General features: G+C 54.2%; 72 protein-coding genes and 2 pseudogenes (1 of these 74 only partly in view). 48 read left to right on the top strand and 26 right to left on the bottom strand.

Annotated elements, in window-relative coordinates; all coding sequences use genetic code 11:
• The 3 genes from DD606_RS03890 to fliF all read right to left on the bottom strand — a co-directional run.
• A partial coding sequence (locus DD606_RS03890; RefSeq protein WP_129258250.1) for a flagellar assembly protein FliH occupies positions 1-579 on the bottom strand: 579 nt, incomplete at its 3' end.
• Positions 572-1,570 carry a flagellar motor switch protein FliG gene (fliG, locus tag DD606_RS03885; protein WP_003859608.1) on the bottom strand — a complete coding sequence of 333 codons (999 nt, stop codon included), beginning with the start codon at positions 1,568-1,570 and terminating at the stop codon, positions 572-574. The genes fliG and DD606_RS03890, both read right to left, overlap by 8 nt.
• Positions 1,563-3,245 carry a flagellar basal-body MS-ring/collar protein FliF gene (gene fliF / locus DD606_RS03880; protein ID WP_017383346.1) on the bottom strand — a complete coding sequence of 561 codons (1,683 nt, stop codon included), beginning with the start codon at positions 3,243-3,245 and terminating at the stop codon, positions 1,563-1,565. Before fliF ends, fliG begins: the two co-directional genes overlap by 8 nt.
• A gap of 228 nt (positions 3,246-3,473) precedes the next feature.
• Here fliF and fliE point away from each other — a divergent pair, with 228 nt between their 5' ends.
• Entirely contained in the window at positions 3,474-3,788 is a 315-nt protein-coding gene (fliE, locus tag DD606_RS03875) for a flagellar hook-basal body complex protein FliE (protein ID WP_003859612.1), read from the top strand.
• A gap of 26 nt (positions 3,789-3,814) precedes the next feature.
• On the opposite strand, the gene DD606_RS03870 is transcribed toward fliE, so the two are convergent.
• The 21 genes and pseudogenes from DD606_RS03870 to DD606_RS03775 form a co-directional block, all read right to left on the bottom strand.
• A complete protein-coding gene (locus DD606_RS03870) occupies positions 3,815-5,110 on the bottom strand; it encodes a site-specific integrase (protein WP_129258248.1) in 1,296 nt (431 codons plus the stop codon).
• Positions 5,111-5,155: 45 nt separating this feature from the next.
• On the bottom strand, positions 5,156-5,401 hold the full coding sequence (locus DD606_RS03865) for an excisionase family protein (RefSeq protein ID WP_014070846.1): 246 nt from the start codon (positions 5,399-5,401) through the stop codon (positions 5,156-5,158).
• Between the two features lie 114 nt (positions 5,402-5,515).
• Positions 5,516-5,797, bottom strand: a pseudogene (locus DD606_RS03860) (DUF550 domain-containing protein); the annotation flags it as partial.
• A gap of 45 nt (positions 5,798-5,842) precedes the next feature.
• On the bottom strand, positions 5,843-6,082 hold the full coding sequence (locus tag DD606_RS03855) for a DUF4222 domain-containing protein (protein ID WP_129258244.1): 240 nt from the start codon (positions 6,080-6,082) through the stop codon (positions 5,843-5,845).
• Complete coding sequence (locus tag DD606_RS03850) at positions 6,060-6,458, bottom strand: phage protein NinX family protein (protein ID WP_129258242.1); 399 nt, start codon at positions 6,456-6,458, stop codon at positions 6,060-6,062. The genes DD606_RS03855 and DD606_RS03850 overlap by 23 nt, the downstream gene beginning before the upstream one ends.
• Entirely contained in the window at positions 6,455-6,673 is a 219-nt protein-coding gene (locus DD606_RS03845; RefSeq protein ID WP_129258240.1) for a TraR/DksA family transcriptional regulator, read from the bottom strand. Before DD606_RS03845 ends, DD606_RS03850 begins: the two co-directional genes overlap by 4 nt.
• Positions 6,674-6,764: 91 nt before the next feature.
• Positions 6,765-7,085: a hypothetical protein gene (locus tag DD606_RS03840; protein ID WP_129258238.1), complete on the bottom strand. Its 321-nt coding sequence runs from the start codon at positions 7,083-7,085 to the stop codon at positions 6,765-6,767.
• On the bottom strand, positions 7,082-7,300 hold the full coding sequence (locus DD606_RS03835; protein WP_129258236.1) for a hypothetical protein: 219 nt from the start codon (positions 7,298-7,300) through the stop codon (positions 7,082-7,084). Before DD606_RS03835 ends, DD606_RS03840 begins: the two co-directional genes overlap by 4 nt.
• A complete protein-coding gene (locus tag DD606_RS03830) occupies positions 7,297-7,956 on the bottom strand; it encodes an MT-A70 family methyltransferase (protein WP_058648524.1) in 660 nt (219 codons plus the stop codon). The genes DD606_RS03835 and DD606_RS03830 overlap by 4 nt, the downstream gene beginning before the upstream one ends.
• Complete coding sequence (locus tag DD606_RS03825; protein WP_063938383.1) at positions 7,953-8,714, bottom strand: phosphoadenosine phosphosulfate reductase family protein; 762 nt, start codon at positions 8,712-8,714, stop codon at positions 7,953-7,955. Before DD606_RS03825 ends, DD606_RS03830 begins: the two co-directional genes overlap by 4 nt.
• Complete coding sequence (locus DD606_RS03820) at positions 8,711-8,863, bottom strand: DUF1317 family protein (RefSeq protein ID WP_006809793.1); 153 nt, start codon at positions 8,861-8,863, stop codon at positions 8,711-8,713. Before DD606_RS03820 ends, DD606_RS03825 begins: the two co-directional genes overlap by 4 nt.
• Positions 8,860-9,288 carry a regulator gene (locus tag DD606_RS03815; protein ID WP_129258234.1) on the bottom strand — a complete coding sequence of 143 codons (429 nt, stop codon included), beginning with the start codon at positions 9,286-9,288 and terminating at the stop codon, positions 8,860-8,862. The genes DD606_RS03820 and DD606_RS03815 overlap by 4 nt, the downstream gene beginning before the upstream one ends.
• Positions 9,285-9,965, bottom strand: coding sequence for a lambda exonuclease family protein (locus tag DD606_RS03810; RefSeq protein ID WP_129258232.1), 681 nt, complete (start codon positions 9,963-9,965; stop codon positions 9,285-9,287). The genes DD606_RS03815 and DD606_RS03810 overlap by 4 nt, the downstream gene beginning before the upstream one ends.
• Complete coding sequence (locus DD606_RS03805) at positions 9,962-10,168, bottom strand: helix-turn-helix domain-containing protein (protein WP_047721664.1); 207 nt, start codon at positions 10,166-10,168, stop codon at positions 9,962-9,964. Before DD606_RS03805 ends, DD606_RS03810 begins: the two co-directional genes overlap by 4 nt.
• Positions 10,165-11,010 carry a phage recombination protein Bet gene (bet, locus tag DD606_RS03800; RefSeq protein ID WP_129258230.1) on the bottom strand — a complete coding sequence of 282 codons (846 nt, stop codon included), beginning with the start codon at positions 11,008-11,010 and terminating at the stop codon, positions 10,165-10,167. The genes DD606_RS03805 and bet overlap by 4 nt, the downstream gene beginning before the upstream one ends.
• An 18-nt stretch (positions 11,011-11,028) precedes the next feature.
• Entirely contained in the window at positions 11,029-11,313 is a 285-nt protein-coding gene (gene gamL / locus DD606_RS03795; RefSeq protein WP_129258228.1) for a host nuclease inhibitor GamL, read from the bottom strand.
• 7 nt (positions 11,314-11,320) lie between these two features.
• Positions 11,321-12,292: a hypothetical protein gene (locus DD606_RS03790; RefSeq protein WP_129258226.1), complete on the bottom strand. Its 972-nt coding sequence runs from the start codon at positions 12,290-12,292 to the stop codon at positions 11,321-11,323.
• Positions 12,293-12,362: 70 nt separating this feature from the next.
• Complete coding sequence (locus tag DD606_RS03785; RefSeq protein ID WP_023327239.1) at positions 12,363-12,503, bottom strand: host cell division inhibitory peptide Kil; 141 nt, start codon at positions 12,501-12,503, stop codon at positions 12,363-12,365.
• The gene (locus tag DD606_RS25880; RefSeq protein ID WP_047727208.1) at positions 12,500-12,658 is read right to left on the bottom strand and encodes a hypothetical protein; all 159 of its coding nucleotides are present in this window, start codon (positions 12,656-12,658) and stop codon (positions 12,500-12,502) included. Before DD606_RS25880 ends, DD606_RS03785 begins: the two co-directional genes overlap by 4 nt.
• Positions 12,655-12,864, bottom strand: coding sequence for a hypothetical protein (locus DD606_RS03780; RefSeq protein WP_129258224.1), 210 nt, complete (start codon positions 12,862-12,864; stop codon positions 12,655-12,657). The genes DD606_RS25880 and DD606_RS03780 overlap by 4 nt, the downstream gene beginning before the upstream one ends.
• 161 nt (positions 12,865-13,025) lie before the next feature.
• Positions 13,026-13,346: a hypothetical protein gene (locus DD606_RS03775; RefSeq protein ID WP_219824220.1), complete on the bottom strand. Its 321-nt coding sequence runs from the start codon at positions 13,344-13,346 to the stop codon at positions 13,026-13,028.
• A gap of 186 nt (positions 13,347-13,532) precedes the next feature.
• On the opposite strand from DD606_RS03775, the gene DD606_RS03770 reads away from it, so the two are divergent.
• A complete protein-coding gene (locus DD606_RS03770; protein ID WP_139158310.1) occupies positions 13,533-13,946 on the top strand; it encodes a hypothetical protein in 414 nt (137 codons plus the stop codon).
• Between the two features lie 47 nt (positions 13,947-13,993).
• On the opposite strand, the gene DD606_RS03765 is transcribed toward DD606_RS03770, so the two are convergent.
• Both DD606_RS03765 and DD606_RS03760 read right to left on the bottom strand, forming a co-directional pair.
• On the bottom strand, positions 13,994-14,290 hold the full coding sequence (locus DD606_RS03765) for a hypothetical protein (protein WP_129258220.1): 297 nt from the start codon (positions 14,288-14,290) through the stop codon (positions 13,994-13,996).
• A gap of 10 nt (positions 14,291-14,300) precedes the next feature.
• Positions 14,301-15,071 (bottom strand): helix-turn-helix transcriptional regulator, encoded by a 771-nt coding sequence (locus DD606_RS03760; protein WP_129258217.1) that lies wholly within the window; start codon positions 15,069-15,071, stop codon positions 14,301-14,303.
• A gap of 38 nt (positions 15,072-15,109) precedes the next feature.
• Between DD606_RS03760 and DD606_RS03755 the strand changes: the two genes are divergently transcribed.
• The 46 genes and pseudogenes from DD606_RS03755 to DD606_RS03530 all read left to right on the top strand — a co-directional run.
• Positions 15,110-15,343, top strand: a complete 234-nt coding sequence (locus tag DD606_RS03755) for a helix-turn-helix domain-containing protein (RefSeq protein WP_003859811.1) — start codon at positions 15,110-15,112, stop codon at positions 15,341-15,343.
• A 29-nt stretch (positions 15,344-15,372) separates the two neighbouring features.
• Positions 15,373-15,918, top strand: a complete 546-nt coding sequence (locus DD606_RS03750) for a toxin YdaT family protein (RefSeq protein ID WP_129258215.1) — start codon at positions 15,373-15,375, stop codon at positions 15,916-15,918.
• An 11-nt stretch (positions 15,919-15,929) separates the two neighbouring features.
• A pseudogene (locus tag DD606_RS03745) lies at positions 15,930-16,007 on the top strand (replication protein); the annotation flags it as partial.
• Positions 16,002-16,148: a hypothetical protein gene (locus DD606_RS25875; RefSeq protein ID WP_015571544.1), complete on the top strand. Its 147-nt coding sequence runs from the start codon at positions 16,002-16,004 to the stop codon at positions 16,146-16,148. The pseudogene DD606_RS03745 and the gene DD606_RS25875, both read left to right, overlap by 6 nt.
• A complete protein-coding gene (locus tag DD606_RS03740) occupies positions 16,141-17,040 on the top strand; it encodes a hypothetical protein (RefSeq protein WP_047748420.1) in 900 nt (299 codons plus the stop codon). The genes DD606_RS25875 and DD606_RS03740 overlap by 8 nt, the downstream gene beginning before the upstream one ends.
• Complete coding sequence (locus DD606_RS03735) at positions 17,030-18,463, top strand: DnaB-like helicase C-terminal domain-containing protein (protein ID WP_129258213.1); 1,434 nt, start codon at positions 17,030-17,032, stop codon at positions 18,461-18,463. The genes DD606_RS03740 and DD606_RS03735 overlap by 11 nt, the downstream gene beginning before the upstream one ends.
• Positions 18,463-18,807, top strand: a complete 345-nt coding sequence (locus DD606_RS03730; protein WP_129258212.1) for a helix-turn-helix transcriptional regulator — start codon at positions 18,463-18,465, stop codon at positions 18,805-18,807. Before DD606_RS03735 ends, DD606_RS03730 begins: the two co-directional genes overlap by 1 nt.
• Positions 18,804-19,001 (top strand): hypothetical protein, encoded by a 198-nt coding sequence (locus DD606_RS03725; RefSeq protein ID WP_129258210.1) that lies wholly within the window; start codon positions 18,804-18,806, stop codon positions 18,999-19,001. Before DD606_RS03730 ends, DD606_RS03725 begins: the two co-directional genes overlap by 4 nt.
• Positions 18,998-19,417, top strand: coding sequence for a hypothetical protein (locus DD606_RS03720; protein WP_251995620.1), 420 nt, complete (start codon positions 18,998-19,000; stop codon positions 19,415-19,417). Before DD606_RS03725 ends, DD606_RS03720 begins: the two co-directional genes overlap by 4 nt.
• Positions 19,414-20,247, top strand: a complete 834-nt coding sequence (locus tag DD606_RS03715; RefSeq protein WP_129258208.1) for a hypothetical protein — start codon at positions 19,414-19,416, stop codon at positions 20,245-20,247. The genes DD606_RS03720 and DD606_RS03715 overlap by 4 nt, the downstream gene beginning before the upstream one ends.
• A gap of 112 nt (positions 20,248-20,359) precedes the next feature.
• Positions 20,360-20,860 (top strand): hypothetical protein, encoded by a 501-nt coding sequence (locus tag DD606_RS03710; protein WP_129258206.1) that lies wholly within the window; start codon positions 20,360-20,362, stop codon positions 20,858-20,860.
• Between the two features lie 191 nt (positions 20,861-21,051).
• Complete coding sequence (locus tag DD606_RS03705; RefSeq protein WP_129258205.1) at positions 21,052-21,507, top strand: recombination protein NinB; 456 nt, start codon at positions 21,052-21,054, stop codon at positions 21,505-21,507.
• A complete protein-coding gene (locus DD606_RS03700) occupies positions 21,500-21,670 on the top strand; it encodes a NinE family protein (protein WP_129258203.1) in 171 nt (56 codons plus the stop codon). Before DD606_RS03705 ends, DD606_RS03700 begins: the two co-directional genes overlap by 8 nt.
• Positions 21,663-22,304 (top strand): recombination protein NinG, encoded by a 642-nt coding sequence (locus DD606_RS03695; protein WP_129258201.1) that lies wholly within the window; start codon positions 21,663-21,665, stop codon positions 22,302-22,304. The genes DD606_RS03700 and DD606_RS03695 overlap by 8 nt, the downstream gene beginning before the upstream one ends.
• Positions 22,305-22,487: 183 nt before the next feature.
• Positions 22,488-22,604 (top strand): hypothetical protein, encoded by a 117-nt coding sequence (locus DD606_RS26355; RefSeq protein ID WP_022651096.1) that lies wholly within the window; start codon positions 22,488-22,490, stop codon positions 22,602-22,604.
• A complete protein-coding gene (locus DD606_RS03680; protein WP_129258199.1) occupies positions 22,604-23,413 on the top strand; it encodes an antitermination protein in 810 nt (269 codons plus the stop codon). The genes DD606_RS26355 and DD606_RS03680 overlap by 1 nt, the downstream gene beginning before the upstream one ends.
• Positions 23,414-23,956: 543 nt before the next feature.
• A complete protein-coding gene (locus tag DD606_RS03675; protein ID WP_001514183.1) occupies positions 23,957-24,358 on the top strand; it encodes a putative holin in 402 nt (133 codons plus the stop codon).
• Entirely contained in the window at positions 24,355-24,630 is a 276-nt protein-coding gene (locus DD606_RS03670) for a phage holin family protein (protein ID WP_112020644.1), read from the top strand. The genes DD606_RS03675 and DD606_RS03670 overlap by 4 nt, the downstream gene beginning before the upstream one ends.
• A gap of 2 nt (positions 24,631-24,632) precedes the next feature.
• Positions 24,633-25,175 carry a glycoside hydrolase family 108 protein gene (locus DD606_RS03665; protein WP_045344894.1) on the top strand — a complete coding sequence of 181 codons (543 nt, stop codon included), beginning with the start codon at positions 24,633-24,635 and terminating at the stop codon, positions 25,173-25,175.
• On the top strand, positions 25,172-25,450 hold the full coding sequence (locus DD606_RS03660; RefSeq protein WP_129258197.1) for a hypothetical protein: 279 nt from the start codon (positions 25,172-25,174) through the stop codon (positions 25,448-25,450). The genes DD606_RS03665 and DD606_RS03660 overlap by 4 nt, the downstream gene beginning before the upstream one ends.
• Positions 25,401-25,598 carry a hypothetical protein gene (locus DD606_RS26350; protein WP_129258254.1) on the top strand — a complete coding sequence of 66 codons (198 nt, stop codon included), beginning with the start codon at positions 25,401-25,403 and terminating at the stop codon, positions 25,596-25,598. The genes DD606_RS03660 and DD606_RS26350 overlap by 50 nt, the downstream gene beginning before the upstream one ends.
• A gap of 321 nt (positions 25,599-25,919) precedes the next feature.
• Entirely contained in the window at positions 25,920-26,438 is a 519-nt protein-coding gene (locus DD606_RS03650; RefSeq protein ID WP_058655469.1) for a Rha family transcriptional regulator, read from the top strand.
• 306 nt (positions 26,439-26,744) lie between these two features.
• Entirely contained in the window at positions 26,745-26,963 is a 219-nt protein-coding gene (locus DD606_RS03645; RefSeq protein ID WP_045341918.1) for a hypothetical protein, read from the top strand.
• A gap of 3 nt (positions 26,964-26,966) precedes the next feature.
• Positions 26,967-27,386, top strand: a complete 420-nt coding sequence (locus tag DD606_RS03640) for a terminase small subunit (RefSeq protein WP_045341919.1) — start codon at positions 26,967-26,969, stop codon at positions 27,384-27,386.
• Positions 27,383-28,630: a PBSX family phage terminase large subunit gene (locus tag DD606_RS03635; protein ID WP_129258196.1), complete on the top strand. Its 1,248-nt coding sequence runs from the start codon at positions 27,383-27,385 to the stop codon at positions 28,628-28,630. Before DD606_RS03640 ends, DD606_RS03635 begins: the two co-directional genes overlap by 4 nt.
• A gap of 15 nt (positions 28,631-28,645) precedes the next feature.
• Positions 28,646-29,995 (top strand): phage portal protein, encoded by a 1,350-nt coding sequence (locus DD606_RS03630; RefSeq protein WP_059356544.1) that lies wholly within the window; start codon positions 28,646-28,648, stop codon positions 29,993-29,995.
• A complete protein-coding gene (locus tag DD606_RS03625) occupies positions 29,955-30,881 on the top strand; it encodes a phage minor head protein (RefSeq protein ID WP_059356545.1) in 927 nt (308 codons plus the stop codon). Before DD606_RS03630 ends, DD606_RS03625 begins: the two co-directional genes overlap by 41 nt.
• A 2-nt stretch (positions 30,882-30,883) precedes the next feature.
• Positions 30,884-32,149, top strand: coding sequence for a hypothetical protein (locus tag DD606_RS03620; protein ID WP_059356546.1), 1,266 nt, complete (start codon positions 30,884-30,886; stop codon positions 32,147-32,149).
• 12 nt (positions 32,150-32,161) lie between these two features.
• Entirely contained in the window at positions 32,162-32,611 is a 450-nt protein-coding gene (locus tag DD606_RS03615) for a hypothetical protein (RefSeq protein WP_023300384.1), read from the top strand.
• A gap of 17 nt (positions 32,612-32,628) precedes the next feature.
• A complete protein-coding gene (locus tag DD606_RS03610; protein ID WP_032104697.1) occupies positions 32,629-33,705 on the top strand; it encodes a major capsid protein in 1,077 nt (358 codons plus the stop codon).
• 9 nt (positions 33,706-33,714) lie between these two features.
• On the top strand, positions 33,715-34,008 hold the full coding sequence (locus tag DD606_RS03605; RefSeq protein ID WP_032104696.1) for a hypothetical protein: 294 nt from the start codon (positions 33,715-33,717) through the stop codon (positions 34,006-34,008).
• A gap of 62 nt (positions 34,009-34,070) precedes the next feature.
• Complete coding sequence (locus DD606_RS03600; protein WP_129258194.1) at positions 34,071-34,472, top strand: hypothetical protein; 402 nt, start codon at positions 34,071-34,073, stop codon at positions 34,470-34,472.
• Positions 34,472-34,645 (top strand): hypothetical protein, encoded by a 174-nt coding sequence (locus DD606_RS03595; protein WP_032104694.1) that lies wholly within the window; start codon positions 34,472-34,474, stop codon positions 34,643-34,645. The genes DD606_RS03600 and DD606_RS03595 overlap by 1 nt, the downstream gene beginning before the upstream one ends.
• A complete protein-coding gene (locus tag DD606_RS03590; protein WP_129258193.1) occupies positions 34,645-35,001 on the top strand; it encodes a hypothetical protein in 357 nt (118 codons plus the stop codon). Before DD606_RS03595 ends, DD606_RS03590 begins: the two co-directional genes overlap by 1 nt.
• 2 nt (positions 35,002-35,003) lie before the next feature.
• Complete coding sequence (locus DD606_RS03585; protein WP_129258191.1) at positions 35,004-35,444, top strand: HK97 gp10 family phage protein; 441 nt, start codon at positions 35,004-35,006, stop codon at positions 35,442-35,444.
• Positions 35,441-35,824, top strand: coding sequence for a hypothetical protein (locus DD606_RS03580; protein ID WP_032608745.1), 384 nt, complete (start codon positions 35,441-35,443; stop codon positions 35,822-35,824). The genes DD606_RS03585 and DD606_RS03580 overlap by 4 nt, the downstream gene beginning before the upstream one ends.
• 65 nt (positions 35,825-35,889) lie before the next feature.
• The gene (locus DD606_RS03575) at positions 35,890-36,633 is read left to right on the top strand and encodes a phage tail tube protein (RefSeq protein WP_129258189.1); all 744 of its coding nucleotides are present in this window, start codon (positions 35,890-35,892) and stop codon (positions 36,631-36,633) included.
• 57 nt (positions 36,634-36,690) lie between these two features.
• Positions 36,691-37,359, top strand: coding sequence for a DUF6246 family protein (locus DD606_RS03570; protein WP_129258187.1), 669 nt, complete (start codon positions 36,691-36,693; stop codon positions 37,357-37,359).
• 117 nt (positions 37,360-37,476) lie between these two features.
• Positions 37,477-37,881 carry a hypothetical protein gene (locus tag DD606_RS03565; protein WP_129258185.1) on the top strand — a complete coding sequence of 135 codons (405 nt, stop codon included), beginning with the start codon at positions 37,477-37,479 and terminating at the stop codon, positions 37,879-37,881.
• Positions 37,881-38,243, top strand: coding sequence for a hypothetical protein (locus DD606_RS03560; protein WP_129258183.1), 363 nt, complete (start codon positions 37,881-37,883; stop codon positions 38,241-38,243). Before DD606_RS03565 ends, DD606_RS03560 begins: the two co-directional genes overlap by 1 nt.
• Before the next feature lie 67 nt (positions 38,244-38,310).
• A complete protein-coding gene (locus DD606_RS03555; protein WP_129258181.1) occupies positions 38,311-41,244 on the top strand; it encodes a tail protein (tape measure) in 2,934 nt (977 codons plus the stop codon).
• A complete protein-coding gene (locus DD606_RS03550; RefSeq protein WP_045333321.1) occupies positions 41,244-41,747 on the top strand; it encodes a hypothetical protein in 504 nt (167 codons plus the stop codon). Before DD606_RS03555 ends, DD606_RS03550 begins: the two co-directional genes overlap by 1 nt.
• Entirely contained in the window at positions 41,747-42,217 is a 471-nt protein-coding gene (locus DD606_RS03545; RefSeq protein ID WP_047735250.1) for a hypothetical protein, read from the top strand. The genes DD606_RS03550 and DD606_RS03545 overlap by 1 nt, the downstream gene beginning before the upstream one ends.
• A 13-nt stretch (positions 42,218-42,230) precedes the next feature.
• Complete coding sequence (locus DD606_RS03540) at positions 42,231-42,596, top strand: NlpC/P60 family protein (RefSeq protein WP_129258252.1); 366 nt, start codon at positions 42,231-42,233, stop codon at positions 42,594-42,596.
• A complete protein-coding gene (locus DD606_RS03535; RefSeq protein ID WP_129258179.1) occupies positions 42,583-45,060 on the top strand; it encodes a host specificity factor TipJ family phage tail protein in 2,478 nt (825 codons plus the stop codon). The genes DD606_RS03540 and DD606_RS03535 overlap by 14 nt, the downstream gene beginning before the upstream one ends.
• A gap of 58 nt (positions 45,061-45,118) precedes the next feature.
• Positions 45,119-46,866, top strand: partial view of a right-handed parallel beta-helix repeat-containing protein gene (locus DD606_RS03530; RefSeq protein WP_129258177.1) — the 5' portion only. The gene runs 349 nt beyond the window's last position; only the first 1,748 of its 2,097 coding nucleotides appear in the window; the start codon lies at positions 45,119-45,121; the stop codon falls past the right edge of the window.

Raw genomic sequence — 46,866 nt, 5'->3', positions numbered from 1 at the left:
CCAGCCGTGCAGGCTCAGCGTCGCGCCGAGGCTCTCTTCCACGCGCTGCAAATCATCAGGATGAACGCGCAGCTGCGGTTTGCCGCTGAACAGCGGCTCCTGCTGGAGTAGCCCCTGGATCTGCTTAATCAGCGCGGCGTTATCCACTATCGGCGTCTGGCCGATCACCTGACGGGCCGCCTCCAGTGCCATCTGCATCAGGCGCGCGGCAATCACGCTGTCGAGCGCATCCAGCGTGTGCTGAAACTCGCTCACCAGTTGCTGCATGCGGGCATGTAGCGGCGCCTGCTGCTGGCGCGCCTGCTCGATGCCCTGCTCTAAACCTTTCGCCAGCCCTTCCTGATAACCCTGTGCGTGCCCGGTCTGACGGCCTTCGTTCATCCCTGCATTGAAGCCCTGTTCGTGCGCCTGCATTTGCATCTGGGCCAGCAACTGGGCGCGCTGTTCCTCTTCACTCAGCTCGGGTTCGCCCGCCCCGGCGTCGCCCTCGTCGGACGACACAACGGCAGGGGTGAACTCTGCGCTGGGAGGGGAGAGGTCGTCAGGCGTCCAGCGCTTCCACGACAGTTCATCAGACATAGGTGTCGTCTCCGCTGCCAATCACCATCTCGCCGGTTTCGGCCAGTCGACGAACAATAAGCAGGATCGCTTTCTGTTCGTTTTCCACCTGAGACAGACGCACCGGGCCACGGTTGGCCAGGTCGTCGCGCAGGATATCGGCCGCACGCTGGGACATGTTGCGCAGGAACTTCTCGCGCAGCGGCTGCTCGGCGCCTTTGAGGGCGATAAGCAGCGATTCGGAGTCCACCTCCTGGAGCAGGCGCTGGATGCTGCGGTCGTCCACTTCGACCAGGTTTTCGAACAGGAACATCTCGTCGATAATTTTCTGCGCCAGCTCGCCGTCGAACTCGCGTACCGCCGTAATAACCGCCTCTTCCTGCTGCGTTTTCATCAGGTTGATGATTTCCGCTGCCGTTCTCACGCCGCCCATTTTGCTGCGCTTGAGGTTCTGGCCGTCGAGCAGGTTGTTCAGCACTTCGGTCAGCTCCGCCAGCGCGGCTGGCTGGACGCCGCCGAAGGTGGCGATACGCAGCATCACGTCGTGGCGCAGGCGCTCGTCGAACAGCGCCAGAATATCGGCCGCCTGGCCCCGTTTGAGGTGGACCAGAATGGTGGCGATAATCTGCGGGTGCTCGTCGCGAATAAGATCGGCGGCGCTTTGCGGCTCCATAAAGTTGAGCGTTTCGATCCCACTGGCGGTGTCGCGCGTTTCGAGAATATCTTCCAGCAGGCTGGCGGCGCGCTCTTCGCCCAGCGCCTTAACCAGCACGGAGCGCAGGTATTCGTTGGCGTTGACGTTGAGGGCGGCAAACTGCTCGGCTTCCTGCTCAAACTCCGCCAGCACCTCGGTCAGCTGCTTGTTAGAGATCTGGCGCACGTTGGCCATCGCCGCGCTGAGGATCTGCACTTCTCGCTGGGAGAGGTGTTTAAACACCTCCGCCGCGCGATCTTCCCCAATGGTCATCAGCAGGATGACGCTCTTATCGGTGCCTGTAAGCGTATTACTCATGTTCGTTACCCATCCAACCGCGGATGACCAGCGCGACGACGCGCGGATCGTTATCTGACATTTCGCGAATGCGCTGGCTCATCACCTCTGCGCCCATGCGCTGGTTAGCACGACGCTGCTGCATCTGTTCATCTTTGCTGAGACGAACTTCAACCGCTTCTTCCTCGTCCGGACGCGCGTTCTTCTGTTCCAGCGCGGCTTTCTCGGCTTCAGCACGACGCTGTAGCTGAGGACGAACGCCCTTACGCCACAGCAGCCACGCGACAATCAGCACCAGCAGCCAGCGGCCTGCGGACATCAGCTGATCGAAGAACGCCTGCTGTTGCCAGAACGGCAGTTCGCCACCGGTCTCATCCACCGGGTTGAACGGTGAGTTCACAACGTTGAGGGTATCGCCACGTTTTTCAGAGAAGCCCATCGCTTCGCGGGTCAAATCTTCGATCTGCTTCATCTGCTCCGCCGTGAGCGGCAGCGGTTTACCGTCCGGCAGCGTTTTGTAGTTCACCACCACGGCAACAGAGAGACGCTGAATATCGCCCGTGTTCAGTTTGGTATGGCGGATGGTCCGGTCGACTTCGTAGTTGGTCGTTTCGTTACGGCTGCTGTTACGCGGGCCGGTACTGTTCGCGGTCGAGGTCGTCTGCTGATTCGTTTGCTGACCGTTCTGCGGGTTTGCCGGCGGGGTGGAGATTGGCGCGGCGTTGGCAGGCGCAGGCTGGTTAGAGAGCGCGCCCGGCACACCGCCAGGATACTGGCCGCCGACCTGTTCCGTCTCATTGATCTGACGCGAGCGTAACACGGCGCGGGAGGCATCCCCGTTCGGAGCGTACTGCTCTTCGGTCTGTTCTTTATTCGAGAAATCAATCTGCGCGGTGACCTGCGCGTGCACATTGCTGCTGCCGACCACCGGGCCCAGAATCGCTTCAATGCGACGCTGAAGACGGCCTTCCACGTCGGCGGCGTATTTCAGCTGGGCGTCGTTGAGATCGCGCCCGGCGGTGTTGGACTGCGTCAGCAGATGACCGCTCTGATCCACCAGCGTGACGTTACCTGGCGGCAGACCGGCCACCGCGCTGGAGACCAGGTGCGTGACGGCGCTGATCTGCCCTTCATCCAGCGCACGGCCAGGTTCGAGGTTAACGGTCACAGAGGCAGAAGGGGACTTTTGTTCGCGGACAAACAGGGACGGCTTAGGCATCGCCAGGTGCACACGGGCACTTTTCACCGGGCCTAAGGTTTCAATCGTACGGGCCAGCTCACCTTCCAGCGCGCGCTGGTAGTTAACCTGCTCGCTGAACTGACTGATGCCGAATTTTTCCTGATCCAGCAGCTCAAACCCAACCGCGCCGCCTTTTGGCAGCCCCTGCTGGGCGAGACGCAGGCGAAGCTCGTGCACTTTATCTGCCGGTACTTCAAGCGCACCGCCGTTATCGGCAAAGCGATACGGGATGTTCATCTGGGTTAACTGGGTGACGATGGCACCGCCATCCTGGTCGGAAAGGTTGCTGTAGAGCGTGCGGTAATCCGGGCTTTTTGCCCATAAGACCATCGCGACAACGATCGCAATGGCGGCAGCGCCTGCCACAATCAACGGGATCTTAGGGTTGGCGCGAAGGCGGTTCATCCACTCGAGTGATTTATTCTGTGGCGCTGTCGATGCTGCTGTCGCACTCATTGCGCACCTCTTAAATCCTGGTGGTTTACGTTATTCGTGTAGAGAAACAAAACTGACTCCCGGGTCGGCAAACACGACAAAAGTTCCATACTGATGGCCCTGCCATTATTTGATGATTCGGGATTTTCTATGCGTCAAATAACCTGGTTTTTTAACGCTATTTACCGCCATTATCTTATTGACAAGCTGTTAGTCTTGACCTCGTAAAAAACCATCCAGGGGAGAGTCATGGCTATACAGGGCATTGAAGGGGTACTCAGTCAGTTACAGGCAACGGCGATGACCGCCCGTAATCAGAGCGTGGCTGACCAGCCGCCGGGCGTCAGTTTCGCCGGTCAACTGCATGCGGCGCTGGACCGGATCAGCGACAAGCAAAACGCAGCCCGTACCCAGGCTGAGAGATTTACCCTTGGCGAACCCGGCGTGGCGCTCAACGATGTGATGGCCGATCTGCAAAAAGCGTCGGTGTCATTGCAGATGGGGTTGCAGGTGCGTAACAAGCTGGTGTCGGCATACCAGGAAGTCATGGGCATGCAAGTTTAGGTTATCTAACCTAATGATATTTATAATTAATAACCATCCGATCCCACGGCGTGGGGCATGGATGGGGCAAACTCACTCAATTTCTGGTTGAGGATGAGTACCTGGTCCTGGTTATTTTCAGCCATCCAGGATCCGTACACCCGGTAAACCATTTGCGCGTCGGTGTGGCCCATTTGCTTTGCGATGAAGTTCGGGTTGGCACCGGCAGCTAACGACCAGCATGCATACGTGTGCCGGGACTGGTATGCTCTGCGATAGCGAATCCCGGCGCGTCGCATTGCCGCTTCCCACGACTGGTTAATCGACCCCACTGCGTAATGATGCCCGGCACGGCCATTACGTGATGCGATCTGCGGGTTGAACACAAACGTGCATGGATGCACATCGGTACGGCCATACTCGCGCAGTTTCACCTCAACCTGATACTGCTTACCCAGGCGTGTTAACTCGGCCTGGCTCTTCAGCACGTCGATCGCTGGCTGAATGAGGTTGATGATACGGTCCGTCCCGGCCTCTGTTTTCGGAAGGGTGAACTCCTTCGTTAACGTGTGGTTCCGGCGGATCATCATCGTACCCGCTTTCAGGTCGATATCTTCCCAGGCCAGCGACACAAGTTCTCCGTGGCGCACGCCGGTGTAGACGGCAAGAGACCACATGTTTTTCAGTTGCTGGTGGGCGCAGGCGTTAATCAACCTGACAAACTCATCGCGCGTCAGCGGGTCAGGCTCGCATCGTGACCGCTTAAGCATGGCGATCCCATTAAAAGGACTGACCTTCACATACCCGCTGTCGGCAGCGAACTTAAACATTCCGCTCATGGTCTTCATGTAGTTGTTGACTGTACGGACTGATCGTCCTTTTACCGGCGTTTTCTGCCCGACCTTCAGGGTGTGATAACCGGTCAGCAATTCCTTCCTTATAAACAGCAGGTCTTCCTGCGTCACCGCAGAAACCAGCCTGTCCCCGCCGATCCGTGGCACCATATTGCGCGTTATAGATGTATAACGTGACATCGCGTTGGTGCTGATCTCCATGCGTTTCAGTTCAAGCCACTTGTTAGCCAGCTCCAGCACGGTGATTTCCTTGCTCTCCACGCCAAACTTTCTGAGGTTAGCTGAGTCCGGGAACTGGGCCGCATAATTGAAGTTACCGGTCTTAATCGAAAAGCACACCGACGCGCGCAGCTCGCCAGCGACCTTTCTGTTTTTTGTTGTATCTGGCACGCCGAGGTTTTCACGCACCCGGCTGCCTTTATAGATGAACCATATGCGGAGCGTGCCGCCATGGTTCTCCACGCCTGTTGGGTATGCTGACTTAGCCATTATTCCCTCCTGACGTCCAAGAGCCCGATAAGCATAAACTGATCTTCATTGGCGCGCACCCGGCTGTTTCTTTGACATGCTCTCAACCCACTGGTCGACAGCCTTTCGGTTGTACATGCATTCGCTGTTTTTCTTCGGCACACCGTCCGGTGAGACGTGAAGGTATTCCCGTCCTACCATCCAGCATTTTTTGCGGGCCCGCTCGATAGTGCCCGGGCGAAGGCCGGTAATCTCGACGAGCTTTTCTTCGGTTACCCAGTCGTTGGGCACGATTAAGGTCATTTCGCTCATGGGTTTCTCCAGGCAAAAAAGAACCCGGCGAGGTGCCGGGCAAAAGGGATCACGAGGTGGCGCTTTCGCACCCAATAGCCAGCTCATAACTGGCTATCAGTTGCGTCATGGTTTGATGTGGAGACGCGGCTCCCCGTCTTTCGGTTCCGGCCACTGGCGAGCCATATTCACCTTTAGCTTTTCTTCCAGCGCCGCGGTGATTTGCTCATCGGTGATACCGGCGCGCCGCTGTGCGTCCCACAGCAGGAACTGCATATCAGCCCATTCGCTGAGGTCGCTAGGATCGGCAGCAGCTTCCAGCGCCTCTTTCGAAAGGTGCTTCAGAGGTCCGATGGGGCCGACATTGCCGAAGGTCTTTTCTGACCATTCAGCGTGGCGCCGCCGGATCAGGTTTCTGGTGAACTGCGATTTCTTCGATTCGTAAGGTTTCACGCTCTCTCCTCATGCCGCACGCTGGGCGCGCAGCTTCTTCAGGTGTTCTGCTGTTTCTATTTCTTCGGCGATCCGCTCAGCCTGTGCTTTGGTCAGCGGTTCAAATTCGTGTTGAAAGCGGCCCATGCTGGCGATGCACGTGCGACCGTTGCGGATGTAGTGGATGACTTCGTGGGTAGCGCGGAGGATTTTGCAGGGTGCGCCGTGGGGATCGGCATACCAGGTATTAGCCTGGATTATCCTGAACATTGGCTGACTCCTGTAGAGTAAGGAATACGACCATCGCGGCTCTAAGTGGGTTGGCATGAACATGCCCATCGCCGGAATAAATCATCTGAACATCGTCGCCAGTGATCCCATCAACCGTGGTATCATCAGGAACGCAAAGCCACTCGTCGTCCGCATTGATTAGGCTTAGCTTGTGACCGACAATGATGGGCCATGCGTCCGCTACGTTGTTGCACGGGTCGAAGAAGAATTTGTTACCTGATTTATTCTTTGGCTTGTCGAATTCGTACCGTCGATCATCGCTCATGAAGATATCGGGAACGACTTCTTTGCAGCCTAATGCGAATGCCACAAGCTTATTAATATCTTTGTCAGTCAACTTGCTGTAATCCATCATATCCCCCTCTGCTTATTCTTCAGTTCAATGACGGATTGGCACTCCGCACAGGTCTTGCAGCCGGGAACGGCAGCGCGACGCGGCGCTGGGATATCCTCACCGCATTCCGCGCAATGCTCAGCTGATACGTCGTTACGGTTCACTCGGTGAGCGGAAAGGGCGGCGTTACGCTGAAGCTCTTCAATCTCTGCTGCTGTGTCGATGATATCGGCCATTGTCAATGCTCCCGGAACTGTCGGTTAATTCGGTTGAAGGTGAACGCCAGCAATAAAAAAGGCCGACTAAGCGACCTGGCGATTAGTGTTTTCATAGTGGGTTTCTTTTGGGTTTGCTTTTCGCAGCTCCAGCAAAAAACAGAGCGTAGACGAGAGCAGAGGCCGCTAATGCCGTATGGTCGGTGACGATGAGGGCATAAATTGTCATCACGGATAGAGGAATGCTTAGCCACAAATATTTCATTTCCTCAAGCACGAACTCATGGGTGAGGCCTCCGCAGAAAACCCCAATCCACGCCAAAACAGAAATAACCAGGTATGAGTAATAGGCAAACTGTTGTGCCTGCTCATTACCTAAAAGAAGACACCCGATAATGGCTAGGCTAATTGCCGTTGATAATATTTTGCTCACGATTCAACCCCGAAGCGGCGATTAAGCCGCCCTGTGTATACGACAAACTCCAGGAGGCTAACTCCCAGAGCTTCAATTTTCTTGTGATGCTTGTTGATGATGGGAGGCACCGTTTCGTTCCAGTTAGACTTTGGCTTCTTGCGCATGGCCTGCTGGATTTCTTCGGTGCAGCGGCGGCAGGCGGCGCGGATGGCGTTGTCTTTTTCTGGTGTCATGCGACCTCCGTTTTCACAACATCGATGGCGCAGCCGGGTAACAATTCAACCGCGGCGGTGGAGCACTGGTTTCCCCAGTGGTGCCAGCCTGGCGCCGCGCTGCGGCTAAACAGTTCAATGCGCGGCACATCGCCGTAAAGAAGCTCCAGCCGGTGGCGCACTTCCCACGGCTTTTCGCTGTGCGCGCCGAGCGGGCTGTATACCACCTGCTTAATCCCGGCGTGCTTACGTTCCAGCCCGGCGCCGCGGGTGGCAATCAGCAAGTCCTCAGTGTTGGCCCGTGTGTGGTTGCCTCCATTCATGCGCGTCTCGGCGTTAAGCATGTAGAGGAAGTCGTAAAAGTCGGTGACTTCACCCTCGGCCAGCGCCTTGTTGATGCGCAGTTCTGCGTTCTGATTCAGCTTCACCCAGGTAAAGCCCTTCATCGTGCGAACGGTAAAGCCCCAGGCTTCGGCCAACTCTATCGCCTCCTGGTTATGCGTGCCGGTGTACCACATCGCCAGCACAGCGTTTTCGGCGGCAAGTTCCCACACTGGCAGACGCTTGATGTCGATTAACTTCATAGTGGAGTAGTGGTCGGCTGCGGCGCCGTTGCTGATGGTGTTGCCGTAAGACCAAGGCGGATCAGCGTAGATAAGAGAGTATCTTCCGGTCATGCTGCCAGCTCCTTTATCGGGATGCGGTTCATGTGCATCGTGTACCCGGTATGCGCCTCCAGCGCTGCGTACTGCTCAAGCAGCTCGGGGTGATGCCGTCCACCGTTCCGCAGGTCGTTTCGGCTCGCCATGATGCAGAACACGCAGCTAAGACGCTCATTTCCCAACGCGTAAGCGTAATGCGGTTCCTGACCGGCCTCGCGAATTGAGGCAAACACCTCTTCCACCTTCAGCTCATGAATTGGCAACCATTCGTACCAGGTCAGCACCGAGTTGGAATCAGTTTCGTTCTTGCGAAACACCTGACGCTTGGCTCGGCCAGGGGACTCCTGGGCGCGCAGACCGAGACAGTTGACGATTACTTTGAAACCGTTCGCCTTCGCGTAGGCTCTCACCTCACGCTGGATAGGGCCGCGCTTCAGGTCACTAGTGCATTGTCTCGTGCTAGCTGACGGCCAGCTCGGCACTTCTGGGCGATTCGCAAAGCGTCGCTCCACCATCTCCAGCAGGGTCTTGCGCGCCCTGGCAACGATGAACGGCAGTCCAGAACCCCCAGCCTGCTTCTCGGCTAGCTCCAGCGCGCCAGGCCATTCCATGGCGCCAAGCGAAGCATGCACTACGACGATCTGCTTTGGCGGGATAACCTCAAGCAGCTTGATAAGCATCGTTTGACTATCTTTACCGCCAGAATGATTTGAAACGAAAAGGGCGCCTGATTTTACGAGGGCGTCTATGTCCTGGTTGGGGATGTTATTCATGCCGCCTCCTGCCTTTCCCGATATTCCTCAGCGAGCCGCTGCGCCTTTAATGGATTGCTTACCACTTCACCCCATGGCATTAGCCAGCCGTTACCAATGAATGGAAGGCACAGTGTGCCAACCCTGATGTCGTCGTGAGCGTGAGTCATAGGATGGACTCCATTTCGTCGATGTAGAGGCCCTGAGCTATCAGGCGGCGACGGCGTGCTGCACGCGCTATGCATTCCTGTCTTCTGCCTTCCTGCGACTGCTCAATGGCGCGCCGGGTGAACAGGCGTGATTTGCCTTGCGGCGTTACGACCTTTGGCTTGCTGGCCAGGCTAAATGTCCGGTCGCAGATACCGTCCTCGTTGCGCCATGTTTCCGACGCGACAATTTGCGCTATTTGTCCGGCGCCGCGGGTAATGCCGTTGGCCACCCGGTTAAACTCAATGAGCGTTACGCCAAACTTCTCAGCGATTTCGCTACCGGTTACCGGGCGGCCGCGCGTCTGAATCATCCAGATAACGCGTTCGCGGAGGCCGGAGAATTGCCCGGTTCGCCCGGGCCTGCGGTAAAAGGGTGTGCGTTTCATTTCCACTGCTCTCCGAACGTGAAGCCGATCTCCGCCAGCGCCTCGTCCATCTTCTCGATGAACTCCGGCACCATTTCGTTGAAGACGGACATGTACTGCGGATCCCGCTCAACGACGACATGGTGAATGCCTTCGCGTTTCATGCGCGGGTCGTAGTTAGCAAAGAACCATGCGTCTTTCCCGGTCACCCACATGCTGTACTGTACCTGGGCCATGTACGCAGACTTGATGGCTTCGAAACCGCCAAGGCGGAATTTCATGAAGTCGCGAGAGGTGAACGGGCATTTCAATTCGAGGCCGAAATCGTTACTGCAAAGGCCGTCAGGGGAGCACGCAGTGCGCATGCTCTCGTCACGGAACAGGATCGGAGACTCCGTGACTTTCACGTCGGTGGTGAACTCGAAGAGGGTGCGGGCGTCTTCTTCATACTGCTTGCCCCAGGCCAGCGCCTTGGCGTTAACCTCTGGCACGACGCCGGTGCATACCTCGGCGAGCAGCGTGTGGAAGTAGGACATTTTCATATCTGTCCACTTCTTCCCCGATCGTGGTTTGGATATGACGTTGTGCACTTCAGAGGCGGTGATAACGCCGAGGCGCAGCCGGTGCCATTCCTCGTCGCCCTGTTGAATAGTGGTTACGTCAATGCCGGTCCGGGCAAGGATAATTTCTGGTGTCATAGTTTTACCCTGTATACGTTCTGCTTATTTGAACGGGTGCCATCGTGAAACCATATCGCGCACCTGGTGACTTCTATCCATTTGCGCCGCTCAAGCTCGGCGATGAACCATGACACGCGAGACTTTGAGATGCCTAAAATCTTTGCCATGTCGCGAATGCTGTGTTTTCCGCTTCGCAGCAGTGAAAGGAGTGAGGGTGTCATGCTGCCGCCTTAGCTTTTTTCTGAAGGAAGTTGAATCCTTTCTGTGCCTCTTCTTCAGTAAGGTCTGACGCCTCAAGAATTGGCCGTTTGAAGATGTCGCTGCACACTGGGAGGAAGTCTTGCTCCCAGTCTTTATTCAGTGATGTTAAGAGATCGGTGATCGCCTGAAGTGTTTCTTCGCTTGCTGCTGGTGGAAGCGCTTCAGTGGTGCTGCGCGGCGTGACGTCACGGATATCTACGTCCAGTGATTTACCTTCCATTTCTTCGGCGGTAGGCTGCTGTCCAATCTCAGGCCATGCTTTACGCAACGCCTGGGCTTCCGCGCATTTCGCCAGCTGTCCGTATGGGCGCTTTTTCCACATTGCATTCGGAGCTGTGGTGTCGCGGCCGCCGGTGGCGTAGTTTTCAATCCAGTATTCTTTGGCGCTGAACTCGACGATCTCTCCGCTAGGCATGCGCTTGTAGACGGTGTATTTGCACCACTGAGGGAAGGTTACCTCGACACCAGAAAGCGTCTGCGTCGTGTCTGGACCGAACTCTGGTTCGCGGGCGCCGGCATAATCGCCGGAACGGTCTGCCTGAATACGGTAAAGCCCGATTCCCGGCATGACCACGTCGCGCCAGTCGCCTTTACCTGTTTTCGAGTCTTTGACGTACATCGGGACGAGGTGGACAGGTTTGAGCAATGGGTCCAGTTGGCGGGCGCGACAATAATCAAGCGCCATCATTACCGATTCGTCTTTCGCGCCAGGGTAGATGCTGTTCTTCAGCGCGCTCCAGGTGGAGACGTCGACGCCTATCTCCTGAAGCGACGTCGCTGTGATTGTTAATTCGTTTGCCATCGTTAATCCCCTCAAAAATTAAAACGGGCAGCCGGTACGGTGTTCCCAGTCGTATTCCGCCTGGGCGTAAGCAACTGCCGAAATGAAATCGTTGTAGGCCTCGCCAGCTTTATCGCTGCGAAGTCCTTCGTATGGGCTGGAGTCAATCGGTACGGAGAAGTGGAAGAGGCCGGACGGCTCTTTTGGCATCATGTCGATGATTTGCTGCGCCCGGTCGTCGACCCACTTCTCTTTCTCGTCGCCGAGCTGCTGCTCAGCCCAGCGCCGATCTTCGATGCGGTCGTAAGGGAGGTATGCGTTCATGGTTGCCTCAGTAATGAATTTTCGCGCAGGGGATCAGGTCATCTTTCAGAGCGGTAAGCACTTCGATAGCCTGCTCGCGGGTTAAGCTGGTATGGCTGGTGAGCGCGTTAACGATGTTGGTGCCGACCGTCTTGCGGTGTTTCACGTCAGCTTCGCGCTTTGCCTGCTCATCGGCGATGCGCTTCTGCTCAGCCAGGCGGGCTTCTTCTGCCTGCTTTGCCTTTAGGCGCTCAGCTTCCACTGCCGCGGCTTTTTCGCGTTCTGCCCGGGCTTCTGCTTCCTGCTTCTCGCGTGCCGCACGCTGTTCCGCTTCAATGCGCTGGCGTTCCGCCAGTTCAGCGCGGGCTTTCTCTTCTGCTTCACGGCGCGCTGCGGCTTCAATCTCCGCTTTGTGCTTCGCTTCGGCATCACGGCGGGCCTGTTCCGCAGCTTCCCGCCTAATGCGCTCTTCGTGTTCACGCTGAGCCTGTTCCGCCATACGGCGCTGCTCTTCGCGGTCACGATCGAAAGCATCATTCATCAGCAGAGCCATTTCGTGGTCTACCTCGATCTGCGCGGCACGCTGGCGGTCAAACTCTTCGTTCATTTCCAGCGCTTCGGCGTGCATCGCGTTCATGGCTTCTTCAGCCTTAATCCGTTCCTGCTCTGCTTCCCATTCGGTGAGTGGGCGGCGGGTCGCATCGCGCAGCTCGTCGCAGGCATCAACGAATCGCTTAATTTCGGCCTCAGCCGGACGCACAGCCTCTTTCAGGCGCTTCAGGTACTCACGGCCCGGCTTTTCAATTGCCGTCTTGCTGCGGGACACCTGCGCCGCCAGAGAGGCTACACGGTCACGACCTTTCTTCGTGGACAGGTCCGGCACTTCGTTTACTGCCTGGCGGATTTGCTCGAGGTAAGCGTCAAGGCCGCCCGCTACGTAAAGCGCTGGCGCCTGCTCCGGCTTGATTTCGATGACAGTTAAGTCCGTTACTTCGCTCATGGTTTCTCCTGAAATTTGGATGTGCAGATCCCGCCCGCATTGAGCCAGGCCGATCGGTTGAATTGGGGGATTAGGCTGTTTTTCTATGCCACGGATAACCGATGGCAACCTTCATTTCGTCGTAGGCTGCCATCCACATGGCGCCATCACCGATAAACAGGGCAATGGCAGCTTTGCTCTGCGCCGCGCGCAGCAGGTGATGATTGATCATACCTTCACCTCAACCTGTTTCAGGAGGCCAGCGATATGCATCTGCCAGCGGTTAAGCGTCAGCTTATCGCGTGGTGCCGATACCGACGTCAGCTGCCACTCGTTATCGTTAAGCTTTTTGGCGGTGTACTGCTTGCCGTTGTGGGTGACTGTCATGATGCCTCCCGGGCGCGGAGCATGGCGTCTGCGACTTGATAAGCATCCAGCGCAGTACGCTCATCACTGGCTATCCATTGCGGGTTGGATAATCTGGCCTGCATAGCCTTTGCTGCGAAGAAGTCACGCAGCGTCATTCCCTCAATAGGATAATTGTGCTCACTACCTGCGACCGGAAATGCCGGACCGCCATGATTATTACTCATAAATCCTCTTGGCCTTATCGCGGCGAACGGAACGGTTAATACAAGACTTCTGCGCTTGTGCGAAAAAACAAAAAAAGTGACGGTGGATGGCCGCCGGTTGTCATAACTAAGCCGCCTCGGTGAAGCGACTGAGGTATGAAAAAACCCGCCGTGGCGGGTCTTCAGAAATAGTCTTTGTGGTCGTGCATCGCTCGCTGGAGGATCACCTTTGCATCTTCAAAGTTGGCAGATTCAAAAGCCTCTCTTATGGCCTTAGCCAGGCAAGTTGCATCGAATTCATAGTCGTCAGCTCTGCTTTCCCAGTTTGATGCCTCTTCTTCAGCCTCATAAAGGCGATCGCCATACTCGCACTCGAGCTCCTGGCGCACTTCATCACGAAGCTTCTCCTTGATGATTTCGGAGGCTTCTTCAATCGGCATTGTTTCCAGAATCGTCTCTGGCTGATGAGTGCCGTATTTCAGTGAGATATCAGTAGCAAACATGCAACCTCCAAAAAAAATGCCCGCGCGCTGGCGGGCCAAGAAGACTTTTCCAATCCAACCAGAACAGGATCATCGTCTCCTGTGCAGTTGAGATGGCAGTATTACCATCACCAAGCATCGACGCCCGGTGCTTGAGGCTGGCTCTGTCGTTACCCGCTGATGCGGGAGAAATGCTTTGGTGATTGGATGGCCGGTGCTGAACTACTCCCGGCATTGATGATTTCTCGCTGGGTAAACCTGCCTCTCACCACTTTGCGAACCGTGCCCAGGCAGCTTGAGCATCATCATCTTGACGTCTCAGCGCATCAGCCTGCGCATTCACCCAATCCCAAAACATTCCAGATACGCACCATTGCCGCTCTCCCTGAGCCCGCCGGGCGTCCGACGCATGGTTTACTGTCGCGCCGTTCGACTGACCGAATCGATGTTTCGCCGCTGGCTAACTTCGCTCAGCTGTCGATGTTTCGTTTCGATGGACTTATTAAAAACCATAGTTGTTTTATCGTCAACAACAATAGTTGTATTGGAAGTTGTTTTGGTTTTACTTGGTTGTATTTGAAAGGAATTTATTTTTTAGAAGTGATGGGTTGCGGGGTTTAGACAATAAAAAACCTCGCCGTAGCGAGGTTGTTTACATATGAGGGGGATTATCGGCGGAGTGTCTTTAGGTACTGGGTAGCTTCTTTCGCCATAGCGCATTGCTCTTTCATTTCTGCGTCCATTTTCGCTTTCACAGCATCTGAACTACTCTCACATTGCTCGTCTAATGCGGTGAAGCTGTAGGTCCCAAACATTACAGCCTTGACTACAGCCCTGCATTCATCCTGATTCTGATGTCCAGTGCATACCATTTCTGGAGCCTGTTTAAGGCTGTCGGCTGGGGTCATTTCTGAAAATGCAGGCGATGAGGAGATTAGTGCCAAAGCAATTAAAATTTTTTTCATAACTATCCCTTTACCAGATTGTCGATGTCCAAAACATTCTTCCAATGACCTGTACGCTATCAAGATCCGCTTCTTCATCAGGATGTTCGATGTGATTGAAACTACGAATGCTCAGCCTGTTCGGGCCAACTCGATAAAGTATTTTTAAGCGGTTCCATCCATCCTGGCTAATGGCATAGACCTTACCGTCCACGATTTTTTTGTCGTTGATGTTGATAGCCACCGTAGTCCCTTCAGGGATGACTGGCTCCATGCTATTCCCATGGGCAGGGAAGCACAGAACGCTTTCTCTGTGTGCATTTACACGCCGCAAAGTAGCTTTAGAAAAGCGTATTTTGTAGCCGTTATAGTCTTCGCGTGGGAATGTCCCATCGCCACAGGCCAGCTCAATATCCTTTAGAAATGGCACTTCTACCTCGTCATCAGGTAATGGGGTTGAATTATCCCAAGGCTCAACGGTACCCCACTGATCAGACGGTGGGATAGCTTCATCCTGCCCAGTGAGAAGCATAGCGCCTTCACCAGAACTCAACCATTCAGGCTTTACCTTTAACGCATTAGCAAGCTCAACCAGTTTTGTTGTCTGGTTGGCTTTTCCTGTTTCAATCTTCTGGATAGCTGCCTGGCTTACCCCGACCAGATCCCCGAGGGCCTTTTGCGTAAGGCCTCGTAATGTCCTGGCTTCCTTCAATCTTTCAGCGAGTGTCGTTTTCATACGCGCAATGTACAACCATGGTTTTATTCCATCAAACGAAAATGGTTGTTGACTAAATACAACCATAGTTTTATTTTTCTTTCATATTCACTACGGAGGTTGTTATGAACCCAACCATTAAAACCGCTATCACCATCGTCGGGTCTCAAAAAGCCCTTGGTGAAGCGTGCGCAGTGTCGCAGCAGGCGGTTTACAAGTGGCTACACAACAAAGCGAAGGTTTCTCCGGAGCATGTGAACAGCATCGTAAAAGCAACTGGTGGCGAGATTCAGGCATACCAGATTCGCCCTGACTTGCCGACGCTGTTCCCGTCACCGGCCGACAACAACGCCGCTTAACGGCGGCCCTAACCACGAAAGGGAAAGCAATGCATTCACTTGCGTATCAACAAGGTAACAAATTTTCGCCAACGGCGATGATTTACCAGAATCGCCGGGAACCTGATTCCACGGCGTTAAACATCGATGGGATCCGCGCAGCTGTTCGGGCCTGGGCAGCTGACTGCCGCAGCCGTGAATTTGTCGCGGCACTGATTGTAGAAGAGTGGAGGTCAACTGGCGGCACCGGTCTGGATATCCCGACTGACTCGCACCGCCAGATGCAGAAGGTATTCCGCTGGATTGATGGCGACACCGAATACGCCGCCAACAACATTCGCCAGCTGGCTCCGGCAATCATGGCCGTGCTGCCACTGGAATACCGCAACCGCCTGGCGCCGCAGAACGACACGATGTCTCTGATCGCCTCTGCGATGAAAGAATGTGCCGAAGCTAAGCAGGCCGTACTGCTGGACGCGCCAGAGCATCAGAAGCTGAAAGAGGTGAGCGAGGGTATAGCGTCGCTGTTCCGCCTCATGCCTGAGCAGGTAGGCCCACTGATGACGATGGTCACGTCGATGCTGGGGGTTATGTGAGAACTACAGAAATGGCGAAAGCCGGTCTGCGCGAACAGAACCGACTTTCTGGTGCAAAAACGAGAGTAGTTGCAGGAGGAATAATGGCAAAAAATCCACGCTATTACCATACCGCTGTACATAAAAACATAACCCGCGACCGCTTCATCCGCTCGGTTAATCCGATTGTGGCAGAGAAGATGCGCGCCATCCTGGAAGAACTGAAACGTAAGGAGAGTGGCCGTGGGTAACGTATCCAATTTAGCCGAAGCCAGAGAGGCCAGAAGGCTCCAGAAACCGCGCACGAATGACGGTAAGGGGTTTGCCTTGCTGCACCGTAAAATTATGGATGTGCCGTTCTACAAGGATGCTGAGGCGGCTCATTTATGGGTTCACCTGCTCCTGCGCGCCAATCACGAACAGACACTGGTATCCACGGATGTCGGAGATGTGATCTGCGAGCGCGGAGAGTTCATTACCGGTCGAAACACACTGGCAATGGAAACGGGTTTGACCGCTGATCGCGTTAAATCACTTCTCCGTAAATTCCAGAATCTGGGCATGATCACCACCAAATCGAACAACCGTTTTACTGTTCTAAAAGTGGTCAAATATGACGAATATCAGTCAAATTTTTGTCCAGCCGATGTCCAGCCAGTGTCCAGCCCAAACGCAGTCGTACCAATGCCTGCGGAGGTGGAGTGTCCAGCCGATGTCCAGCCAGTGTCCACAGATAACAATATATTAAATAACTTACTACCTAACGGTAGTAAGTATGTCGCAAATGACCAGAAACCCGCTGAAGAGAAAAAGTCCCGTTTGTCATGCGATGAAGTATGGCAATGCCTGAAAGACGAACTGCCTGAAGCCCGGGGATGGAGATGCCTCACTGATGAGCGACGCAATCTGATCCGCACCTTCTGGGGTAAGGCTAACAAGATTGCCCGCAACCTGGACGGCAAGCCGATGGATATGGACGGTTTCAGAAGTTATCTGCGCTACATCGCTCAGAACTGCCGCTGGATGCTTGAAGACAGACCAGACCAGAAATCCGGGAAGACCTGGCGCCGCATGAAATTCGATAAGTTCCTGACCGAAAAACTCTACATCGAAGTGCGCGAGGGGGATCGTGATGACCGCTGATTTCATGGCTGTACCACAAAACCTCGAAGCAGAGCAGAGCGTTATCGGTGGCCTGCTGCTGGATGATGACAACAGCGAGCGAGTCCAGAAGGTTCTGGCGATGCTCAAGCCTGAGTCGTTCTACAGCCGACCTCACCAGGTGATCTTTTCCGAGATGCGCCAGATGTTCCGCGACAACAAGCCAGTCGATGGTCTGACATTGTTCGACGCGCTCGAAGGCAAAGGGCTCGCGGAGCAGGTAGGTGGCTTTGCTTACCTGGCGGAGATCGCCAAGAACACTCCAAGTGCAGCAAACATCGTGGCATACGCAGCATCAGTCCGGGAAGCCGCAATGGAGCGCTACGGTATCAACCGTCTGACCGAAGCTACTGATTTGCTGTATTCCCGTAACGGCATGAGCGCCACGCAGAAGTACGAGGCCATTCAGGGTATTTTCACCCAGCTCGCAGACCATTCAAAAACCGGTAGTCGCCGTGGGTTGAGATCGTTTGGCGAGGTTATGGATGACTGGGTGGCGGATCTGGAGAAGCGTTTCGACCCTTCAGGCGAACAGCGTGGCATGAGTACCGGCATCCCGTCACTCGACCGACTGTTAGCGCCGAAAGGTCTGGTGAAAGGTTCCCTGTTTGTGATTGGCGCAAGACCAAAGATGGGCAAGACAACCCTGTACGGGCAGATGGCGATCAACTGCGCGATTCGCGAGAAAAAGCCAGCGCTGATGTTTAGCCTGGAAATGCCCAGCGACCAGATCCTCGAAAAGCTTGTTGGGCAGAAGTCCGGCGTAAACCCGAGCATTTTTTACATGCCCGCCACGGATGACGCCGACGACCAGTACCAGGGAGACTACGACGGCGACTTTAAGAAGGCGATCGCTACAGCGGGCCGGCTGAGTGAAATCGACATGCTGTACATCGACGACACTCCGGGCCTGTCACTGGCGCACATCGTTAGCGAAAGCCGCCGAATCAAACGCGAGAAGGGCTGCGTAGGCATGATTTTGGTTGACTACCTGACTCTGATGACCGCCGAAAAAGCCGACCGTAATGACCTTGCCTACGGGATGATCACCAAAGGGTTGAAGAACCTCGCTAAAGAGCTTGGCTGCGTCGTCGTGCTGCTGACCCAGCTCAACCGCGAACTGGAGAAGCGAGTGAATAAACGCCCGTTACCGAGCGATTCCCGCGACACAGGGCAGATTGAGCAGGACTGCGACTACTGGGTTGGTATCCACCGGGAAGGTGCTTTCGATGACAGCGTGCCCCCGGGAGAAACCGAGTTAATCCTGCGACTCAACCGCCACGGCAGTACCGGAACGGTTTATTGCAATCAGAACAACGGGGCAATTTACGACACAGACCAGCAGGCCGCCGCCGCAGAACGCCGCGGGCGTGAGCAGCAGCCGAAAAAGAAAGGGGGGTTCTGATGACCATAACAATTCGTGGGCAGATTCTTGCAGCCCTGCGTAATAACCCGGGCCTGAACAGTGGTCGTATTGCCAAGATGATAGGCATGACCACCAAAAAGATTTCCGGCCCGTTGAGCACCTTGTTTGCAGACGGCCTGATCGAGTTCGAAGGCAAGCACGGCCAGCGGCTTTATCGGTTGACCAGCTACGGCATGAAATACGCACCAAAAACCATACCGGCCATGCCGAAGGGGAATTCGAAGCTGGTGCAACGTACAGAGGCGAACGTTATCTGTCAGGAATGCCGCAACAGCGCGGCTATGAAGCGAGTATTAATGGTTTGGGGGAGGGTAGGTGTATGAAAATCGAAGATATCAAAAACGTGGCGGTGTTCTTCAATTTTAGCGGCAAGACAGTAGCGTTACGAATGGATGCTGAACAGAAACGGATCGTCGCATTATTGGCGCTGAACACGACTGATGCTCGGGCAGAACTTATTGAAGTGCCGCACATGATTTTACCAGCAGATCCAGCCATGCAGGAGGCCGCCCAGTGAGCAACATCGACACACAGGCTTTGACTGCTGAATCAGCGCGCGAATCAGGAAGCATCACTCTCATCGTGGCCGCTCGTATGGCTCGTCGTGAACTCTTCACGCCACTGCATTACGTCAGCGAGCTACCTCAGAAAGTGGTCAGTATGCGCGTATTACGCGAAGCGCTGGAGAGGTCTGAGGAAACTCTACAGCTTGAAGTATGCAAAATCGTGGACGGCCACGATCGGATGCAAAAGAAGCTGAAAGAGGCTGAGGCAAAGCTGGAAGCCGCAGAGAAGCGGATTGCTGATCAGTGCGGAATCATCGTATCGGCGAGGAAGTTTATCAGCGAGTACGCTGGTCTCGGTGATGTAGGTGCTGCTGAGTTCATAAAAATAATCGACCGCGCCGTAGCAGGAAAAGGAGCGTCATCATGAGCACTAATCTAAAGGAATGGCTCCATCAGACAATCGCTGAGCTTGAAGAAGAGCGCGATGCAACTCCCGGCGCAGTAAACGAAGACGCGGCCATGGCGTTGGCAGCGATGAAGCTGGCGCTGGCATCGCTTGAAGCGGAGCCGGTGATAAGCCATCTCGGAAGTAAAAATGCGCTTGATGCCATTGTTGCCTTCATAAAAAGCAACAGAAACCCAACTCTAAAAGACTACAACGAAGTTTCTGAGCGATTATTTCAGGACAATTGCCACGGTCTATCTAACCATGTCATTGAGTACATTAAGCAGATCGGGGAGGAGCTTGAGGAGTTGCGATCTACTCAGGACACCGCCCAGCCAGCGCCGACAGTGCCGGATAAAATTACATCGGCCAATGCGCCTGAAGTTTTCGAGATTGCTGCTGAATCTGAACGTCTTGGATTACGGGGTGCCTATGCATCATACGCTGTTGGTTGGAACGCCTGCCGCACCGCCATGATTCAGGGTTCCGAACCTGTAACGACGGCTAACAAGTTGCCAGATGATTTCGACTTCGACCGATTTAACGATGTCGTGTGGCTGGAGGCAGTTGCAAGCAATCCGCACATGCATTCACCAACAACATCGACTATCGCCATGGTGGCGCTGGAGCTCAATAAGCGACTGGAGGCTGGCAACTCTCCGGTGATTCCGGATGGTTGGGTTTTGGTGCCGAAGGAAATGACTGATGATATTGGAGAGGCAATAGCCATGCAGGCGAGCTGCTGTGGTGGAATTGCTCTTGATATCTATGAGGCCATGCTCGCAGCAGCACCGCAGCAGGAGGTGAAGTGATGCAGAACCCATTCGACGAGATAATTTAAATTTAGTATTTTTATTTTCATTGTTAGTCAAAAAAAGCTGAGCTCCGCCATAAAAACGTGGCTCAGCTTCTGAGCGCACAGATATGATATTCGAATATATAAAACAACATTCAGAGGTAATCATTTCGGGATTTTCAGTCGCCGCGGCCGTCGCCTCTGCCTGGGCTGCTATTGCTAGCAGGCAGACGGCAGCAAAAGCACTAAAAATCCAAAGCAGAATGAGCCTGTATGAGCTTCTAAAATCCATAGCCGAAAAAGCTAACTCGCACTCAAAGGGGAAAAAAGGTGCCGAGTGGAATTTTTATGACGCAGCTAACATAGTGAGATGCCTTAGCATGGCAATGGAGAACATAAAAAATCACACTGAAACTAATGACGGTCTTGATATCAAGGAGTTAAAACAATTCTTCATAAGTCAACTGAACATGGAGCTTTTTGAAGAGTTAAACTATCAAGTTGGGCCAGACGCCCTGTTTGCGACAAGGGAAGTAACCAGTATGACAAACGAACTATATTTATCCTGGATAAATATTATTTCATTTTTTAACTTCCTCGTTGTTACAAATGAAGATCTTGATAACTAAAACAAGCATTATTGATTTTTCATAATCAACCAGTCATAATTTAACCGCCGTCGGAGTTGAACGCCCGACGGTGACTTCTGCGCATTTAAGGGGACTTAAATGCGACCACAATCTGAACTCCTCACCTTGTCACAGATGCAGAAATGCACCTGCGATTTTCTGCATTCTGCGTTACCTCTAGGAGGTGGCGCATGAAGCAGAACTTTTGCATCGTTAACGATACTGTTAAACACAACCTCATTGAATACATTCGAAATCTTCCGGTAAATCCTCGCGCACCGATGGTTGTCGAGATCAGGGAAGAGACACGCACAGACAAACAGAACCGTCTGATGTGGCCGCTTCTGAAAGATCTCTCTGTCCAAGTCGTTTGGCACGGAGAAAGGCTTGAACCGAAGGAATGGAAGGACTTGATCACTGTTCTGGTTAGCCAGATACAGGACCCGGAGAGCGAGCAGAAGTCCGCGCCGGGCATCAACGGTGGCCGAGTATATTTCGGCGTCCGCACATCCAAATCCAGCAAGCGCTACATGGTCGACGTTATCGAGGCGATTTACTGGTTCGGTACCGACCGCGGCGTGAAGTTCTCCGAGGCATCCAGTAAGCGCATCGCCTGGGCGCAAGAGTGGAGGGCTTCCCGTGGGTAATCTTCTCGCACGCGTCATCACCAACGAAATCTTCCGCGTTCCGGCGCGCCGCAAGCGTAAGCCAGCGCTTAAACCGTCCGACATCCCGACACTGAAGGGCTACACCGCCCACCTAGTAGATCAGAAATGGCTGCGTCTCGCGGCGAGGAGAGGTCATGCGTAAACCATCCCGCCGTAAGTGCAAAGTATGCGGTGAATACTTCGTGCCGAAATTACATGACATCCGGATCCGCTGGTGCTGCCCGGAACACGGCGCAATCCTCGCAATGGAAGAACGCGAAAAGGAGAAGGTGAAAGCCGCCGCTAAGCGAATCAAGGAGCAGAAAGAGGCAGAGAAGGCCGGGCGCAAACGCCGCAAGGAACGCCTGGCAGAGCTACGGCCTGCCGGGTACTACAAGGCGCAGGCTCAGCAGGCATTCAACGCCTACATCCGTGCGCGCGACGCCGATTTGCCATGCATCAGCTGCGGAGAGACCAATCCCCCGGATCTGCACGGCGGTCAGTGGGACTGCGGCCACTTCAAAACGGTCGGCGCTAACCCTGAATTGCGCTTTGAAGAGCGCAACGCCCATAAGCAGTGCAAATCGTGTAATGCCGGAGCGGGCAAATACACCGCCAAAGAGGCGACGGTCGCGCAGCAATACGAAGCTGGCCTGGTTGCTCGTTATGGGCAGGATTACGTCGACTGGCTCAACGGACCCCACGAAATGACCAACTACCGACGGGAAGACTTCATCCGGATCCGCGACGAGTACCGCGCCAAGCTCAAGGCACTGAAACAGCGGGAGGCAGCGTGAAGACATTCACTCCAGTTGAAGCGAGAAAGTTCGTTGCCAGCACCTGGTATGAAACGACACAGCTTTCGAAAAGAGAAAGGCTGTATGCGAAAGCTCGCGAGCTGATAAGCGGCGATCGAGCGGAAATTATCTGCCAGACAGAGAACCCTGAATACAGAAAGTCAGCACGGGAGTGGTGGAATCATGACCAGAGCTGATTTCGAAAAGTACCAGGCAGAAAGCGTTAAGCGCGCCAACCTGCCGCCAGTAGCAAAGCACAGCCAGAACAAAACCAATCAGCCACAGAAGGAAGCCGCATAATGAACCTCGAATCAATCGCTAAATACTTTGCGCCTAAATCACCGATGTTCAGTGACTCTCCTCGCGCAACCGCATCAGACAGCCTGACCGGAACTGACGTCATGGCTGCTCTTGGTCTTGCAGGCCATAAGTGCGGCTTTGGTTTCGATCTTTACCTCTCGAAAATCGGCATCAGCAGCCCAGATATAGCACTGGAGAGACTCTATGAGCAGGCACGTAAGTTATCAGGTAAATTCAGAGCACTGTCTGAACTCGATGAATCAGCTCGGTCAGGCGTGCTTAAGGTTCTCTGCGCTTTTGCATACCAGGATTATTCAAGAAGTGCTGCCAGCACTCGAAAATGTGATTGCTGTGATGGTGGCGGATTTACAGAGGCGCAAGTATTTACCAACAAGGTCTCATATCCATGGGGGAAACCGCCATACTGGTCGAAAATGTCGCGGGCCGTTCGCCCAAGTGACTGGGAGAGCTGGACGCAGGCGCGTGAGGTGGTGCGGGTCAAATGCAAGCCGTGTAACGGAAAGGGCGTTATCAGCAATTCGTGTCGCTGCCATGGCAAAGGCAAGGTACTGGACAAAGCAGAAAGCGATCGCCAGGGCGTTCCGGTGATGAAAGCCTGTGACCGCTGCGGTGGAAGAGGTTACGCAAGACTGAAATTCTCAACGGTGATTGAGGGAATTAATACTGTTGCGGAGATAAAGAAAACGGCGGCCTATGAACAACTTCAGCCGCTCTTTGAGGAACTTGTCGCCGAATGCCATAAGCAGGAGTCTATGGCTGATGCCATTCTCTCAAAAGTAACGAGATGAAAATAATTTTCCCTAAAATTGAAAATATATAGGAAATAGGTATTGCATTTCGCGGAAAAACTGGATAGATTCATCTCTAACGCTGGGAATCCGTTCAGTCGTTCCGAAGCAAAAAAAAATTCAAGCCCGAGGTTAACGCCTTGGGCTTTTTAGTTTCTACACAACAGGAAAGAGCATTGGCGTGAAGGGCTCATAACCCAACCCACGCAGCAGCATGGAGCGCCAACGAAATGCTCAGTGCTCTGTCCGTTGTGGTGTAACTTAATTCCCGCTTGCGGGTTGAATGGGTAGAGTAACGCATCAACTGGCATAGCCAGCAGGGCAGGCATGATGCTAATGCTGAACCTGAGTATCGGTTCGAGTCCGATCGCCACACACAGAACCCACTACCTGGGACCCTTCGGCCAGAGAGCCGACATTGCCTTACCCTCACATTGCCAGCCTGTCGCTGGCTTTTTTATTTTCAGGTCCCGGGAAACATCCTCGACACGCCTACTTGTTAAATCGTCCCGAGGGCCTGAACCAACTACACACGGAATAAATATGTCTGAGACCTTCACTATCGTAGGCGTTGGTCTTACATCGTCATCAGTCGGTGTAACCTTTGCCACGCTGTTTCCGGAGGCGACTCCAGCAGTGATGCTCGGATCACTCGCCGGAACGGCGCTATACGTTCTGACCTCAGATCCCCATCAACTCTGGAAGCAGGCTATCTTTGCGCTGATATCGTTTATCAGTGGCGTGTTCTTCTCCGTACCCATGGCGAAAATCATGGCCGGAATCATCAACACGCCGTTAAGCCTGATGAAGCCACCGGCCAGCATTGAGGTATCGCCAGCTGTCGGTGCAATTGTCACTGCTTCCATTTCCGTGGCAGTCCTGCTGCGTATTCTCCGCAAATCCAAAAGCGGGAAGATGCCGGGGCTGGGGGAGGAAGATAAATGACATGGCAGCTTCTTCTGATGGATGCAAACGCCATAGTTTGCCTTTTAATCATGGTCAGGCTGATGTTTTTCAGGAAAGATGGAAAGCGTCATCGCCTGAGTGTCGCGGTGCTGGCCTATCTTGTCATTCTTGCCGCCGGATTCAATGCCTTCAACATTCTGCTCGGCCACTACGTACAGGTTAACCTAGGCGATCTGCTGCTTAACTCCGTCATCTGCATGGCGGTGTGGCTGGCGCGCGGGAACCTGGCGAAGGTCGTCATTACGGAATAGCCATGACCAAAGACGATATCTTTAACACCATTCTCGGCAAAGAGGGTGGTTATGTTGATCACCCGAACGATAAGGGCGGCCCAACGAACTGGGGAATTACTCAAGCAACCGCCCGAGCGCATGGTTATACCGGTGATATGCGAAATCTTACGCGTGAGCAGGCTCTGGCGATCCTTGAGTCTGATTACTGGTATGGCCCGCGCTTTGATCAGGTGGCAGAAGTATCCCCTTCCATTGCCGCCGAACTTTGCGATACCGGTGTGAACATGGGGCCATCAGTGCCGGTTAAATGGTTCCAGCGCTGGCTGAGCGTGTTCAACACTCAAGGCATACTCTACCCAGACCTGATTGCAGATGGGGTTATTGGCCCCCGAACTATCAGCGCATTGAAAAGCTATCTTGCTCGACGTGGAGATGAGGGAGAAATCGTATTGCTTCGCGCACTGAACTGTAGCCAAGGTCAGCGTTATCTTGAGCTGGCAGAACAGCGGCCGGCTAACGAGTCATTCGTTTATGGCTGGATGCGCGAGCGGGTGAGCCTATGACGACACTCAAATCTTTACTGGCCGCAATCGGAGTTGCGATCCTGATTGTGCTTGGTGCGTTTGGTGTGGGCCGTTTTCGCGGGCGTGAACAGGCTGAAGAAAAAGCAGACCGGCAGCGCACAGAAGAAAAGGCCGCAGCCATTGAGTCAGTAGCCGAACGCCGTGTAGAAGCAACAAAAGAGGCCAGCAATGTACAGCAGAATGTTAACCGCATGCCTGATGACGATGTTGATCGCGAGCTGCGTGACACGTGGAAGCGTCCCGGTGGCGGTTGATACAGCCTGTGACTGGGTAAAGCCAATCTATCTTACTGATCACGACATTGATGCTCTTGACCGCCAGACGAAGCGAGACATCCTGGCGCATAACAAAGCGTGGCAGGCGAACTGCCAGAAAACAAAAGAATCGGGTGCAAAGCGATGAAAGCCAACCAGTGCAGTGAAGGTTTCGACAACCCATCCAGGTTCCGCGAGGAATGGGATAAGCAGACCCAGGGGAAATAGAGCCTCATCCCTGAGGTTCTGACACAGTCTCTCCTCTGGACTTTAACCGTAGCAGAATTACAGAGCCTCGTATTAGCGGGGCTTTTTTGTATCCGCATTTCATCGCGCACCGCAGCGCATTCAAACCACGTCGAACCAAACCCTTTGAAATGAGCCTTTGAGGAAGTCAGTTAGTGCTGGCGAGCCTCGACGGGCTGATTTCCTATGCGGCAAAGGTTCATCTCAAAGAAAGGTAAACGCTATGAATAATCCGTCAGTTATTCCGGCTTTCGATTTTCGTGAAATGGTCACGACCCTCGACAACAAGATAATCACCACATCACTCAAGGTGGCGGATTACTTTGGCAAGCGACACAAAGACGTTTTGCGTGCCATACGTAACCTGAAATGCTCCGATGACTTCACCCAGCGCAATTTTGCGCCCATTGATTTCATTGATAAAAATGGCGATGTTCAGCCGATGTATAACATCACCCGCGACGGATGCATGATGCTCGTGATGGGATTCACTGGCAAAACAGCTGCCGCAGTAAAGGAGTGTTATATCAATGCCTTTAACTGGATGGCCGAGCAGCTAAACCGACGCATGGCGATGGGTGAAGAAATGCAGCACCGCTACGCCATTAAAGAAACGCGCTCAAAGCTGAAAGGCACGATCGGCAGCCGGTTGATGAACGAACGGAAGAAGGAAAAACGCGTGCTGAGGCTCGAACATGAGCACATCATGCAGGTAACGCAGCCTGAGTTGTTGATTAACTAAGCAGGCCATTACAAAGCCTATCTGCGGGTGGGCTTGATAATGCCGTAGCGCTCTAAAAGTTGAAGCCATTTCGATAGGCAAACTGTTTTGACGATCTCGTTGATTGATGGCGAGATGGCAATTATAAATGAAATTAATAAGCTTGTGGACATGTAACCTCCTATAGGAAAACGAGGCAGGCGAGTTCTGCTTCTATAGTGGTCTCTAATTATTTTGCTGCGGATCCCTTCCATCAGGAGTGGTCTTTAATGCAGAAATCACTTTGTCCAACATGTTGGACTTCACAAGCGGATAAAGAGGCTCTCAATGTCCGACATCTACCAAATCACGCTAACCACCCAAACAGGCGAAACCTTCACGGGCAAGATGTCACGACGCCAGCCTGAGCTGGTTAACGGCTTTGTGCCGCTTGCTACCGAGACGGGCGAGTGGTTGTATTTCGCTCCGGCCGACGTGAAGCGCGTGCAGTTCACGCCAGTACCGGAAGAGCAGGCCGAGCAGCCAGAAGAACAAACAACGGAGTAACGAATGGCAAGTCTGACAATTAAGCAAGAGGCTTTCTGTCAGGCATACATCGAAACGGGTAATGCTTCAGAGGCTTATCGGACGGCGTATGCTGCTGACAAGATGAAGCCAGAAGCAGTGCACGTAAACGCCAGCAAACTTCTGGATAACGCTAAGGTAGCACTAAGGGTGAAAGAACTTCAGGGAGAGATTAAGCAGCGCCATAACGTTACTGTCGATTCTCTCCTGGCTGAATTGGAAGAGGCCAGGCAGAAAGCCTTGAGCGCAGAAACTCCACAATCATCAGCTGCTGTGGCTGCGACAATGGGCAAGGCCAAGCTGGTTGGACTGGATAAGCAGATTGTCGATCACACCTCATCCGATGGAACCATGACTCCGAAGCCAACCGTGATCCAGCTACTCCCCGTTGAGCCCAAATCATGAGTAACGCCGTTCAGTTGCCAATCCCCGCAAAGCTTGCGCCACTGTTCACCGCGGTGAATAAGCGTTATCGATGCTCGCACGGTGGACGTGGCAGCGCCAAGACCCGCACATTCGCCCTGATGACTGCCGTAAAGGCGTATCAGTCGATGATGAATGGTGAAAGCGGGGTGGTACTCTGCGCGCGTGAATTCATGAACTCTCTGGAAGAGTCGAGTATGCAGGAGGTGAAACAGGCGATCCTGTCTGTTCCCTGGCTGGCCGCCAACTTTGATATCGGCGAGAAGTACATCCGCACCATCGACAAGAGCGTTAACTACGTGTTCTGCGGTCTGAGGCATAACCTCGACAGCATCAAGTCGAAAGCGCGCATTCTATTGTGCTGGGTGGACGAGGCTGAATCAGTCAGCGAAATAGCCTGGCAGAAGCTGAGCCCGACCGTTCGTGAAGAGGGATCAGAGATTTGGGTGACGTGGAACCCGGAGCGCGACGGTAGCGCCACGGATAAGAGGTTCCGCAAAGAAGCCGGCGACGACTGCATTACCGTTGAGATGAACTATACGGATAACCCGTGGTTCCCTGACGTGCTTGAAGGTGAGCGACAGAACGATCAGCGCCGCCTCGACCCGGCAACATACGCATGGGTGTGGGAAGGCGCCTACCTAGAAAACTCCGATAAGCAGGTGCTGGCCGGGAAATACCGGATCGCTGAGTTCTCGGAAAACCTCTGGAAAGAAGCTGAACGCCTGTTCTTCGGCGCAGACTTCGGTTTCGCCAAAGACCCTAACACGCTGGTGCGTTCGTTCATCCTGCATAACCGGCTGTACATCGAATACGAAGCATACGGGCAGCAGACGGAGCTCGACCACATGCCAGAGCTGTACGACACTATCCCCGGTTCGCGTGACTGGCCCATCAAGGCAGACTCCGCTCGACCCGAGACGATTAGCTATCTCAAGCGGCAGGGATTCAACATCACAGCTGCTGAGAAATGGCAGGGGAGCGTTGAGGACGGGATCGCCCATCTTCGCGGCTTCGACGAAATCATTATCCATCCGCGCTGCAAAAACGTGGCACGTGAGGCCCGCATGTGGTCGTACAAAACGGACCGCATCACCGGTGAGGTGTTGCCGAAGCTCGCCGATGGCTATGAGCACTGCTGGGACGGTATCCGCTACAGCCTCGACGGTCACATTAAGCGTAAGGGCCAAATGGCCGGGATGATGATTCCGAAACGCCTTCGCTAACCAAACGGAAAAACCATGACTGACAAATTAACTCTCGCCGTCAACCATGCGTTGAACGATGCGCGGATGGCGCGCGCCCGTATGGGACTGATGGCGCCGACGATGGGGCTGGACAATAAGCGCCATTCTGCATGGTGCGAGTATGGCTTCCCTGAGCAGGTAACCTACGAAAACCTTTATGCCCTGTACCGTCGCGGTGGTATAGCTCACGGTGCCGTTGAGAAGCTGGTGGGCAAATGCTGGCAGACTAACCCGGAAATCATCGAGGGTGACGATGCCGACGAGAGCGAAAACGAAACCGCCTGGGAAAACAAGTCAAAGCAGGTATTCAACAACCGGTTCTGGCGCTCATTTGCCGAGGCGGATCGCCGTCGCCTTGTCGGTCGTTATGCAGGAATCCTTCTGCACATCCGCGACGAAAAAGACTGGAGCCTTCCGGTTACCAAAGGGCGAGGGTTGCAGAAGGTTTCCGTGGCATGGGCCGGATCGCTAACGGTGAGCGAGTGGGACACTGGGCTGAACTCGAAGACTTACGGTCAGCCGAAAATGTGGCAGTACGCCGAACGCTTGCCGAATGGTTCAAGTCGCCGCGTCAATATCCACCCCGATCGCGTTTTCATCCTTGGTGATTACTCAGACGATGCTATTGGCTTCCTTGAGCCAGCTTATAACGCCTTTGTGAGCCTGGAGAAGGTAGAGGGCGGGTCTGGTGAGTCATTCCTGAAGAACGCCGCTCGCCAGTTAGCACTTAGTTTCGACAAGGAAATCGACTTTGGCAGCATTGCATCTATGTACGGCGTTAAAGTAGATGAGTTGCAGGATAAATTTAATGACGCTGCACGCGAGATGAATCGCGGAAATGATGTGCTGCTTTCTCTCCAGGGGGCCAGCGTAACCTCCCTCGTTTCTCCGGTTTCTGATCCGTCTCCAACCTATAACGTAAACCTGCAAACAGCCGCCGCAGGAGTTGATATTCCTACGCGTATTCTGGTTGGTAATCAGCAGGCCGAGCGCTCCAGCACCGAAGACCAGAAATACTTTAATGCTCGTTGTCAGTCGCGCCGCGTAGACCTCTCTTTCGAAATAGAGGACTTCTGCGACAAGCTTATCGATCTGCAAATCGTAGACTCAGTCAGCCAGAAGGCTGTTATCTGGGATGACCTTAACGAACAGACCGGTACTGAGAAGCTCACTAACGCCAAGACCATGGGCGAGATTAACCAGACCATGCAGGGCAGCGGCGATGAACCCGCGTTCACCCGTGAAGAGATTCGCACGGCTGCGGGCTATGACAATGATGACGAAGAGCCTTTAGGAGAAGAGGATGGCGACGAAGAAGACGAAGCCACCGATTCTGCCGCGTAACTATCAAGATCCGACCGGGGCCGATGCGCTGGAACGCCGGGCAATGAAAGACTTCGCCAGGCGGATGAATAAGATTGGCAAAGCGTACAAATCAGCATTCGACAAAATACCTTCCTCCCTCGCAGTAAACGCCAGATACGAATACCAGCTAAACCCAACGCTACTCTCCATCATCCTGAACGATGCCAGTTACCTGGTGGATCAGGTGCTGCTTGAAGGTGGCGATTACGACCTGTGGTTTTACGAGTACATCGATCTGGCTTCGGAGAAAGGGACCGGGCAGTCGTTCTACAACCTCAGCCAGCAATCCCCGGTGTACGCAGCCGGGCGTGAGTCGCTGGCGTCCATCCTCGCAAGCGATCCGTACCAGCAACGCATGGCGCTGGTGCATGCCCGTCTGTTTGAGGAAATGAAGGGACTGACGGCTGAAGTTAAGCGCGACATGGCGCGCGTGCTGACTGATGGCGTGGGCCGCGGTCTCAATCCGCTGGAAATTTCCCGCAACCTGACAGACCAGACCGGCATCGAGAAGCGCCGGGCAAACCGTATAGCACGCACTGAAGTGACTACCGCGCTGCGCCGGGCTAAGTGGGATGAAGACCAGGAGGCGAATGACCTCTTCGGCCTGAAAACGCTGCTGGTTCACATCTCTGCACTGTCACCGACAACTCGACACACCCACGCAGTGCGCCATGCCCACCTCTACACCAATGAAGAAGTGCGTGACTGGTACGGCAAAGATGGCAACTCCATCAACTGCAAATGCAGCCAGCAGTCGGTGCTGGTGGATGCGGACGGTAAGCCGGAATACCCGGACACCATCACGAAACTCAAACAGGAATATAAATCGATGCAGGCGCGCGGTTACGCCTGGGCGGAGAAATAACTATGCCTATGCAGGTCAACATCACCACAAAGGTGAACAGCCAGTCTATCCGGCGCGAAACATACAACGGGCGTGAGCACCTGGTGCTGCCGAGCTACACGCTGCCAGCAAACGTCGTCATGAACGGCGGTCTGTACACGCAAGAGCAAATCGACGCCCATTACAAGGGGCTGGAAGGCACCCTGGCACCGCTTGGGCATCCTCAGGTTAACGGTCAGTTCGTGTCTGCTTTCTCCCCTGAGGGGATTAACGCAGGCCATATCGGCGCGTGGAACCGCAACGTTAAGAAGTCCGGTAATCGCATCTACCTCGAAAAGTGGGTTGATGTGGCCCGTGCCAGTGAGTCAGAAGGCGGTAAAGAACTACTTGAACGTGTCGCTGCTATTGAGCGTGGTGAAGACGTTCCGCCGATTCATACCAGTGTTGCCGCATTCCTCGACCAGCTTGAACCCAACGATCAGCAGCGCGCCACAGGTGCTGAGTGGGTAGCCGACATCCATGGCATGGACCACGACGCGATCCTGCTGCACGAAGTCGGAGCCGCCACCCCTGAGCAGGGCGTTGGCCTGATGGTTAACGCTGATCTGGCTCAGCCGCTTAAAGCGAACTCAGGCGCGCTGGTGGGTGAATCATACCGGGAGCGTGAACAGCGCCTCGATCGTGCAGCCAAAGCTAAGTTTGCGCCAGGTACGGATGAATATGCCTGGGTTGCTGACTTCACTGACTCGCAGGTGGTCATCGTGCGAAATGGCGGTGATACACAGGTTTACGGTTATTCCGCTGATGGCGGGAAGATCACCATCGACGATACCGGCACTGTAGTAGCGCGTCAGGAATCGTGGGTGGCCGTCGTAGCAAACAAATTGAAAGCTCTATTCACACCGCAGGAACAGCCTGCACCAAACCACAAAACGGAGGGCGACATGCCTTTAACCACTGAAGAGAAACAAGAGCTGATCAGCGAAATCGGTAAAGGCCTGGCCGCAAACTTCGCCGAAGCCCTGAATCCGATTAAAGATGCGATCACCGGCTTACAGGCCAATCAGGACAAGCTCACTGAAACGCTAACTGCAAACTCTCGTGCGGAAGAAAAAACAAAGCGTGATGCGGTTGCTGCGGTTCATGGCGACATCGTGGCCAACGCGCTTTCTGGCGATGCCCTGGACGCAATGTTCAAGTCGCTGGGCGAAGCTGCTCCGCTGGGCACCAACAATGCACAGCAGAACAAAGAAACCGGCGCGCCTTCTGCTGCCGAATACTTCAAATAAGGAGCCGGAATAATGCCTCGTTATCGTCGCGTTAATATCGACGGTCAGTCTCTGTACAAGACCGAAACCCGCACCACGGCCGCAGCGCTACTCCCAGGCACCGCCGCAACCATCAACTCATCTGATAAATTCGCTCAGGCCACCGCGCTAACCGGCCGCCTGTACATCATCGATGTCGGTTATCACCAGGGCCTGACAATCACCGAAGAAATCCCTGCCGGGGATTCGGCAGTAGGTAACTACGTCGAAGAAGGTCGTGAGCTGGCGCTGCGTTGCCTGCCTGGTGCGTATAAAAAAGATAGTCCGATCAAGCTGGGCACTGCTGGTCAGTTTACCCTGGCAACCGATGACACTGATTCAGTGATCGGATATAGCCAGGATGAATACACCATCGCGGCCAGCACTACCGATTTCATCCGCGTGCGCATGCGCGTTGGCACTGCCGCCGCTGCTGGCGCGTAACAAAAGGACAAAAACATATGTACTTCTCAAAAGAGACGCTGGCGACTAACTCCCGCCTTGGCGGGCACTGGAGTGAGCTGTGGGCAAACCGCAACATGTGGAACCTACAGAACGATTCCATCATTGCAGCTAACCGCGCGATGATGACCGCTGACATGCTGGCTTGTAACGCAGTGGGCGGTTTTTCCCGTGACTTCTGGGCTGAGATTGACAACCAGGTGCTGCAACTGCGGGATCAGGAAGTTGGCATGGAAATCGTGAACGACCTGATCGGAGTTCAGACGGTGCTGCCGGTCGGTAAAACCGCCAAGCTGTATAACGTGGTTGGCGACATCGCTGATGACGTGTCAGTAAGCATCGATGGCCAGGCGCCGTTCTCCTTCGACCACACTGACTACGCGAGCGACGGTGACCCGATTCCGGTATTCACTGCTGGTTACGGTGTTAACTGGCGTCATGCTGCTGGCCTTAACTCTGTAGGCATTGATCTGGTGCTGGACTCGCAGATGGCTAAGATGCGTAAGTTCAACCAGAAGCGCGTCAACTACTACCTGAATGGCGATTCAAAAATTCAGGTTCAGTCCTACCCGGCGCAGGGCATTAAGAACCACCGAAACACCAAGAAGATTAACCTCGGTTCCGGTGCTGGTGGCGCGAATATCGACCTTACTACTGCCGACATGACCGCGCTCTTTGCGTTCTTCGGTAAAGGCGCATTCGGTACTACCGCCCGCACGAACAAAGTCGCCGCATACGATGTAATGTGGGTTTCCCCGGAAATCTGGGCAAACCTGGCGCAGCCGTACGTGGTGAATGGCGTTGTAAGCGGCACTGTATTGCAGGCGGTTCTGCCGTTCGCGCCGGTGAAAGAAATCCGCATGAGCTTCGCGCTGACCGGTAACGAGTTTATCGCCTACGTTCGCCGTCGTGATGTTATCTCTCCACTGGTGGGTATGGCTGTAGGCGTTGTTCCGCTGCCGCGCCCACTGCCTAACGTTAACTACAACTTCCAGATCATGTCTGCTGAAGGTCTGCAAATTACCGCAGACGATCAGGGCCTGTCCGGCGTTGTCTACGGCGCTAACCTGGCGTAAGGAAACAGCATGGCTAAATACGAAGTTGTGCGCCCATGGTTCGGCGTGAAGGTTGGCGACGTGGTGGAGTTGAAAGAGCTTCATCCGGCGTTGAAGTCTAACGTCCGGCTGATGAAAGGCGAGGCTGGTGGAGAGCTGAAACCCGCAACACCTGATGCCGGTACCGGTGAGAAATCTCGCAAAGAGGTTATCCAGGCTCGTCTGACTGAACTGGGAATCGAGTTTAAAGGAAATCTGGGCGCTGAAAAGCTCAGTGAGTTGTTGCCGGATGGTGAACTCGAAAAGCTTTTCCCTGCTGAATAACAGCCGCCGCTAAGGCGGTTTTTTTATGCCCCGCTCCGGCGGGGTATTTCACGGAGTCGATAATGGTAACTCTCGAACAGGCGAAGGAGTATCTGGAGAGCCAGGGAATTACCATTCCCGATTTTGTTCTTCAGGCTCTCGTCGACCAGGCCAACAGTATTCAGGAGTGTCTTGATGCGCATTATCCTGCATCGACCGCGCTGCTGATTCAGCTCTATCTGCTGGCGCTTATGGGGCTCGGGCAGGGGGATAAATACATCTCCAGTCAGACGGCTCCAAGCGGAGCGTCGCGCTCATTCCGGTACCAGTCGTTCACCGACCGCTGGAAAGCATCAGTGAACCTGCTACGCGGGCTGGATAAATACGGTTGTGCAACCTCCCTTATTCCTGCCGACCCTACCGCCGCCCAGGCATTCGCTGGTATCTGGATCGGTAAGGGTGGCTGTATGTGCGGTGGCAAGTGATGACGTACAAATCAGTTAAGCACAGGCTGCCGCGTTCGTTCACCCGCGTCTGGGTGATGACCGACACCGGGCGGGAGACTACCGGCTACGTGAAATCGGATGGCGAGTGGTTCATCAACTGCCCGCGCATCCGGGCGACTGGCGCGAAGGTGCTGCGCTGGAAGGAGGGCTGATGTCGTCTACTGCTTCATGGTCATACAACAAGCCATGCACGATATGGCGCAAGGGAGCGGGCGGTAATGACGAGTGGGGCGATCCTGTCGACCCATATGAACCGCCTGAAACCATCATGTGCGACTACATCGGCGGCTTGTCGGCAAAGCTCGGCTCAATCGGTAAAGAAGTGGTCGTTAAGAACACCTTTTTCACGGCATACGCACTGGCCGATGAGGGCGACTACATCATGATTGGTGTGAGCGCTGAGCCGGATCCGGTCGTAGCAGGTGCTGATGAGGTCCGTCACGTGATGCGCTGGAACGACACTCTCGACGGTCTGGAAGATGACTGGGCGATAATTACGGGAGTGTAGCCATGGGCATCAAAGTGAAGGGCATCAGCCAGGCGAAGAAGCACCTTAACGATGTCATCAACGACGTTAAGGGGCGCAAGGTAATCCGCGCCCTCCAGTCAGCGATGATTCTCATCGGTGCCCGGGCAGCCTATTACACTCCGATCGACACCTCCACGCTTATTAACAGCCAGTTCCGCGAAATTGACGCTGGTGGCGTGCTCATCACCGGGCGCATCGGTTACTCAGCAAACTATGCCGTGTACGTGCACGAGGCGTCAGGAAAACTGAAAGGTCAGCCGCGAGCGCACTTCGGTACGACCCGCTCAGGGAAGCAGTTCGGCGGCGGTACCGGAACTGGCAACTACTGGGATCCGCATGGTGAACCGCAATTCTTAACCAAAGGCGCGAATGACGAGCGCGATAACGTTGACGCGGTGATGCGCAAGGAGCTTTCGCTATGACACCCATGATGCACGAGCGGGTGCGCAACATGTTCGGCGACGCCGGGCTAACTACCGGTTTCACAGTGCAGCAGCTTATGTACGACGACCCAGGTGACCTGTCGAAGGCGATCATGGTATTCAGGCCAAACGGCGGGTCAAATATCCGCACCGATCTCGGTTCTGAGTATCACGTCCTGGTTGATGTCGTAGGCGCGAAAGATAAGCGCAAAGACGCGCTCAACGCTGTGCAGCGCATCGTCGACTACGTCCAGGCCAACCCCATGGCTGACGAGTGCGTCGGCTACATCCAGAACATGGGCGCAATTCCCGCGCCGGTGCTCACAGAAGAAGGGCGAATAGTCTTCCGACTCCAGTTCGCCTGCACTTACGGCGAATAGCCATTCCCAACCAAATAACCCGCTTCGGCGGGTTTTCTTTTTTATACGTCAAAGAGGAGTTTCACATGGGTAACTGCCCGAACTCGAACGAGCGCCTTTTCGGCGGTGCGGTCGTGCTGGAAGTCGCCGATGGCTGCCCGGATGTCAAACCACTTGAGTCTGAGTGGATGGCGCTGGCCGCTGGTACGTCGAAGGGCTTCGACTTCAACCCAAACTCGGTTACCTCTGATGCGGATGACGGCGGCGGCTATGTCGAGACCATCATCACCAACAGTGACTTCACCCTGAGCTTTGAAGGTGAAGTGCGCAAGAAGGACAAACTGGATCAGTACGGCGTTGGCAAGTTCATCAAGTATTTCGCTGACGAGCTGAAGGCCAAGCGCCAGCCTGGGATCTGGGTGCGCATGGATTACGGCCCGGTCGAATTCGTCGGCTATATGAACATCACGGCGCTGAGCTCTGACGGCGGTACCAACGACATCGTCACGTTCTCTACCGAGTTCAAAGTCGGTGATGCAACCACCATCGAAGTGAACGAGCTGACTGCTGTAGCGGTGACTGGCGTAACGGTAACTCCGGCTACCAGCACCGGCACGGCAGGTGGCACCAGCACTTTCACGGTGAACATCTCACCAACCGGCGCTACAAACAAAGATTTCACTGTAGCGACAACCGATGCGACCAAAGCAACGGCCAGTGCCTCCGGCAACACCGTTACCGTGACACGTGTCGCCACCGGCAGCGCGCAGATCATCGTCAACACCGAAGACGGCAACTTTGTGGCTGTGCATACGGTCACCGTTACCTAACGGACATTCCAAAGGGCGGCGTGCTGCCCTTGATAATGACTGTTTAATGGAAGGCATATGACTGCTTTAACCGATATTGGCGAACTCTCTATCAGCGACAGCCGCGAAGGCGGGAAAGATTACCTGCTACGGCCTTCATTCGAGGCTATGACGAGGATCGGCACCCCAGAAGAGATTGTGCGGGCATACGCCACCATCCACGGCAATGATGTCACTCAGTTGATTGAGGTTTGCGCTGGCACGCTTGGGTGCTTTCCTGAATGGCTGTCTCCTTCTTTCAACCGCTCCGCTGAGAAACTTTTATCAACGTGCATGCTGGTGCTGCAATCGTGCTGCGATGACGACCTGGCGCCAATGATAGGCGAGTGGAAGGGGTGGCGGCACTGCGTCGTATACCGGCCGGGCAGATTGCCAAAGAACGACATTATCGTGCTGGCGCAGCACCTCATGCAGCACGGCATCGTCGGAAAAGCCAGGGTTCGCCAGTTGCAGCGCCATGAAACAGGCGAGCGCACAACAGAGTTTAAAGCATTCGACTACATCAGCGCAGCTCGCAGCCACTTCGGCATGAATCGCGCCGAAGCCTCGCAGTTAACGATGACCGAATTTCAGATGCTGCTGGCGGCGAAATATCCGGATCAGAAAGGCTTCACACGCGAAGAGTACGACAGCATCGCTGACGAATACCTGGCTAAACAGGCCGCGCGCAGGGCAAAGCGATCTTGAGTGAAGCAGCCTTTGATATCAATAAGGATCTTGTCGGTTGGCTATTGACATTCAACTGTTTACTGATTCAATTGTGTTAAATGATACTAAACAATTAACCTTCAAAGTCGGAACATAATGATTATACCCGTAGTTTCTGATGGTAAAAAGCTTATTGAATCAGGTGTTTTTAATAGTATTTTCAATAACATAAATGAAAGTCAGTTACAGTTTGTTCACGACGGACTTGTCGTTAAACTTGTTATTTCTGCGCATTTTGATAATCCGTTAAATCTTCCTGCCAATCAGCTTCCCAGTTTTACGGCAGCTGTAGAGAATGGCGAGGTCATGCTTCGCCAGCCAGTAAGATGTAACGAGAATACAGGTGTCACTAATGGTTTTGCGGCCATGTTAGTGCCACTGGAGATCGGAGTTAAAAATAACGGGAAAAAGATATACATGTCGTGGACAATCGGTGTTGCTCGATCAATCGGTGGAGTGTTGGTAGCGACTACACATTACTCGTTTTATGAGGATGTGTAATGAATAATATCCAACCACATATTGGTGATCAGCATGGAGCGCCTGAGCCACAAGACGTGAAGCCATCTGTCAAAAGCTCTAACTCTGGTGGTGAGTACATTCCGGGTACGATTGCTCAGCAGATTGGAACTGGAGAGCATGCTAGAGATTCATTCATATGGATGACCCTAAAATATTGCTTTTATCTTGGGGCGATTTTTAGCGTTTGCATTATGTTGGCTTACTTCCATTTTGTTTTTGACAAAAGCGATCCTGACAAGATCGATGTGGTTGCGGCATTGAAAGATGTATGGTCAATTTTCACGCCTATTCTCACGCTAGCGTTGGGTTATGCCTTCGGTAAACGAGAAAATACCAACTAAACATTACAACTGAATTTCCTTAGCTATAGACCCGCCTCGGCGGGTTTTTTTATACCCGGAGAATGACATGGCAGATGAGAAGAGCGCCGGTAGCATCGTTTATGAAATCAGCGCCGACGTTGAGCCGCTGTTACAAGGCGGCAAACAGGCCATTGATGCTCTGGATAAACTGGAGGCTGCGGCACAGCAATCAGGCAAGGGGATGGATAACCTCGACGAGAGCACCTCACAAACCGGGGCCGCGTTTACAGAACTGGCTGGATATGCCAACTCCATGGACAACCAGCTGCGCAAGCTGAACACCAACGTGAGTGGCATTGCCCGTGCAATGGAAGAGGCCAGAAGCGGCACCGGTGGTGCGAGCAGTGAATTCAGCCGTGCAGAATCAATCATCGAGGCGCTGGGTAACCAGTTGGCTGTGCTGGATGAAGCGCAGGAGAATGGCGCGCGTAGTGCTGCCGTCCTTGCTGCACAACTCCGCGCCGGGTCGAAAGCGACAGACGAAGAGAAGAAGAAGATCGGCGAGTTGACCGGGCGGCTCTTCGACATGAAAGGTGCTGCTGATACTTCGATGGGCAGCAACAAAGGCTGGAAGTCCAGCATGCAGCAGGCTGGTTACCAGGTGCAGGACTTTATCGTACAAGTCCAGGGTGGGCAGTCTGCATTGGTAGCATTCGCCCAGCAGGGATCGCAACTCGCTGGCGCGTTCGGGCCTGGCGGCGCTGTTTTCGGTGCCATAATTGCGCTTGGTTCAGTTCTGGCGGGTGTGCTTATCACTTCGCTTAATGGCGGCAAGAATGCCATGGACGCGCTGAAAGATGCAGCCGAAGCGATGGACAAGGTTATCAACGTCTCTATCAATGGCGTGGCCGCGCTGTCTGACAAATATGCGTACCTGGCGAAGACCAACGCTGAGGTCGCAACGCTGATGCGTAACCAGGCGCTCCTGGAGTACAACGAGGCGATCAACAAAATACCGAAAGCCATCAGCGACGCATCAAGTTCTCTACTGTCTTTCGGTGATAAAGCGTTGTCGGCGTTCTCTGGCGGCTATGCATCGGTAGATGGATTTAATGACCGTCTGGCTACTCTGGAAATTACCACCGATAACTATGCCGAGGCAGTTAAGCAGGCATACGGCGCAGGTCAGGCGTTCCAGGCTACTGCGAACAGCATCGGCAATACCGTTGGAGCCGTAGCGGACAAGTTCGGCATCACCGAGCAGAAAGCATTTGAGCTGAGCAAGCAGCTTTCAGATATTGCCAAAAACCCATCGCCAGAGGCTTTACAGCGTCTGGCTACAGAGTTGCAGAACACGCAGAGCTCTACTGAAAAGGGGCAAACCGCGCTCACAGCGTTCGTTGGTAAGTTGGTAGAGCTTTCGCGTGAGGCCGTAATCGCCAAAGGCAACGTCGCGGCGCTCAAGCAAGAGACAGACAACCTCACCAGCGGCCAGAAGAACCTGATCAAGCAGTCAGAACGTAATCTGGCACTGTCTAAGCTCCAGGGGGAGGCCCGCGCGCGGTTGCAGGCTCAATACGCTGCCGAAGATGCCGGATTTGCGAAGGATGATCCGCATGCCAAGCAGATGGAGGATGACGCTGCCGCTACGTACAAAAATACGCAGGCGCAAAAGACACTTCAGACCGAGCAGAAGAAAGGCGCCTCTCAGGCTGATTCTATTGCTCAGAAACTGGCGAACCTGAAGCAGCAGTCAGAGCTTGCTGCCGAATCAACCAATAATCTGAGTCGCGAGCAGGCGATCCTGAATGCGCAGCAGTCTCTCGGAAAAGGAGCCACTAAAGAACAGATCGCGCTGGCGGGGCAGTACGCCGCAACAAAATGGGACACTGCCAACGCACTCAAAGCACAAGCCGCAGCCGAGAAACTCCTGCCAGAAGCGCGCGAAAACGCAAGCTATAAGCAGGATGTTCAGGATCTGAATACCTCGCTGGCTGCTAAGAAAATCAGTCAGGAGCAGTTCAATCAGACATCTGAAAGACTGGAGGCCACACACCAGGCAAACCTCGCAAAAATCCGCGCGCAGCAGGCGGTGACGCCACAGCAAGATGCTGTCGGTGGAGTTGACCCTGTTCAGCAACTGGCGAACGAGAACGCCCGCAAGTTGGCGCTCATTCAGGCATTCGAACAGCAGGGGCTTATCACTCACCAGAACGCACTTATGCTGCGTGCTAACGCTGACAAGGAGTACGAGCAGGCACGTGTTGCGGCGCAGTGGGAGATATTCCGTAATCAGAGCGCCGGGAACGCAGCGATCGCTGCATCTGTTGACTCACTGGCTGGGAATGCTTCTAACGCCTTTACTGGACTTATCACCAAAAGTATGGACGCCGAAGAGGCAGCTAAATCTTTAGGAAGAACTGTTTTAAATAGCCTAGTAAACACATTTGTGCAGATGGGCGTCGAGTGGGTTAAGTCGGCCATTATGGGACAGACGGCCACTACCGCGGCGGTTGCAGCATCCACCACGGCACAGGCAGCAGGCATTGCCACCACGACAGCGACTTCGACGGCTGCGGCTGCGGCTACTACGGCGGCATGGACTCCGGCGGCCATCATGTCCTCCGTGGCTTCATTCGGCGGTGCAGTGGCTATTGGTCTTGGTGCGATGGCTGGCATCCTGGCACTGTCAGGAAAACGTAAAAACGGCGGGCCAATTCAGGCTGGTGGCATGTACCAGGTAGGCGAGGGCGATAAGCCTGAAATCTTCCGCGCCAATAATGGCAGCCAATACATGGTGTCTGGCGATAATGGAACCATGCTCAGCAACAAGGACATTACTTCAGGTGGAGGGGGCGGTGCTCCGATTCTCAACATCTACAACTACTCATCCGCCTCTGTAGATGCTCAGGCTACACAGAACGGCGATGGTTCATGGACGCTTGAAGCTTTTATAGCTGACATGAATAACGGTGGCCCAGCAAGCAACGCCATAACCAGCAACATGAACGTTAAACGCACGCCAAGAGGGCAGGGCTGATGCCAATTATCGACTATCCCGACTGGCTGCCGCTGGCGCAGAAGGCCAGCAAAAACATGACGCTCGATACCGGGTTCCAGACCGATCAGCCAGCGGTCGGCCCGGCTATCTTCCAGAACCTTACCGACGACCTGAAAGTGACCTGGTCCCTCACGTGGATTTTCACCTTGGCGGAAGACCGAGCATTTCAGCAATGGTTACGTAGTCCCAACTATCTTCACGGCGGTCTTTATTGGTTCAGAATGCCGATAAATCTTGGCGGTAGTGGCTTGCAAGTTCAGGAGCTTCACTTTACGAAAGATGGTTTCCCTGTCCAGACCAATATTTCTGGCGGGGTGGTGACCTGGACGGGAACCGTTATTGCCAACCACCTGTACAACGCCGATGACGAGTTTGACGACGTAATTGTTGAGCTGCCGCCGCCGTGGCCTTCAGTGCTTGATATCGTGGTGACTGGCTATCCGGACGGACGCGATCCGGAATCACTGCCGAGGGTGCCGTAATGCCGAGCTTCAGGGAGTATAAGCAGCAGCGTCCGACGCGCGGGCTGTACGACACCATCACGTTCTACCACCCCTCCTTTGGCTACGTCCGCCTGGTCGATAAGCAGTTCTTCCCGAAGACGCTTGGCGGCCAGACGTACACACCCGCCCGTTTTGAAATCGAAGAGAGCCAGCAGAGCGGCACGCCGGTGATCGACGCGACGGTGAAGTTAGGGCGGCTGTCGTCTGACATCAAAGCGCTGATGAAGCGGTGGAAGGGGGCGGCGCGGCTAACAGCTATTACGGCCACGCGGCAGATCTTCGACAGCGGCGACGTGTCTGTGCCGATTAAGTCCTGGCAGCTTTACGTCAAGACGGTGGATATCGATGCTGATGCCGCATCGGTCACGCTCTCCGTCACCAATCCTCTGAATAACAATATTGGTCGCCTTTATGATCCAGTCGAGTACACGGGACTTCAGTACCTCTGATTTTATCAGCAGGATGATCGGCGTGCCGTGGGCTAACCGGGCGTGTTCGTTCGAAAAGGTGGATTGCTGGGGGCTGGTGGTGCTGTATTACCGACACGTTCTCGGCATTGAGCTGCACCAGACACCGGACTACGAAGCCGGTGAGGACTTCTTCACCTGCTATCAGGGTGACGTCGTCTTCTGGCGCCAGGTCGATAAACCGATCGAAGGCGGGATATTCGTCGGGTACCGAGGCGCGCAACCGGCGCATGTTGGCCTGGTGCTGAACCGAAAAGCCATTCATGCGCGCGGGGAAAACGGAAGCGTGAAAGAGGATTCATTGCTGGTCATTCAGCGGGCATTCACCAAAGTGGAGTACTTTTCGTATGGCGCTGGTTGAGATATCGAATTTTCCAGGAACGCCTAAGCTGCGTTGTAGGGTGCCAAACGGCACCCTTTTTTATGACTGGCTGGCGGCCAATGACGCTACCTTTCACCGCGATCTGCTGATCGTCCGCAACGGCGTAAAGCTGGGTGACGATGATGAGCTGGCGTTTGAGCTGAGCGAGCTGGACCACATCCAGATATTCGACCAGCCAAAGGGCATTGTCGACGACATCCTGAGCCCGATCTTTAAAGTGGTGGGCCAGGTGTTTTCGTTCCTGGCGCCGAAGCCGGCAATCGCGAACAACGGTGGTAATACCGTCGACTCGCCCAACAATAGCCTGACCGGTCAGACAAATATCGCGCGAGTTTACAAGGCCAAGCCGGACATCTACGGTCAGATCCGTTCGTACCCTGACCTGATTCAGGAATCGGTATTTGAATACGTGCACCAGACGTCTACGGATGGCGGCCTGAAGTTCGTCACAGAGTGGATGTGCGTCGGTATTGGAAAATATGACCGAGAATCTATTCGCTACTCAGAATCTAGCCTGGGGAGCATGGCCGGCGCTGAATACCAGTTCTTCGAGCCAGGTGAAGTAATCCCGCAGATCGTCGAAGGTTACGGGTTCGATGACGTCGACGGGCAGGAGGTCCCTGGGCAGAACGAAGCCAGCGACTTCCCTATCGAAACAGCAACGGCAAACACGGTGGTCAGCGGAACGTATTCCGGCGGCCAGATAGCTATGAAAATCGTTAAGCAGGCTGAGTTCGACTATTTCATGGGTCTGGTTCTGCCGCACGCTGTGACTTTCACCATCAACGTGACGTACAGCACGGCCTCAGGCAGCGTCACCACCGACGCGACATTCTCAGGCACGCTGATTTCAGCGGTTGAAACAAACGACGGTGCAGTGGTTAACCCGGTGCGCTGGTACACGTTTACGATGAACCTGCTCGAAGGACCGCAGGACATCCCGGCGAATGCCACGATCAACACCACGAAATTCATCCTCAACGATAACGAGGCGCTGGTGGTTGGGCCGTTCTTTTCCCCGGTCGAGTCAACGCAGCTGTGGCTGCATACCCAGTCCAGCCTCGGCGGGAAGAAAGAGACCAACTGGAAGGTTGTCATCTGGAAAATCGACGACGACTACAACCAGGTGCCGGGAACGCAGCAGACGTTTACGTACCGGCAGACGACGCCGCACCAGTCGACGAGCGAGGTGTTTTATCGCACTGACAAGATCACTCCGACCGGCGGGTTCGGGAAATACGCGGTCAGCTTCCAGCGCACGGATAACTCCGGTGACGCGTCACTGCTCAAGGTCGAAGAGATCCACAGCATCAACATCAGGACAAACGTCGTTCACCCTACCGACACGCTTGTGCGAGTAAAAGTCCGCGCGACAGAGAACGCTCTTGGCAGCCGCGAGCGCAAATATAACGCACTGGTGACGCGCCACACCATTACGTACGACCTGGACACGCAGACGGTGGATTACACCCTGAGGCCGTCGCGCTCGTTCGCTGATGCAGTGGCTCACACCTGGCTCATCATGGGTGAGCAGCCGGTAAGCAGCATTGACCTGTACGGACTGTACTCGATCGCCGAAAGCCTGCCTGATGAGCGACTGGGCTACTTCGACTACACGTTTGACGACGAGAACGACTCACTCGGCGACCGCGTGCAGGCGATCTGCAATGCTGCGTCGGTTGTGGCGTACTGGGACGACGGCGTGCTGACGTTTACCCGCGATCAGAAAGTTGACTACCCGGCGGCGGTATTCAACCGGGCCAACATGAAGACGGACGAGTACAAAATGACGTACGAAGCTACTCTTCCAGGCGGTTATGACGGCGTGCAGGTGTCCTACGTTCACCCGACCACGAACAATAAGACGTACATCAACTACCGCGTGCTGAACGGCGCCATCGTCGAGCAGGAAGCGGAAAACCCTAACAAGCTGGAGATCGTCGGCTTCCGTAATGAGTACCAGGCTCGGGAGCGCGCATTACGCGAAACCAAGCGCCTTATCTACTCGCGCGTGAAGATGAACGCCAAAGTGTTTGAGGACGGCATTATCCAGGTCGGTAGCGTCATCCAGATGCCAGACATCTACGACAGCAACCAGCAGCAGGGTTACATCACCGGCCGCGCCGGGAATAACTTCGATACCAGCGAGCCGATCACATTTACTGGGGATATGTATGTGCTTGTCACCGACAGTATGGGTAACCCAACTCTGCGCTATCCGGCCACCGCCCGCAGCGACACTAAGTACGGCTTCACCGCGGCTATCCCCAACATTCAGCTCAATATCTGGAACGGAGACACTGTGCAGCTCCCGTCCCGCTACCTCATCGCGACCGTTGAGGAACTGGACAGTCAGCTATGGACGGTCAACAGCATCAAACCTAACACAGATAACACGGTATCTCTGACCGTCGCAGAATACAGCGACGCCATCTACCAATAAGAACCGTCCCCGACCAACCATACCCGGCCACCGCGCCGGGTTTTTTTATGGAATCAATATGGCTACCACACCTACTCAAAAACCGGTCCCGAGCGAATCACCGATTGACCTGAAATACAACGCCGGGAAAATTGACGAGTTCGTTACCTCGATGGGATGGACTTACACTGACCGTTTCGGCAATAAGCATTATACGATCGAGGGACTGCGCTGGCTGGCACAGCAGGCCATCTCCCAGTTCGGGTATATTACTCTGGACAGCTTTGAAGACGGAAATACCATCACACTGCCAAATCAAGTTCTGCGCCTCAATGCGACCGGAGAGTATTATCGCTGGGATGGTCCATTGCCAAAAATGGTGCCAGAGGGCTCAACTCCGGAAAGCACTGGTGGGGTTGGTATAGGCAAATGGCTGTCTGTTGGCGACGCATCACTGAGATCTCAATTAGCGTCCATATCCGGATTTAATCTTGTAGGTCAGGTGCCAGATGTAACTACATTACGCAATACCGAACCGACAACAGCCAGCCAGAGAATCCTCCTTCGCGAATACACAGCAGGTACAGGGTATGGTGGCGGTCAGCTTAGATCCGTTCTCGATGGAAGCGCATACACCGACAACGGCGTTACCGTGTTCAAAACCCCAGGTGGCGCAGCGTGGATCAGGATTAACGCGGATGTCATCACGTCTTTTATGGCTGGAGCAGTGCCTGACAATGGCGTTACAGATAATACTGCAGCTATCAACCGTTTCCTTCTGGCCGGTAAAAAGCTCGTAATGGGTGATGGAATTTTTGGTCACTCAGGTCAGATAACGATGCAAAATGGCATCAATCTTGACATGTCAGGGGCGGTTATCAAACCCTCATCAACGCTGCTGATCGCGGCATGGCGCGGGGATAACCTGAGTGATGTCAAAGTAACCAATGTTAATATGGAGGGCACTGGATTAGACAATACCACCGGTAACGGCCAGTTAATGCTTTTTGTTAACTGCCAGCGCTGTATTGTCGATAGTGCAACCTTCACTAAATCCCCCAACGACGGCCTGCGGTTTATCGGTTGTACGCGTTGCATTGCGTCGAATGTTATTTCTTACAACAACCTTTCAGTAGGCATCCAGGATCGCGATGGTGACTACAACACTATTATTGGCTGCAAGTGCAGCGGTAACGGTAATACCGGATTAGCATCAAGCACAGGTGGTCGTGGTATCCTTACCTGGCGCAGTGTTGGTACCAAAATTATCGCCTGCGATGCATTTAACAATACCGAGTACAATATCCGTGCCTACTCTCAGGCTGGTGATTCTCGCGGTTCGTCACAGATACTTATCTCTGATCCCCATGTCGGTGACGCAGGTAAGATTGATATCTATATCTATAACGAAATCGGTAGCCTTGCAGAGATCGTAGTGTCTAACCCGATGGTTCGCCGGACGACGCAACCAGAGGGCGCGATGATCGCGCTGCAGGGAACTCGCGTAAGCTGCAATGGCGGCAGTCTTGTTAAGTCAGGAGACAGGCTCACAGTGCCATGCTTCTCCTTATTCCAGACTGATAGTGCAGCAGTTCGTGGCGTGACAGTTGGTAACGTAGGTCAGCTGTTCAGCTTCTCATCGGCTAACAACACTCTTATTACTGGGTTGATTGCAAACTGTGCAACGGTATGCGGCACTGCTGGTGGCAATGGCAGCATGTATAAAGGTAACAGCTTCATTCATGGTGGCTCTGGTGTATCAGACGTTGCGATCGATGCAGGGACAGATCCATGCAGCATAATCTCTAATGTGTTCGCTGGGTTCTG

The organism is Enterobacter cloacae complex sp. GF14B (genome assembly GCF_004136805.1).
GTDB classification, from domain to species: Bacteria; Pseudomonadota; Gammaproteobacteria; order Enterobacterales; family Enterobacteriaceae; genus Enterobacter; species Enterobacter hormaechei_C.
Note: the sequence above shows the minus strand (reverse complement) of the source record. Positions and strands in the feature narration are given on the sequence as shown.

Coding starts and splice junctions, on each gene's coding strand:
- fliG (WP_003859608.1), bottom strand. CDS start 1,570: ATGAGTAATACGCTTACAGGCACCGATAAGAGCGTCATCCTGCTGATG.
- fliF (WP_017383346.1), bottom strand. CDS start 3,245: ATGAGTGCGACAGCAGCATCGACAGCGCCACAGAATAAATCACTCGAG.
- fliE (WP_003859612.1), top strand. CDS start 3,474: ATGGCTATACAGGGCATTGAAGGGGTACTCAGTCAGTTACAGGCAACG.
- DD606_RS03870 (WP_129258248.1), bottom strand. CDS start 5,110: ATGGCTAAGTCAGCATACCCAACAGGCGTGGAGAACCATGGCGGCACG.
- DD606_RS03865 (WP_014070846.1), bottom strand. CDS start 5,401: ATGAGCGAAATGACCTTAATCGTGCCCAACGACTGGGTAACCGAAGAA.
- DD606_RS03855 (WP_129258244.1), bottom strand. CDS start 6,082: ATGTTCAGGATAATCCAGGCTAATACCTGGTATGCCGATCCCCACGGC.
- DD606_RS03850 (WP_129258242.1), bottom strand. CDS start 6,458: ATGATGGATTACAGCAAGTTGACTGACAAAGATATTAATAAGCTTGTG.
- DD606_RS03845 (WP_129258240.1), bottom strand. CDS start 6,673: ATGGCCGATATCATCGACACAGCAGCAGAGATTGAAGAGCTTCAGCGT.
- DD606_RS03835 (WP_129258236.1), bottom strand. CDS start 7,300: ATGACACCAGAAAAAGACAACGCCATCCGCGCCGCCTGCCGCCGCTGC.
- DD606_RS03830 (WP_058648524.1), bottom strand. CDS start 7,956: ATGACCGGAAGATACTCTCTTATCTACGCTGATCCGCCTTGGTCTTAC.
- DD606_RS03825 (WP_063938383.1), bottom strand. CDS start 8,714: ATGAATAACATCCCCAACCAGGACATAGACGCCCTCGTAAAATCAGGC.
- DD606_RS03820 (WP_006809793.1), bottom strand. CDS start 8,863: ATGACTCACGCTCACGACGACATCAGGGTTGGCACACTGTGCCTTCCA.
- DD606_RS03815 (WP_129258234.1), bottom strand. CDS start 9,288: ATGAAACGCACACCCTTTTACCGCAGGCCCGGGCGAACCGGGCAATTC.
- DD606_RS03810 (WP_129258232.1), bottom strand. CDS start 9,965: ATGACACCAGAAATTATCCTTGCCCGGACCGGCATTGACGTAACCACT.
- DD606_RS03805 (WP_047721664.1), bottom strand. CDS start 10,168: ATGACACCCTCACTCCTTTCACTGCTGCGAAGCGGAAAACACAGCATT.
- bet (WP_129258230.1), bottom strand. CDS start 11,010: ATGGCAAACGAATTAACAATCACAGCGACGTCGCTTCAGGAGATAGGC.
- gamL (WP_129258228.1), bottom strand. CDS start 11,313: ATGAACGCATACCTCCCTTACGACCGCATCGAAGATCGGCGCTGGGCT.
- DD606_RS03790 (WP_129258226.1), bottom strand. CDS start 12,292: ATGAGCGAAGTAACGGACTTAACTGTCATCGAAATCAAGCCGGAGCAG.
- DD606_RS03785 (WP_023327239.1), bottom strand. CDS start 12,503: ATGATCAATCATCACCTGCTGCGCGCGGCGCAGAGCAAAGCTGCCATT.
- DD606_RS25880 (WP_047727208.1), bottom strand. CDS start 12,658: ATGACAGTCACCCACAACGGCAAGCAGTACACCGCCAAAAAGCTTAAC.
- DD606_RS03780 (WP_129258224.1), bottom strand. CDS start 12,864: ATGAGTAATAATCATGGCGGTCCGGCATTTCCGGTCGCAGGTAGTGAG.
- DD606_RS03775 (WP_219824220.1), bottom strand. CDS start 13,346: ATGTTTGCTACTGATATCTCACTGAAATACGGCACTCATCAGCCAGAG.
- DD606_RS03770 (WP_139158310.1), top strand. CDS start 13,533: ATGGCCGGTGCTGAACTACTCCCGGCATTGATGATTTCTCGCTGGGTA.
- DD606_RS03765 (WP_129258220.1), bottom strand. CDS start 14,290: ATGAAAAAAATTTTAATTGCTTTGGCACTAATCTCCTCATCGCCTGCA.
- DD606_RS03760 (WP_129258217.1), bottom strand. CDS start 15,071: ATGGTTGTATTTAGTCAACAACCATTTTCGTTTGATGGAATAAAACCA.
- DD606_RS03755 (WP_003859811.1), top strand. CDS start 15,110: ATGAACCCAACCATTAAAACCGCTATCACCATCGTCGGGTCTCAAAAA.
- DD606_RS03750 (WP_129258215.1), top strand. CDS start 15,373: ATGCATTCACTTGCGTATCAACAAGGTAACAAATTTTCGCCAACGGCG.
- DD606_RS25875 (WP_015571544.1), top strand. CDS start 16,002: ATGGCAAAAAATCCACGCTATTACCATACCGCTGTACATAAAAACATA.
- DD606_RS03735 (WP_129258213.1), top strand. CDS start 17,030: ATGACCGCTGATTTCATGGCTGTACCACAAAACCTCGAAGCAGAGCAG.
- DD606_RS03730 (WP_129258212.1), top strand. CDS start 18,463: ATGACCATAACAATTCGTGGGCAGATTCTTGCAGCCCTGCGTAATAAC.
- DD606_RS03725 (WP_129258210.1), top strand. CDS start 18,804: ATGAAAATCGAAGATATCAAAAACGTGGCGGTGTTCTTCAATTTTAGC.
- DD606_RS03715 (WP_129258208.1), top strand. CDS start 19,414: ATGAGCACTAATCTAAAGGAATGGCTCCATCAGACAATCGCTGAGCTT.
- DD606_RS03710 (WP_129258206.1), top strand. CDS start 20,360: ATGATATTCGAATATATAAAACAACATTCAGAGGTAATCATTTCGGGA.
- DD606_RS03705 (WP_129258205.1), top strand. CDS start 21,052: ATGAAGCAGAACTTTTGCATCGTTAACGATACTGTTAAACACAACCTC.
- DD606_RS03695 (WP_129258201.1), top strand. CDS start 21,663: ATGCGTAAACCATCCCGCCGTAAGTGCAAAGTATGCGGTGAATACTTC.
- DD606_RS26355 (WP_022651096.1), top strand. CDS start 22,488: ATGACCAGAGCTGATTTCGAAAAGTACCAGGCAGAAAGCGTTAAGCGC.
- DD606_RS03680 (WP_129258199.1), top strand. CDS start 22,604: ATGAACCTCGAATCAATCGCTAAATACTTTGCGCCTAAATCACCGATG.
- DD606_RS03675 (WP_001514183.1), top strand. CDS start 23,957: ATGTCTGAGACCTTCACTATCGTAGGCGTTGGTCTTACATCGTCATCA.
- DD606_RS03670 (WP_112020644.1), top strand. CDS start 24,355: ATGACATGGCAGCTTCTTCTGATGGATGCAAACGCCATAGTTTGCCTT.
- DD606_RS03665 (WP_045344894.1), top strand. CDS start 24,633: ATGACCAAAGACGATATCTTTAACACCATTCTCGGCAAAGAGGGTGGT.
- DD606_RS03660 (WP_129258197.1), top strand. CDS start 25,172: ATGACGACACTCAAATCTTTACTGGCCGCAATCGGAGTTGCGATCCTG.
- DD606_RS26350 (WP_129258254.1), top strand. CDS start 25,401: ATGTTGATCGCGAGCTGCGTGACACGTGGAAGCGTCCCGGTGGCGGTT.
- DD606_RS03650 (WP_058655469.1), top strand. CDS start 25,920: ATGAATAATCCGTCAGTTATTCCGGCTTTCGATTTTCGTGAAATGGTC.
- DD606_RS03645 (WP_045341918.1), top strand. CDS start 26,745: ATGTCCGACATCTACCAAATCACGCTAACCACCCAAACAGGCGAAACC.
- DD606_RS03640 (WP_045341919.1), top strand. CDS start 26,967: ATGGCAAGTCTGACAATTAAGCAAGAGGCTTTCTGTCAGGCATACATC.
- DD606_RS03635 (WP_129258196.1), top strand. CDS start 27,383: ATGAGTAACGCCGTTCAGTTGCCAATCCCCGCAAAGCTTGCGCCACTG.
- DD606_RS03630 (WP_059356544.1), top strand. CDS start 28,646: ATGACTGACAAATTAACTCTCGCCGTCAACCATGCGTTGAACGATGCG.
- DD606_RS03625 (WP_059356545.1), top strand. CDS start 29,955: ATGGCGACGAAGAAGACGAAGCCACCGATTCTGCCGCGTAACTATCAA.
- DD606_RS03620 (WP_059356546.1), top strand. CDS start 30,884: ATGCCTATGCAGGTCAACATCACCACAAAGGTGAACAGCCAGTCTATC.
- DD606_RS03615 (WP_023300384.1), top strand. CDS start 32,162: ATGCCTCGTTATCGTCGCGTTAATATCGACGGTCAGTCTCTGTACAAG.
- DD606_RS03610 (WP_032104697.1), top strand. CDS start 32,629: ATGTACTTCTCAAAAGAGACGCTGGCGACTAACTCCCGCCTTGGCGGG.
- DD606_RS03605 (WP_032104696.1), top strand. CDS start 33,715: ATGGCTAAATACGAAGTTGTGCGCCCATGGTTCGGCGTGAAGGTTGGC.
- DD606_RS03600 (WP_129258194.1), top strand. CDS start 34,071: ATGGTAACTCTCGAACAGGCGAAGGAGTATCTGGAGAGCCAGGGAATT.
- DD606_RS03595 (WP_032104694.1), top strand. CDS start 34,472: ATGACGTACAAATCAGTTAAGCACAGGCTGCCGCGTTCGTTCACCCGC.
- DD606_RS03590 (WP_129258193.1), top strand. CDS start 34,645: ATGTCGTCTACTGCTTCATGGTCATACAACAAGCCATGCACGATATGG.
- DD606_RS03585 (WP_129258191.1), top strand. CDS start 35,004: ATGGGCATCAAAGTGAAGGGCATCAGCCAGGCGAAGAAGCACCTTAAC.
- DD606_RS03580 (WP_032608745.1), top strand. CDS start 35,441: ATGACACCCATGATGCACGAGCGGGTGCGCAACATGTTCGGCGACGCC.
- DD606_RS03575 (WP_129258189.1), top strand. CDS start 35,890: ATGGGTAACTGCCCGAACTCGAACGAGCGCCTTTTCGGCGGTGCGGTC.
- DD606_RS03570 (WP_129258187.1), top strand. CDS start 36,691: ATGACTGCTTTAACCGATATTGGCGAACTCTCTATCAGCGACAGCCGC.
- DD606_RS03565 (WP_129258185.1), top strand. CDS start 37,477: ATGATTATACCCGTAGTTTCTGATGGTAAAAAGCTTATTGAATCAGGT.
- DD606_RS03560 (WP_129258183.1), top strand. CDS start 37,881: ATGAATAATATCCAACCACATATTGGTGATCAGCATGGAGCGCCTGAG.
- DD606_RS03555 (WP_129258181.1), top strand. CDS start 38,311: ATGGCAGATGAGAAGAGCGCCGGTAGCATCGTTTATGAAATCAGCGCC.
- DD606_RS03550 (WP_045333321.1), top strand. CDS start 41,244: ATGCCAATTATCGACTATCCCGACTGGCTGCCGCTGGCGCAGAAGGCC.
- DD606_RS03545 (WP_047735250.1), top strand. CDS start 41,747: ATGCCGAGCTTCAGGGAGTATAAGCAGCAGCGTCCGACGCGCGGGCTG.
- DD606_RS03540 (WP_129258252.1), top strand. CDS start 42,231: ATGATCGGCGTGCCGTGGGCTAACCGGGCGTGTTCGTTCGAAAAGGTG.
- DD606_RS03535 (WP_129258179.1), top strand. CDS start 42,583: ATGGCGCTGGTTGAGATATCGAATTTTCCAGGAACGCCTAAGCTGCGT.